Here is a 56,887-nt window from a genome sequence, read left to right on the forward strand (position 1 = left end):
GATTCGGGCTCGGCCTCTACATCGTTCGAGGGATCGTGGAGGCGCTCGGCGGCGCGGTCCGCGTCGACAGCACGCTGGGCGCGGGATCGAGGTTCACAGTCGAGCTGCCCTGCGCGGGACCGCCCGCGATCACGCTTGACAGAGTGTGAAGGCCGTCCACCAAGATGCCCCGCTCTGGGCGCTCTACCTCGGGAACATGTGGAAGTACGGCTTCGCCTCTTCGACCACCCGGGCGAAGGAAGGGCGCGCCATCAGGCGTTCGAAATAGGCGCCCACGTTCCTGTGAGTGTCCACGAAGGGCTGCACCTGGTTCGCATAGAACAGCGCCGGCGCAGCGGCGCAATCGGCCAGGCTGAAGGTGTCGCCCATGGCCCACGGCTTCTTGCTGGCCATCTCCTGCTCGATCATGCCGTAGGAGGTCAGCAGCAGGCTCCTCGCCTGCTCCACGCCGAGCGGGTCCTTCTTCTCCGGGGGACGCAGCCTGTCGCCGACGATCCTCTGCATGGGATCGTGGACGTAGCAATCATAGAAACGATCGCGCAGGCGCGTCTGCAAGGCGAGGTCCGCGTCCGCGGGGACGAGCTGCGTCCTGCCCGGGTGATGGAGCGCCAGGTACTCGATGATGATGGTCGACTCCGGGATGGTCCGATCCCTCGCATCGTCGCGCAGCACCGGCATCTTTCCCATGGGCCAGAGCTTCTTGAACTCCGCGCTGGCAGCCTCGTTCCCGAGATCGACGAGGTGCGGCTCGAAGGGCGTGTCGTTCTCGTACAAGGCGATGAGCGCCTTCTGGCAATACGACGCGAGGGGATGGAAGTAGAACGTGAGCGACATCCGGGAGATCTCCTTTGCGCCGGCGCCACCCTCCACGCCGACGACCGGATCGGCGCAGAGATCGGCCGCAAGCCGTATCCAAACTTAACCGGTTCAGCAGGTGCCGGGGACGACCGTTCGGGCGAAGGCGCGTTGATGAAGCGAATGCCTGACTATCGCGGGGGATGGAGGGCGTCAAGAACCCGCTCGATGGAGGATCGAGCGGGGCCCCGCCCAACCTGGGTCAGGTCGCCCCGCCTGGTCGGACTGCCCAATCTGGATCGCATTCCCGCAACCGGGTTTGGATTGCCGCGTCCAGGTTGGATTGTCGCAACCGGCGGTCGGATCGCCGCTCGGAACGTCAGCGGTGGCGCGACGCGCGCGGCCCGGAGGTGAGGCTCCGCATGCAGAACTTGAGGGCCTCGCGCAGGGTGGCGTGCGTGCCCAGGGCCCGCAGGTCGATGTCGAGAGAGGTCATGGTCCGCGCGACCGCGGGGCGGATCCCGGTCACGATCGCGCGGACGCCCAGGAGCTCGACGGCGCGCACGATCCGCACGAGATGATCGGCGACGGCCTCGTCGATGGCCTCGACGCCGGTGGTGTCGAGGATGGCGAAGCGGACGCTGCCGCGCGAGACAGCGCTCAGCAGGCTGTGCATGAGCTCGTCCGCGCGCTCGCGGTCCAGAGCGCCGATGAGCGGCACGGCCAGGACACCATCCCACACCTGGAGGATGGGCGCGGAGAGGGCGTGGATGACCTCGCGCTGCTGGTCGATGAGGGCGCGCTGCTCCAGCATCCGCTCCTCCTGCTCCCGCTCCCGCGCCGCGTAGAGCACGCCGAGCTCGGCGTGCGCCGCGCTGAGCTCGGCCGTGCGGGCCTCCACCTTGTCCTCCAGCCGGGCGAAGAGGCGCGCGTTCTCCAGCGAGACGGCGATCTGGGACGAGAGCAGGCCGATGAGCTCGCCACGATCGCGCGTGAACGCAGCGCTGGCGAGCGCGTTCTCCAGGTAGACGACGCCGATGACGCGCCCCTGATGAGCGATCGGCGAGGCGAGCAGCGACCTCACCCGAGCGGTCCTGATATGGGGGTCGGACGCGAAGGAGGGATGGCTCGGGCCGTCGTCGATGACGACGGTCTCCTCGGTCCGCGCGACATACTTGATCACGCTGGCGGCCAGATCGGCGCGGGAATCCAGCGGAGCCGAGGCGACCCGCTCGAAGCGGTCGCCCACGACGTCGCCGAGGGCCTCGATGGTGAGACTCCCCTCGTCCTTCAAGATCAAGAAGCCGCGGCGCGCGCCGGCGCTCTCGAGCATGATGCGCATCAGCGCCTCGAGCAGCCGGGGCAATACGATCTCCCCGGAGAGAGCCTGAGAGGCCTTGAGCACGCTGCGCAGGTCGAGGTCCTCCCGGACCACCACCGGCGCGCTGGCGAGGATCGGCAGCTCGCGCTTCAGGAGATCGGGATAGTCGCGCTCGAGGCGGGCCATGGCGCTCGCGGCGCCCCAGCGCGCATACTGCGCGTGCGCCTCGATCATGTAGGCGCGCGCGAGCGTGGTCCTCCCGAGCTTCAGGTAGCAGCGCGCGCAGAGCTCGTTGCCGAGGGCGCCGTCGTGCAGAGCGCCGCCCTCGCCGGCCGCGCGGATGCCCTCGTCGTAGAGGTCCAGCGCCTTCCGCGTGTCGCCGTCCACGCGCGCGAGCTCGGCCGCGAGCAGGAGGTGGCGGTGCTTCATGTTGTCGGGAGCGTGGCTCGCCCAGAACGCGACCTTCTCGCCAAAGGCGCGGGCCTTCGCGAGGTACTTCTCCCGCGTCTCCGGATCCGCGCCCTCGGCCGCCAGGATCAGGGCGACGCCGCCGTAGAAATGGAACGGCGGGTTGCCTTGCCAGCCGGCGATCCCGATGATGCTGGAGTTCGCGTCGAACGCGAGCGCGGCCGCCCCCGCGTGGTCGCCCTGGAACAGGCGCAGGACGAGGCGGTAGAAGAGGGCGAAGAAGAGGGAAGCCTGGTTGTTGATCGCGGCCGCGGCCGCGATGATCTCGTCGATCTCGATCCACTCGCCGGAGAGATCCGACGGGCCCGGATCCGGCCTCATGAGGTTCTCGCAGAGCTGGCCGATGGCGCTCACCATCCAGGTGATGAAATTCCACCTGTCGAACTTCCGCAGGGGGAGCAGCGATCGCGACTCGGCCTTGATCTCGGCGAGGGGCAGGCCGAGCAGGAGCGTGCTCGTGTTCGCGTTGACCATGCAGTAGAACGACCAGACGTACTGCCCCGTCTCCAGGCCGGCATGGATGCCGGTGTGCAGGATCTCTCGCCCCCTTCCGTAGCTCGTCCGAAAGTGCATGACGAACGCGCCCCACATGCACGCGAGGATCGGCTCGCTCCGCTTGTCCGGATAGCGCTGGAGGAGCTCGACCGCGGCCTCGCCGAAGGCGTAACCGAGCGGGATACGGCCGCTGACGCACAGGATCTGGCCGAAGACGACGTAGGAGAAGACCGAGCTCTGCGAGACGCCGTATTGCACGGTGTCCCGGAGGATCCGCATCACGCAGAACCCGAAGTTGTTGCTGGCGAGGAAATAGCAGGCCGAGATCATCTCCTCCAGCACGCTGTGCAGGGCGGCGATCTCGGGGTCGGCGAGCCGCGGCAGATCGAGGAGCGACTCCATCGAACGGCCGTCGATGAGCTTCAGCGTCGCCTCCACGTCGCCGGCGACCGCCTCGTCCGACGGGAAGGGCGGGAGATCGATCCCGAAGAGCCGCAAGGCCACGAGCCCCTCGGTCAGGGCGGCGTGCAGATCGGCCTTGAGGACATGCACCTTCACCTTGAGCCCGTACGCCCGCGTCTTGTCGAGCCGGCTCGTCCCGTGGACGACGGCCTGCTCCAGCGTGACGAGGGCGTCGTCGGGGCGGCCGGCGAGCACCTGCATGAGGCCGATCTTCGTGGTGAGCGCGAAGCTGAGCTCGTACTCCGTCACCCACGGCTCGGCGGGGAGCCTCGCGATCCCCTCGGCCAGGTACTTGAGCGCGGCGTCGAAGGCCGCGCTCTCCTCGGCCCGCTCGGCCGCGGCGAGGTTCATCCGCGCGAGGTCGAGGCGCGCCGCGGGATCGCGGATCAGATCGCCCGCGCGGTTCAGGTGGTTCACGACGTCGTAGAGCCCTCGCCCGTCGGCCCCGAGCTCCTCCCGCAGGAGCACCCCGATGCGGTGGTGGAGCCCCGGCCGCTCCTCGACAGGGATCATCGAGTAGGAGGCCTCCTGGATCTTGTCGTGGACGAAGCGGTGGCTCGCGCCGTCGCTCGTGATGAGCTCCTCCTTGAGCGCCGGCTCGACGCGCGCGTAGAACGCGTCGATGGAGCACCCGCTGATCGTGGACAGCGTGCCCAGATCGAAGCGGTTGCCGATCGCCGCCGCGAGCCGGAGCGCCTCCTGCGTGGGCGCGGGCAGGCGGCGGATGTTGCTCGCCATGAGGTCGAGGACGTTATCTGTGTACTCGAGGGCGCTTATCGCCGCGAGATCCCACGACCAGCGGCCGGCCTGGTCGAACGACAGGGCGCCGCCGTCGTGGATCGACTTGAGAAAGCGCTTGATGAAGAACGGGTTGCCGCCGGTCTTCTTCAGCACGAGCGCCGCGAGCTGCCCGCCGTCCGAGCGCACGAGGCTGTCGTTGACGAGCGCCGTGACGTGCGGGAGCGCGAGCGGGGTGAGCACGATGGGCTCGATCTCGACACCGCCCTTCCGGAGGTCCTCCACGGCGCGGATGAACGGGTGCGCGGAGCTCACCTCGTTGTCGCGGTAAGCGCCGCAGAAGAAGAACGCCCCGAGCCCGTCGCCCTCGAGCAGCGCGTTGACGAGGCTCAGGCTCGCGGCGTCGATCCACTGGAGATCATCGAGGAAGAGGACGACAGGGCGCCCCTGCCCCGTGAAGACCGAGACGAAGCGCTGGAAGGTGAGGTTCAGGCGGTTCTGCGCCTCGACGGGGCCCAGGGCGGGCACGGGCGGCTGCTCGCCGATGAGGTACTCGAGCGCGGGGAGGACCTCGCAGATGACCTGCGCGTTGTTCCCGAGCCCCTGGATCATCGCCGCTCGCCAGCGCGCGATGCGCTCCTCGCTCTCGGACAGGAGCTGCCGGAGCAGCGCGTCGAACGCCTGGAGCACCGGGCCGAGGGGCCGATCCCGGTTGTACTGGTCGTATTTCCCGCTGATGTAATACCCCTTCTCGCGCGCGAGGGGCTTCAGGATCTCCTGCACCAGGGACGACTTGCCGATGCCCGAGTAGCCCGACACGAGGACGACCTTGCGCGCGCCGCCGAGGACTCCGAAGAAGGCCTGCGTGAGGCGCTCGATGCTCTCCTCGCGGCCATAGAGCCGCTGGTGGATCTGCAGCAGGAGCGCGGCGTCGCGCTGGCCGAGGTCGAAGCGATCGAGGCGGCCCTGCGCGAGGCGCCGCCGGCACTCGTGGAGGTCGGCGAGGAGGCCGAGCGCGGATTGATAACGATCCTCCGCGTTCTTGGCGAGCAGCTTCATGACCACGTCGCCGAGCGGGGCGGGCACGCCGGCGCTCCGCTCCGCGGGGTGCTCGGGGATGAGGGCGATGTGGGCGTGGATGAGCTCGAGCGGGTCGAGCGCCTCGAAGGGCAGGCTGCCGGTGAGCATCCGGTAGAAGAGCACGCCGAGCGAGTACAGATCCGAGCGGTGGTCGACGCTCCGGTTCATCCGGCCGGTCTGCTCGGGCGAGGTATAGGGGAGCACGTCGGACAGGACAGCATCGCTGTAGAGCGACGCGCCCTCCTGGGTGACCGCGGCGTCGACACCGTAGTTGAGGATCCGCGCTTGACCGTCGCCGGAGACGACAAAGCTCTTCGGCCGGACGGCGCCGTGCACGACCCCATGCCCGTGCAGCACGCGCACCGCCTCGGTCATCGAGATGGCGAGATCGAGACACAGATCGATGTCGAGCCTGCCGCGCGCGGCAAGGAAGCTCCCGAGCTCGTCCCCGACTGCGTCCTCGAGCACCAGGACGAGGTTCCCATCCACCTCCTCCACCCCGTGGACCTTGACGACACGCTCGGACTCGATGCGCGCGATGTGCTTGTACTCGTGCTTGAGCCGGGCACGGTCGACGACGCGCGACTCGGCCGCGCCGAGCACCTTGAGCACCACGGGGGCGCCGTCGCTCGCGCGGACGGCGCGGTAGCGGGCGGTGTCGCCGATCGGGTCGAAGTGGATGACAGAGTGGTAGCTGGGTAGGGTGAGCATTGCTGGGTTCGAGGGAGCACCGCGAAGATCGGGTGGCGCACGAGCGAGTCGTGCCCCCTCCCCGCCCCGACCGTACAGGCGGACGGCGGATCAGAGCAACGGCCTTGCGACCAGGGAAGCTGCCGGTGGCAGACGGAACAGGAGGCACGAAGGAGGAGAGCGCGCCGGCCTGTATCGCAGCCAACCAACCGCCCCGGACCTCTGAGTCCGTGGAAATTACCACGGCGGAAATCAGCCGGGCAAGAGGGAAACTGGAACGCAGCGAGCAGGGCTCAGGGCGGGGTCATCATGCCTCGGGGCGGCGCGGGCCCCGCCGGTGGACGCGCTTCAGCGCCTGAGCCCGCTTCAGCGCTCGAGAAAGGCCAGCAGCTCGGCGTTGAACTCCCCCGCGCGCGTGTGGGCGAGGCCGTGGTCGGCTCCCTGGAAGCGCCTCGATCAGCTCCGCGAGGTCGTCGGCGTACTGGTCCATGTGGTTGCCGTCCCAGGTCTGGTCCGAGCGACCGTGGCTGCGCCGATCATGGGCGAAGCACTCGCACCCGCCGTCGAGCAGCCCGCGCAGGCCCGAGAGCATGAAGTGCATGGAGCGGTGTGCGAAATCGCCAGGCCTCGCTCGAACGCCTCGGCGTGCTCCCATCGAACACGCCGGGTGATGGCGACGTGGAGGGTCTGATTCATGGGCGGCGGCCTAGTGACTGGCCTTCTTCGGCACGATCTGCGGCTTCGCCGCGGACTGCGGCGCGTGGTGGACCATCGTGTAGGCGTACTCGACCCCCACGCCGTACGCGGCGGCCTGCTGCTTGAGCAGGGCCATGAGGCTATTGTAATGCTCGCGCCGCGCCCAGTCGCGCTGCCACTCCAGCAGCGCGGGGATCGTCGTGAGGCGCACCGCCCCCGCCTGGACCATGCGGGACAAGGCGGCTTCCTGAGCCGCAGGAGAGGTGGCCCCGCAGCAGTCCTCGACGACATAGATGTTGTAGCCGGCGCCCAGGAGCTCGATAGTAGGCCAGGTCACGCAAACCTCGGTCCACAGCCCCGTCATGAGGATGTTCTTCTTGCCCGTCGCCTCGATGGCCGCCCGGAACGCGGGGTCGTCCCATGAGTTCATCGAGGTGCGCTCGATGACGGCCTGTCCGGGGAACACGTCGAGGAGCTGCGGCCACACGTAGCCGCTGAACGACTCGGTCTCCACGGACGTGAGGATCGCGGGCACATTGAACTCTTTCGCCGCCTTCGCGAGGAGGGTGACGTTGTTGATCAGCGTCGCGCGGTCGATGCTGGCGACGCCGAACGTCATCTGCGGCTGATGATCGATGAAGACGACAGCGGTATCCTGCGGCGTGTACAGCTTGTGATACGGGTTCATGTCTTGTCTATCGCTCCTGCCATGGACAATCGCGTCGGCGAGTTCGCCGACCGCGAGCAACGTGCGCAGAGGCCCCCTCCGGCCGATGCGCACGTAACACTACCCGCCGATGACGGACCCGTCTTGGACAAGATCGCCGGAGCTCGATCGCCCGACGCCCTCGAAGCGACCGGTGATCGAGCGACGATGATGGCAGGATTGTTCTAGCCGTGCGCTCGCAGGGACGACACGAGGCGCCCGAAGCGCTCTCCTGCCTGCGTCAGGTCGTCCTCGCCGCCCTCCTCGGGGGCAGCGAGCGCCCTCGGCGGCTCAATCCACGGGGAGCTGCTCCGCGACCCAGTCCTGCCAGCCCGGAGGCATGCGCGTGGCCTCAAGGTAGCGGCGGAGCTGGAGGGCGTCATCGAAGGCCGACATTCCCCACAGGCGGAACGCGTCGACGTAACCCATGTCGTCCTCGAAGGAGTCGGCGAAGTCGGCGACCGACAGGCCGAGCTGCCAGGGCGCCTTGGCGTGCCCGGCGCAGAGCAGCCGGGCGAGCGACAGGAGCCCTCGCTGAGGCTCGATCGGGCCAGCGTCCCCTGTCTCGAGCGCCTGTGCACACGCTCGCCAGCTCTCCGGCACGCCGGGGGGCGTCCATCCGCTGCCTTTCCGGAGCTCGGCGACCTGGCGCGACCAGAACCAGAGCTCGCGGGTGTTGTAGCGGGCCGCGTCCTCGGGCGTCGAGTACATCTCCCACGGCCAGCTCAGCTCCTTCTGCTGGGCGAGCCAGGTGGTGAAAGCGACGTCGGACGCGATGAGCCCCTGTTCCAGGAGCGCGGAGCGGCGCTGGACCACCGCAGTCGGGTCGTCCTCGTCGCTGTCGTCCTCGTCGCTGTCGTCCTCGTCGCCACCTTCCGCGGGGTACAGGACATGGTGAACGGCGTCTGCCCAGCTGATGGGAGCGGGAGGGTGGCGTCGCAGGTAGGCGATGCGGCTCTCGGGATCCGGGGCAAGCTGCTCGAGGAAGACGCTCCACAGCCCCATCCAGTCCTCCCCTGCGCCCATTCGCCAACCGAGGGTGTGGCGCTCGTAGTCGGGGAAGCGCTCCCATGGCGGAGCGAGATCGCCGTGCGGGTCGAGATGCTCGCGGAGGCGGGAGCGACAGCTCTCTTTCCAGCTCATGACGGCAGCATACAGCACACGACGCGAGCCGTCGTGGACGGCGTCGAGCCATGCGGCTCGACCGTCCGATCCGGGATGGACGAGACAGCGCCCGTCCGGCGCCGCCGCGACGAAACCGGCAACGCCGCCCCGCGTAGGAGCGGTGGATGCGCTGCGCCCGGAGGGTGTCGACGAGATCATCCAGGGCGATGCGGTCGCACAACCCGCGCGCGAGCGCGCAGCTCCCAACCGGAGAATCCCTCCCCCGTCCAAGGACTGACCCCCAATGAGCCCCCTGAGACATTTTCAAGGATGGTCCCTGCTGCGCACGAGCCTGCTGATCATCGCGGCCGTCGCGGTCGCGATCCTGTGGCGCAGCGACTTCTCGGTGGATGGCGTGCGCATGGTGCTGCGGACGACGGCGCGCACCTCCCTGGCGCTGTTCCTGCTGGCCTTCACCGCGTCGGCAGCGTTCCGCCTGTGGCCCAGCAGCTTCACGCGCTGGCAGCGCGCCAACCGCCGCTACCTTGGCCTGTCGTTCGCGGGCTCGCACGCCATGCACGCGCTGGCCATCATGGCGTATGCCTTCATGGATCCGGTGCTCTATCACTCGCGGGTCCCGCCATCGACCCATGTGATCTCGGGCCTCGGCTACGTCTTCATCCTCGCGATGGCCGTCACGTCCTTCAAGCGCACGGCGGCCTGGCTCGGCCCCCGGGCGTGGAAGGCGCTGCATCTCGCGGCATCCTATTATCTGTGGCTGTCGTTCATGAACTCCTTCGGCAAGCGCGCGGCGTCGGACCCGTTTTACTGGCCGTTCGCGAGCCTTGTCGTGGCCGCGCTGCTGATCCGCATCGTCGGCAAGGCCAGGGCCAGCGCACCGAAGGGCCTCCCTGAACGCGGCGACTCGGCGCGCGAGATGACCACGGTCCTGTAGGGCGCGCGTTCCGGGCTGGCGTGACGCTGTGGGCCGCCTTGGTCCCTCGGGGCGTGAGGCGGCCGGAGATCGATCAGGGCGTCATCCAGTTCCGTGAGACGCACAGCATGGACAGCAGCTTGAGCGAGTCGCCGTAGTAGTCCTCGGTGGGCGCGGTGGAGACGATCTGGCTCCACAGGCTGTCCAGCCACGCCTGACCGCCGGAATCCGCGGTGGCCGCGACCGCGAACGGCGCCATGAACACCATGTCATTGTAGGACTCGATCGCGCGACCGGCGAGGGTGTACCCAGCGCGGATGTTGCGCGGATCGCCCCCGGTCTTGCCGCGGATCCAGCTGCTGATCTTGCTGACCGCGTTGCGCGAGCGCGCGTCGCCGCTGATGGCGGCATCGATGCCGAGGCGCCACGGCACGCGGCTCGCGTTCCAGGAATAGCTGCCATCGTGCGGCGCCTCGAGGAAGTTGGCGTTGGCGGGGCGAGGCGTCGCCTTCTGCGTGTCGATGATGAAGTCGGGCAACAGGCCGGTCGCGCTGGCGTACCGGCTCTGCATCGCCTCGATCAGGGTCTGGTGCGCGGTCAGCACCCGCGACCAGTCGGTGCTGGGGTGTCCGATGAAGCTGCGGAAGTGGCCGAGCATCCAGTCGGAGCTGCGCGTGGCGTAGTAATACAGAGGATCGTCGGGCCACTTGGCCCAGTCGCCGAGGTTGACCAGCCGCGTGGTCGGGTTGACGTTGCTCGTCGCGATCGCGTTGAGCACGCGGGTGGCCGCGGCCGCGTAGTCGATCGCGCCGCTGGAGCCCCATTGTTCGTGCGCGAGCAGCAACGCATAGGCGATGTCGAGATCGCCGTCCGTGGCCGAGTCGTGATCGAGGACGTCGCGGCAGCTGGAATCCTGCGCCCACGCCATCAGATCGGGGTTGTTCTGGCTGGGATGACGGCGATTGTAGCGGTGCAGGCCGTCGAAGATCGTTTGCGCCTGGGCGTCTTGCCCGGCCATCATCACGGCGATCAGCATGCCGTAGCCCTGCCCCTCCGACACGACGTGGGCGCCGTCGCCCGTGCTGGCCCGGATGCGGTATTCGTCCGGCTGACAACCGGGCTCAACATAGCGACTCTTCCACTGCCAGTAGAAAGTTGACGTCGCGCTGTCGGCCGCGGCCTGACCTGCCGAGACACGCAAGGTCGACGCATCGTAGGGCTGATGGTGGCTACCGAACGGATGGTTCTGGGCATGTGCGCTGCCAGCGACGCCGAGCAAGGTCAGCGTCAGCCCTTGCAGGATCCGCTTCAGCGTTCCTTTTCGTCGTGATGAGGACCCCACCGAGGATGACATGAACATGGAAGCAGCCTCCAAGCGGTAAAGAGTTGCCCGAGGCGGCAACCTGCGCAGCGACGAACGCGACGGAGCGGCCCGCGCAAGGCTGTTCCGGTTCGTCAGCCATGTTCCGGGAGAAACCCAGGATCACGCTGCCAGGCTGAACGCCGCCGAGGGCACTCCCAGGCTGAATGCCGCCGAGGCGCCCGCCCTTCAGAAAATCTTCCCGGCTCCGGTGGCGCGCGACGCGCGGACAGACCCGCTCGGCGGGCAGCAGCGTTTCCGTGTCAATCGCAAATCAGGTGGAGACGGCGTCACGCCACGAGGTCGGTCGATGGTTCGATTTTTCCGTGGTCACCCGATCACGGATGATCCCAGCCGGTGATCGAGGCGTCCGGGGTTCTACCTCTACTTCCCGGCGCGCGCGCAGACGCAAACGAAGCCGCGCGCCTTCATCGACACGGCGCTCGCGGTGCTCGCGCCGGAGGGGCGGCGGGCGGGAGCGGGATAGGCGGGCTGAGGGGCGCCGAGCTGCGGCGGGCTCGGTCGAGGACGCCCGCCCCGACCCTGCTATTGAGAGATTCGGCTCTTCCAGTATCCAGGTTCGCGGCGAGCGTGCATCACAGCGATGATAACGATGTGCTCGCTCGAGAGCCGGTAGATCAACGCGTAAGGGAACTTGCGCAGGTTCCACCGCCGCACGTCATCCTCGATCCGCGCCGCGGCGTCGGGGTTCCGTCGAGCGAACCCGACGGCCGCCTCGAACGCATCGACGAACCGCGATGCCGCCTCGGGCGACAGCTCGAGATAATGGTCGACCGCCTCTTCGAACTCCTGAAGCGCACGCGGGTGGAACCGGAACCGCCTCACTGCCGGCGCGCATCGATCCGGGCGCGCGCATTGCGGAGGACGTCCTCGCCGTCCACGAGCTGCACCGTCCCTGCCTCGACCTCCGCTGCTCGCCTTCGGATCTCCTCGATCTGCCCTGATGCGAGAGGCCAGCTCTCCTCGGGGTGGAGGCTCTCCCAGATCCGGTAGGCCACGAGCTCACGCAGCGCCGGCGGGAGGGCGAGCGCCAGATCTGTCAACCTGTCCACTTCGGCGTCCACGTCGGCAGGCATGCGATCCGATCTCCTTTTGCGGAGCGCGATCCTACCACGAACGGCGACGTGGGCGACCCTTTCCGGCGCGCGCGCCCTCCCCCGGATACCCCTTAATCCACGATCTCGAGCGCTCGCCGCGGGCACGCCCGCACCGCCCGCTCGACCTTCGGGCGCAGCGCCGGGTCCACCTCGTCCAGCAGGACGTGGAGCCGATCCTCCTCGTCCACGCGAAAGGCCTCCGGCGCGACCCGCATGCAGGCCTGGTTGGCCTCGCAGAGATCCCGGTCCACGACGACCCGGCTCATCCGCCTACCTCGGACCGAGCCGCGGGCGTCACCGCCACGCGCAGCGACGAGAGCTTGCGGAGGGTCGGGTGCTGCGCGTACGTGGGCTCTCCGATGACCCGCATGTCCGCGTAGCGGCGCATCAACGTCCCGATGGCGACCTCGCCCTCGAGCCGCGCGAGCGAGGCGCCCAGGCAGTAATGCGGCCCGAGGCCAAAGCTCAGGATCTCCTCGGGCTGCCGCCGCGGGTCGTAGCGGTCCGCGTCGGGGATAGCGCGAGGATCGCGCAGCGCCGCCGGCAGGATCGCGACGAGGGTCGACCCCCTGCCCATGCGCACGCCGCCGATCTCGACGTCCTCCGTGCAGTACCGCACGACCCCTCCCTTGCCGAAATTGTCGAAGCGCAGGAGCTCGTCCATCGCGCTGCGCAGGAGCTCGGGCTCGGCCCGCACCGTCGCCGCGCGCTCGGGCACGCAGAGCAGCGACATGACGCCGAAGCAGATGAAATGCACCGTGGTCTCCGAGCCGGCAGCGATGATCGCGGCGACGAGCCCGAGCATCTCGTCCTCGCTCAGCCGGTCCCCCTCGGCCTCGGCGCGGATGAGCGTGCTCAAGAGATCGTCGCCCAGGCGGCTGCGCCGCTCGGCGATGAGCTCGCGAAGGAGCTCCACGCCCGCAGGCACCGGGGCGACGACCGCCGCGAACGTCTCGGGGGTGAGGCGCGGGTCGACGGTCCTGATGAGCGCCTCGCCGAAGTCCCGGAAGACCTTCTCGTGCGTTCCCGGGATGTCGAGCATCGAGGCGACGACGCGCAGGGGGATGAAATCGGCGAACTCCGCGATCTCGATCTCGTCCTTGCCCTCGAACGGCGCGAGCGCCTCGTCGACGGTGCGCTGGATCATCGGGCGCAGGCGGTCGACCGCGCGCGGGGTGAAGGCAGGGCTCACGGCCCGGCGGACGCGCGCGTGGTCCTTGGGTGCGAGGCGGAACAGCGAGTGCTCGAACGGCGCGCGGATCGGCTCCGGCAGCCCCGCCTCGGGCGCGGGCAGCCCGGCCGCCACGGGATCGGTCGCGAGCCGCGGATCGCGCAGCACGGTCGCCACATCGTCGAAGCGGCTCACCACATAGGACTGCGCATCTGGCCAGAAATACACAGGTGCGGACTCGCGCAGCTCCGTGTACGCGGGGTAAGGGTTCGCGTCGAACCCCGGCGCGTCCGGCTTGAAATGGAGCACCGGACATCCGTTTGCGGCTTGATTCGGCCTCATCATCGTCCCTCCTTCACGCGCGGAGACGGGCACCCCTCCGATCTCGGCCGGCGCCCCTCGCAGCCAGCGTGATCGGCGAGCGAGCCCGCCATCGCGGCGACAAGCATACCCACGAACCGAGAAGACATGCAGCTCGAATGGCGCCTGGAGCATCGATCCGGCGCGGCGCACCACGGGGTCTCTCGCGGGGAAGCGCTTCCCTCGCGGCCCCGAGCGCGCCGAGCGACCCACCGGGAGCCCGATGCACGCTCGTTCGATCGCATTGCGGAGGAAGAGCCCCGATCGTGCACACTCGTCCCCTGTTCTCCTTCTCATGTGAGCGGGAGAAGCACGTGGGTCCCCGCACCGCACGAGACACCGGCCCAATTTCCGCTCTCGTCAGAAATTGTGCTCTATGCGGCGCTCCCGGGCCGGCCGTTCCTGGGCTTGCTCGATCGGATGAGGGGATGCCCCTCGCGGGGCGCACGTCGAGCCCATCGCTGCCCCGGAGCCCCTCAGTCCTCCACGGGATAGCACGACCCGGCCAAGCAAATGCAGGTTTCGGAAAATCCGCACGGACAATCGCTGTCCTCAACGCACTCATCGCCCATGCACTGGCCCTCCCCGTCGCACTGCTCCTGCCCCCCCCAGCCGCACGGCATCCCTCGCTGAACGGGCTCCGTCAGGCAGGCACCGTCGATGGATCGAAGGATGCGACCGCGGCAGCAGGGCTGGCCGCGCCGCTCCCGGGAGCAGCCTCAGGGGAGCCAGCTCGACGCGTGCTCGCGCGCGAACTCCGCGAAGGAGCGCGGCCGGAGGCCCGTCACGTCGAACACCGCGTCGCTCGTCTTCGTCCCCCGACCTTCCTGATGGAAGCGAAGCATCGCCGTGATCCCGTCGACGTGCTCCTGGGACACGGCGTACGGCAGCATCGTCGCGCGGAACGCCTCCGCCGAGATCGACGCGAAGGTGACCTTCCGGCCGGTATGCGCGGAGATCTCGGCGACCATCGACGCGTACGAGAGCGGCTGCGGGCCACACAGCGTGAGGGCCTTGCCCTCGAAGCGATCGGACGACAGGCACTCGGCTGCCACACGCGCGATGTCGCGCGCGTCGATGACGTTCTCCTCGAAGTCATCGCACGGCAGGCGAAGGACAGCCTCCGTTCGGATCGCGTGACCGTAGTAGTGGATAAAATTCTGCATGAATCCGCCCGGCCGGAGGAGCGTGTACGCGATCCCGGAGGCCTCGACCCCGCGCTCGATCGCGCGATGAACGCGCGCATAGAAGAACGCCTCGCTCTCCGCGCTCATGATCGAGAGCTTGACGAGCCGGCGGGCTCCGGCGCGCCGCGCGGCTTCGACCACGCGGAGCTCGGCGGTGACCTGATCGATCATGTCTCCCGTCGCGATGAAGACCGTCGTCGCGCCGGCGAGGCTCGCGTCGAGGCCGTCGCCCGTTTCGAGATCGACGCGCGCGACCTCGCCGGCGTGGTGGCCCGGCTTCCTCGAACGATAGACGCCGCGCGCGGGTAGCCCTCTGCGGTGAAGCTCCGCCAGGACCGCGCTCCCTACGACTCCGCTGGAACCAAAGATGACATGCATGCGCGGAGCCTGGATCGGGGGCCCGGTCAGCGAATAGGAAGCATTTGACCCCTCTCGGCCGGCGGAATGGGGCGCGCGCCCCGGTGCCTGGCGAGGAGCTCGCGCGGCGACAGGCCCGAGTGCTTCCTGCACTCGAGGATCCAGTGCGACTGGTCGGAGTACCCTGCGTCGTAGGCGAGATCGGCTCCGGCGCGCCCGCTTCGCGCGGCGATGCCGAGCGCCCGCTGGAACCGCTGGACGCGCAGGAAATCGCGCGGGGTCAAGCCGACCTCGCGGCGGAACAGCTCGATGAACCGGCGGTGGCTGAGCCCGGACGCCGCGACCTCGGCGGCGATGGCGCCCTCGGCGGAGCCGAGCTCTGCCCGTCGAACCGTCGCGGTCACGGCGGGGTGCGCGGCGCGGCGCGATCGGGCGCGCTCGAGGAAGTATGCGCTCAGCGCCGCCAGTCGTTCCGTGTCCGACGCTGCGCCGTCGATGCGCTCCGCGAGCTCGCGCGTGGACGCGCCGAGGAGGTCGTCGAGCGGATGATGCTGGTCGGTGAGGGCATCCATCGGGATGCCGAAGAGCGGCCACGCGCCGCCGGGGTGAAAGTGCGCGCCCACGAGCCGCGCCTGAGGCGCCGTGGGCACGTCGAACGCGGACCGGCGCGGGCCGGACACGAGGGCGGTGCGGCACGCCCCGTCACGGCCGGTCAGCTCCGTCCAGGAGAGCCGCTTGCCGCCGAGGGGGATGACGATCTCGAGCGTGCCGGTGGGCAGCACCCGATCGACGAGGTGCTCCGGATGGTAGCCGTCGTAGATCCAGAGGCTGCGGATGAACGGACGCAGCGGCGCGGGCGGCGGGATCGCGCGGTAAAAGGAGTGACTGTCGGTCACGGCTGTTCAGACCCGGCGGCGTGCCCGGGGACCTGGGCAGAGCAGCGCCGCCGTCGGCCCGCCGTGAGCCCCGCCCCGTCGACCGCCGCCCCGAGGTGTCGCCGCAACATGGTCCGGAATCATCGCACGGCGTGCCGGCGCTCGTCGACAGGCACAAACGCCGCCCCATGAATTTATATATAATAATTTCAACAACTTGGCTCACTCGCTGGGGGACGGCCACCGGGGGTCCGCCTGTGCTATCCCAGCTTCGATCGGGTCGCCGGCCGCCTGCGCCCCGCGCGATGCGGGTTGGAGATCGACAAACGTCCGTTGTTCCCGGAGGATACGCGGGTCATCACGGGGTCGAGGAGGTGAAGATGACGGAGAGTGGAAGGCGCGAGAGCCAGGCGATTCGCACGCACCTGGCCCAGCCGACATCCCCTGCCCTTCAGGCCTTCCCGAGCCGTCACCTCGGCCGTCGACGGCGATGAAACGGGGGAACACGCATGCACAAGAACAGGCGCCAGAGCCACAACGGGCACAAGGTGGGGCCCGACGCCGCGACGCACAAGGAGGGCGGCGCGGCGACCCTCCGCAATTCGCTCTCGATCCCGAAGCAGGATGAGCCCCCGCGCGACGCCGGCGCGCTCGACGCGACGCAAACCGGCGAGGTGAAGAGCGAGGGCAGCACGATCGAGCGGCAGGAAGCCGGCAAGCCGAGCTCCCTGATGGATCTGGCTCGGGAGAAGACGGTCGCGGCGTACCATGCTTCGATGGACAGCAGCGGTGACGAGATCGAGATGCTCGATCTGGGGGCCGCCCCGCGCGGCAAGCTGCTCGATCTGGCGGAGTCCGTCATGAGCACGGCGCGCATGACGATCGCCACCGCGACGACACCGCCGCCGGCCGCGGCAGGGCACCCCTGGTGGCCCTACAAGTCCATCAACAAGCGTGATCTGGCGAAGGTCCAGGAGCGTGATAAGGAGCTCATCTACGCGGCCTGGGTCAACCAACGGCAAGAGGCGCGCGCGCGGGCCACCGCGGGCACGTCGAACCACATGAGCCGGGAGGCGCTGTGCGCCTTTGGAGCGCGGGTCCGGAATGAGAAGGTCGGCAACTGCTTCGATCTCTCCGCGTTGACGGTGCTGCTGCTCTCCGAGGAACCAGGGAGCTCTCCCGGCACGGAGGTGGACGTGGTGCGCCTCGGCAAACTGCTGCCTGCCGCCGAGGACCGCGGATTCCGGGGGGATCACGCCTTCGTCGTGCTGAACCCTCCGCCGGCCGAGGAGGACGGGAGCTACCCGGACAGCTTCGACGACTGGGGCGATGCGATCATCGTCGACCCCTGGGCGAACATCGCCTGCCGGGCCCGCGATTACCCGGAGCGCTGGGTCGCGAAGATGAAGAAGTGGAAGGCCCGCGGGAAGAAGATCGACACCGTGACCGCGAAAGGCTCCGGGCTGAAGCCGCCCGATGAGCACCCCTGGATTGACGGCATCGTCGTGTCCGAGAAGATCTCGGTCACGAAGGCGCCACGGCCGAAGCCTGCCCCCGAGGGCGAGGAGGAGGCGACGCACGGCGGGGACACAGAGGACCACCACGGTCAGTCGAAGTGCATCCTCTGCAGTATCCTGTGAACGGGCCGGTCGAGGTCGGGCCTCGTCCGACCCGTGCACCCACCGGGGTCGAACACGCGCGGTGGAGACCGGGCGAGGCGCGGAGGACGCGCCGCCCTTGCGGCCGCCTCACTCGCGGATCCGCGGTTCCGTGTTGTAGCCGCGCGGCGCGAGGGGCGACAGCCTCTCCAGCCAGATCTGCTCGAGCAGGGTGAGCTCGTCCGCCACGGAGAACCCCGGCTCGTCCTTCTGCCGCACGACCTCGATCACCTCGAACGTGAAGGCGTCTGCGCCGTGCTGCTTCCAGTCCTGCTGGAGCGCCGCGTTCGTGTGCATACCGGTGGACAGCATGAAACGGTGCTTGTTGAGCGGCCCGTGGAGGTTCGTGCTGCTGCCGAGCAGGACCTTGCCGTTCACCGAGTTCTTGATCTGGAAGAGGCCCGCCTGCTTCGGGGTCTCGAGATACTGCCGCTTCAGCTCCTTGCGCGTTTCCATCGTGCTCACTCCCGCCTTCGACGTTCCCGGCCCGGGCGTCCTGGTCTCTGCCCGGGGTGTCCTGGTCCCTGCCTCGATCAGCTCGTAGAGCTGGCCGTCGCGCGCCATGTAGCCCTCGTCCACCAGCATCCGCCGGATCGTGCAGTGGTCGGGATACAGAGCGTGGATGATCTCGTTCACCTCCTCCTCGCAGTAGCGCCGGCCCGCCTCGAACCTGTCCAGGAACCGCTCGAGCACGATGCGCCGCTTGCGCCATTGCTTCGGCATCTGGACCAGCACGCCCCCGCGGAAGAAGGCGCGCATCACCTGGCTCCGGGATCGCTCCACGCGCCGCCGCGCAGGGCCGTCGCCGGCGGACGGCAGCGCGACGAGCTCCCTCAGCGTGAGGCGGAGCAGGTCGCCGCGCAGCGCGTAGACCACGTAGTACTGGGTCTTGCGCTTCGTCACGAGCCCTGCCTCGTCGAGCTTCCGGAGGTGAAAGGAGACCGTGGACTGCGCGCGCCCCAGCCGCTCGGCCAGCTCCTCGGCGCAGTGAGGCCGCTCGATCAGGGCGTTCACCACCTGGAGCCGCGACGCGTCGGCGAGCGCCTTGAGCACGGCGATGCGCGCCTCGACGCTCAGCTCGCCCGCCGGAGGATCTGGTTCGATGACCATCGAAACAAATGTAGGCGGCGCGCGGCGGCCGTCAATCTGTTTCGACGAACGTCGAATCAGCTCCGGTGGGCGCGCCGTCGCCACGGCCCGCGCGACGCCAGGCGAGCGAGACGCATGCCCCGCCGCGACGAAGTCCATGTTGCCGGGTGAGTGAAGAGCCCGACGGGCCGCGGAGGGCCCGCCGGGGAGGATCGTCGAGGACGCGATCCGGCGAGGAGACGCGGCCGAGCGCCGCTCAGAAGAAGCTGTAGAGGGACAGCTTGAAGCGCTCGTTGGTCGCGGTCACGTCGTCGGCGAACGTCTGCTCCGAGCGCTGGAACGAGAGGCCCGCGCGGAGGGCCGGCATGATGTCGACGAACAGGTTGCCATCGATGTAGCGCGACTCGCGGAAGGCGGTGCGAAGGTCCCTGTAGCCGTGCTCCGCCGTGATCCGATCCGACCAGCCCTGGGTATAGTTGGCGGAGAGGGAGACGCGGCCCGAGGGGGGTAGATAGTACTGGAGGCCGACCATCATCCCGCGCCAGCCGATGGTCTTGAGGTTGTTGTTCGCGTCGTATACCGCGAGGCCGTTGTCGATGTCCGGCGTGTAGGTCGCGCCGTCCGGGAGCGGCGGGTTCGGCACGTTGCTCGCGACGCCCACGATGTCCGCGATGCCCGTGCCGGAGAAGAACGAGCCGGTCAACGTCAGCGCATTGCCCGAGTCGTCGAGCGCGCTCGCCGGGATGATCGGGATCAGCGCGTCGACCGAGATCCCGTAGCCGTTGGCCGACCTCGAGTGGAGCGGGGCGGCGGTGTGCTCGACCACCTTCAAGTGGCGGAACAGGCCCGAGACGCCGAGGGTCAGCGAGTCGAACAACATCCCGCCGGCGCCCAGCGTGTGAATGCCCTTCCAGCCGTTGAAGCCGAAGCGCATACCCGCCTGGAAGTCGGGAATCTCGGAGTCGCGCTGCGGCGGCTTGACGACGGCCGCCGCGATCTCGACGTTGACCGGCTCCGACTTGAAGGTGTGGCCGACGCGCACCTGCGGCATCCTGCCGAAGACCTGGTTCATCACCGGGAAGAACGACGACGTGGCCGGGAAGAAGAACGGCTGCCACGCGAACAGGTGATAGGTCTGGCCAATCACCACGTCGACGTAATCCGACTCCAGCTTGATGAACGCCTGGCGCAGGCGGAAGGTGCCGCTGCTCACCAGCGCGGCTTCCGAGACGTTGGGCGGCTGGCTGCCGAAGAAGTCGAGCTCCAGGACGGAGGTGGTCTTGATCCCCTCGTACTCGGGCGCGCTCACCTTGACGCCAAGGCGGGAGTTCCGCGTCGTGAAATGCGTGCGGGCGTGCCTGCCCGCATAGGTGTCCTCGCGCTGGATCACCGTGGCCCCCACCGACTCGCCGAAGCTCTGGGTGGAGTCGTGCATGATGTCGAACTCCGCCATCCCGTAGATCGTGGCCTTCCACTTGGAGGTCACGGGAACGGTGGGCGGAACGGGCGGCTTGGCCGACTCCGCCGGGGGGACCGGCGGCGGCGCCGCGGCCGCAGGCCCGGTGCCCAGCATCGGCGGAGGCGTGGCCGGCGCCTGCGTGCCCGTCGGGACCTGCGTCATGCCGGCGTCCGCCGGCTGGGGGGCTTGCGCCGCCGCAGGCGGGGCCGGAGCCGCCGCCGGGGCCGGAGCTGCCGCCGCCGCCGGGGCCGGAGCCGGAGCCGCCGCGGGCGGGGCCGCCGCGGGCGCGGCCGGCGGAGGCGCCGCAGGCGGGGCCGGAGCCGCCGCCCGCGGAGGCGCCGGGCGCGGAGGCGGCGCCGGCGGGGGAGCCTGGCCATGCGCCGCCGCCGCAGCGAAGAGAATCGACGCACCGAATAGGTTCGCAACCTTCGATTGGTTCATGTTCGAAGCCCCTGATGTTCGACGGCGCCGGGGATCCTCGCGAGCGCCGCAAGACATTGATTTTGTTACGTTTTTACGTCGCACCGGGCGGATCGCGGCCCGGGCGTCTTGACCATCACTGCTGCCCGGCGGCGCAGACCGGGGTCGAAACGACGAACGGCGTTCGCGCCTACTGTGTCCGCCTCAAGCCGGGCGGACCGCCTCGCGGAATGCGCGGGCCCGGGCGACGAGCTCGTCGCGCCGCCCCTCGCGCAGGAGCTTGAGGTCCACGAGATTGCTGCCGACGCCGACGGCCACCGCGCCCGCGGCGAGAAAAGAGCCCACGTTCTGCAGCGTCGCGCCGCCGGTGGGCATGAGCGGGATGTGCGGCAGAGGCGCCTTGAGCGACTTGAGGTACGACGCGCCGCCGAGGGCGTCGCAGGGGAACACCTTCACGACGTCCCCGCCCGCCCGGTGCGCCGCCACGACCTCGGTCGGCGTGAGCGCGCCGGGGGCGTGGACGACGTTCATCGCGAGGCACGCCTTCACCGTCGCCTCGTCGAGCGCGGGGCTGACGACGAAGCGCGCCCCGGCCTCGACGCACGCCTCGGCGGTGCGGGCGTCGAGCACGGTGCCCGCGCCGACCAGGGCGCGATCGCCGTGGCGCGCGGCGATCTCGCGCACGACCTCCACCGCGCCGGGCACGGTCATCGTGATCTCGAGGACGTCGATCCCGCCCTCGAGCAGGGCCTCGACCGCCTGCAGCGCCTCGTCGGCCGAGGCCGCGCGCACGACAGGCACGATGCGCGTGCGCCCGATCCAGCCGAGCACGGCTTGCTTGTCCATCGGTCCGCTCATCGATCCACCCGCGCCGTGCCCAGCTTCATCGCCTTGAGTACCTCGTCAAGGGTCGCCATCGTTGTGTCGCCGGGCGTCGTCATCGCGAGCGCCCCGTGCGCCGCGCCGCAGTCGACGGCCCACTGCGGGCCCTGACCCGCGAGGAAGCCGTAGATCAGGCCCGAAGCGAACGAGTCGCCGCCGCCCACGCGGTCGTAGATCTCGAGGTCCTTGCGCTCGGGCGCCTGGTACAGCTGGCCGCCCTCGTACAGCACCGCGCTCCAGTCGTTGCGCGTCGCCGAGGTCGCCACACGCAGGGTCGTCGCGACCGCCTGGATGTTCGGGAACGCCGCGATGACGCGCTCGATCATGGCCTCGAACGCGCCCACGTGGAGGGTCCTGTGCGCGTCGTCGAGGTCCTCGACCTCGAAGCCGAGGGCAGCGGTGAAGTCCTCCTCGTTGCCCAGCATCACGTCGACGTAGGGCGCGAGCGCGCGGTTGACCTCCCGCGCGCGGGCCTGGCCGCCGATCGACTTCCAGAGCGAAGGGCGGTAGTTCAGATCGTAGGAGACGACGACCCCGTGCCGCCTGGCCGACTCCATGGCCTCCTTCGCCACGTCCGGCGTGGTCTCGGAGAGCGCGGCGAAGATGCCGCCGGTGTGGAACCACCTCGCGCCCTCCCGGCCGAAGATCGCGTCCCAGTCGATGTCGCCGGGCTTCAGCTGCGACGCGGCGGTGTGGCCGCGGTCCGAGACGCCCACCGCCCCGCGGATGCCGAAGCCCCGCTCGGTGAAGTTCAGGCCGTTGCGCACGGTCCGCCCCACGCCGTCGTGGGGCACCCAGCGGAGGTGCGAGAGGTCCACGCCGCCCTGCAGCATGAGATCCTCGATGAGGCGCCCGACCGGGTTCTCCGCGAGGGCGGTCACGATGGCCGACCGGAGCCGGAAGCAGCGGCGGAGGCCGCGGGCGACGTTGTACTCGCCGCCGCCCTCCCAGGCGTGGAAGCCGCGCGCGGTCGAGATCCGACCGTCGCCGGGATCGAGGCGCAGCATGACCTCGCCGAGGGACACGAGGTCCCAGCGGCAGGCAGCAGGATCGCGGAGCGTGAAGGGCATGGTTTACCGGCAGGGGCGCTGGCCGCGCGACGGAGGGGCCGAGTCGCGGAGGAGGGCGCGAGGGGGTATGAGAGCCGCGGAGAGGCGATGAGGCTCGCCGGGGGCGGAGCTCACGGGTTGCCTCCAGGGGCTCCGGACGACTGCACCTCTGCGGCGGACGGGCCCGTATAGCCCTTGGCGCCGGCGCCCCTGGACTCGAGGATGGGCCGCCCGTCGCGGTCGAGCTTGACGAGCTCGGCCTTGGTCCCCTGGGCCGTCGGCCAGAGATACCAGCGCGCGTCCATCCAGCCCACGTGAGCGGCGGGGCCCTCGACCGGCGCGCCCGTCGCGCCGAGCTGGGCGGACCGCGTCGCGCGGTACTCGGCGACCGAGTCGTACGGAGGACGGTTGAGGGCGAACTGCAGGCCCGCGATGCTGGCGAGCATCGCCAGGCCGCCGGCGACGATCGCCGCCTTCGGCACGCGCCGCTTGGGCACGACCGGCTCGACCCGCGGCAAGAGGAGGTGCAGCACGAGCAGCCCGACGAGGTACAGGCCGCCTGCGAGCAGGAACGGCACGGCGTACGAGCCGGTGAGCGTGAGCGACCGGGCCACGAAGATCTGGAAGATCGCCCCGCCGACGACGCCGAACGCGGTCTTGATGCCGACCACCGTCGCCATCGCCGGGCGAGGCAGGGTGTCCGAGACGAGCGTGTAGAGATTGCTGCTCCAGCCCTGGTGCGCCGCCGCGGCGAGCGAGATGAGCCCGACGGCGATGTACACCGACGGGATGCCGGCGACGCTCGGGACATCGACGAGCTGGCCGACGGCCATGACGGGCACCGCGGCGAGCGCGCAGGCGAGCATCGCGAGCTTCCGCGCGGTGCCGACCGAGCGGCCGCTCGCGATGAGCTTCGAGGAGAGCCAGCCGCCGCCGATCGCGCCGACGTCGGCCACGATGAACACGACCGGGATCGCGTAGGCCATGAACGTCGGCGTCAGCTTGAACTCGCCGACGAGGAACTTCGGCAGCCAGGTGAGATAGAACCACCACGGCGCATCGGTGAAGAACTTCGCCATCGCGACCGCGTAGACGGGCCGCATCCCGAACACCTCGCTGATGCCGAGGGCCTCGGTCGACTCCTTCGCGTCGGAGCGGATGTGCGCGAGCTCCGCGGGCGACACGTTCGGGTGCTCCTCGGGACGCCGGTAGAGGCGCGTCCAGAAGAAGATCCACACGATGCCGATCCCGCCGAGGAAGAGGAAGCAGGCACGCCAGCCGTACGCCTCCGCGATGCGCACCGCGAGGAGCGGGGCGAGGATGGCGCCGACGTTCGAGCCGCAGTTGAACAGGCCGGTCGCGAGCGCCCTCTCCTTCTTGGGGAACCACTCGGCGACGGTGCGGACAGCGGACGGGAAGTTGCCCGCCTCGCCGACCCCGAGCACGAAGCGGATCGCGGCGAAGCCGCTGAAGCTGGCGACGAAGGCGTGGGCCGCAGAGGCGACGTTCCAGAGCAGGAACGTCACGGTGAGCCCCTTGCGGGTGCCGACGCGGTCGATCCAGCGCCCGACGAACACCATGCCGAAGCCGTAAGACAGCAGGAAGCTCACGTTGATGAGCGCGAGGTCCGTCGGCCCGAGGCGCAGCTCGTTCTCGAAGAACGGGACGAGCAGCGAGAAGAGCTGCCGGTCGAGGTAGTTGATCGTCGTCGCGAAGAAGAGGAGCGCGCAGATGGTCCAGCGGGTGCGCGTCATGACGCCGCCGCTCGCCGGGACCACGGGAGATGCAGCGGTCATTGGTTCACTCCAGAAGCGAGAAAGCCACCGTCGACTGCGATGCTCGTGCCGGTGATGAAGCTCACCGCGTCAGAGCAGAGAAAGAGGGCCGCGCCGACCAGCTCCTGCGTCTCGCCGAAGCGGCCGAGCGGCGTGCGGGCGAGCAGCTCCTGCCCGCGCGCGGTGCCGTCGAGGAGGGCGCGGTTGAGGTCGGTCACGAAGACGCCCGGCACGAGGGCGTTCGTGCGGATACCGTGCTTCGCCCACTCGGCCCCGAGGCTCCGGGTGAGCGCCATCACGGCCGCCTTGGAGGCGCCGTAGGCCGCCACCTCGTGGAACGCGACGAAGCTCGACAGCGAGGCGATGTTGACGATGCGGCCCCGGCCGCTCTCGCGCAGCGGGCCGTGGAACGACTGGCAGGCGCGCAGCATGCCCGTGACGTTCGTGTCGAGCAGGCTGTTCCACTCGGCGTCTCCGACGTCGACCGTGGGCGTGCGGAAGGTCCGGCCGGCGCAGTTGACGAGGATGTCGACGCCGCCGAGCTCCTGGACGACGCCGTCGCGCAGGGCGTCGAGGGACGCCCTGTCGCTGACGTCGCACGTCGCCTCGAGCGAGCGGACGCCCCGCTGGAGGATCTCGCCATGGACCGACCGGGCCCGATCGGCGCGCGTGCCCGAGGCGACGGTGTGGACCCCCGCCTCGGCGAGGCCGAGGGCGATCGCGCGGCCGATGCCGGAGGTGCCGCCGATCACGACGGCCGTGCGGCCCGCGATGTCGAAGAGTTTGGTCATGCTCCCAGCCATTCCCCGGCGATGCCGCCCAGGAGCGCGCGCGCGTCGCGCTCGATTTGCGCGTCGGTCGGCGGGACGGTCATCGCCCCGTAGCGCCGCGAAAGCGCGTTGCCGATCGAGCGTCGCGCGTGGCGCCACTTGTAGATCAGCTGATCCAGGACGCGCGCGTCGGAGTGCTGCGGCACGAAGGTCGGCCCCAGCATCTCCAGGCGCATCGAGGTCGTCTCCTCGATGAGGCTCGGGTTGTTCATGAACCACCAGCAGCCGAACGGGAGGACGTTCGCGAACTTGCGCGCCACGACGCAGAGGCCGTGGGTGTTCTCGCGCGCGAGCGTCGTGACGAGGAAGCGGACGTCGGGGTTGTCGCCGGCGAGCCGCTCGAGCGGGGCCAGGTCGACGGTGCTCATGCCGTCGCCGGCCACGCCGAGGCGGGGGTTCACCGCGCGCCGGACGCCGACCATCATCGCGAACGGCAGGTCGTGCGCGCGGCACGCGTCCAGCACGGCCCGGGGCGGGGCCGAGACCTCGTTGACGGAGATCGCCAGGTAGCGCGGCCGCATGCGGGCGATCCACCGGTCGAGCTCGGCCGCGAGGTCGTTCGAGGCGACGAGGCGATCGATGCGCAGCGCCGCGTAGAACCGCGGATCGGGCGCGACGCCCGCCTCCCAGATCGCGCGCTCCGCGGGGTCGGTCGGGTCGTTCGTCATCGCGAGCGCGGTCACGCCCGCGAGGCGCAGCACGTCCTCCAGGTGATCCTCGACCTTGCGCGCGGCGAAGAAGGCGCGCGCGTCGCGCAGGTTGGGCGCGGCGGGGTCGAGCCCGAACGCGTCGAGCACGGTGGCGACCCCCGCGGTCGCCTCGGACAGCGGCGATCGGCGGACGAAGAGCGCCTCCCACACGAGGTCGGCCTGCGCCGTCTTGTCGCGGGCGTAGAACGCCTCGGGCGCGACCTTCGGCTCGGCGCGCAGGGTCTCGGCGACGAGGTAGTGATACGTCAAGAGCTCGTCGACGCCCCAGAGGTTCAGCGTGTTGAACTGGGGGGCGAAGAGGTGAGTGTGAAGATCGATGACGGGCGCGGCGGCGACCGCCTTGGCCACGCGTTCGGGGAGGGTCATCTCGGCACCTCGGGGATCCGGTCGTCCTTGGGATCGGCCCAGCGATCGTTCGGCACGGTCGCGCACCAGGCCGGGCGCAGCGGATCTCTGTCGTAGGGATAGGAGCCCAGGCGGCGGTATTCCTCGGCGTAGTGGGCGAGCTTGTCGCGATCGAGGCGGACGCCCAGGCCGGGGCCCTCGGGGACGCGAATACGGCCGTTCCGGTAGGGGAGCGGGCCTCCCCGGATCACGTCGTCTTTCAGGTGGTGGTAGTGCGCGTCGGCGGCGAACGAGAGGTTCGGGATGACGGCGCCGAGGTGCAGCATCGTCGCGAGCTGCACGCCGAGCTCGCCCGAGGAGTGGACGGCGACGCCGAGGCCGAAGGTCTCGCAGATGCCCGCCGCCTTCACGCAGGGCCGGATGCCGCCCCAGAACGTCGTGTCGAGGAGGATGACGTCCACCGCCGTGTCGAGCACGTTCGCGGCGAGCTGCTCGAAGCCCACGACGACGGTGTTCGTCGCGAGCGGCATCCGCACCTTCTCCCGGGTGCGGCGCATCGCGTGCAGGCCGAACACGGGGTCTTCCAGGTAGTCGTTGTTCAGGCCCTCGATCGCCTGCCCGAAGCGGATGCCCTGTTCCGTCGACCAGACGGCGTTCGGGTCGAAGCGGACGCGATCTTCCCCGACGGCGTCGGCCACCGCGCGGTAGCACTCGAGCTCGTAATCCGGGTGGAACACGCCGCCTTTGAGCTTGTGCGAGGTGAACCCGTGCTTCTTCTTCAGCGCCCTCGCCTCGTCGGCGATCTGCTTCGGCGTGCGCACCTCGCCCGATCCATCGGCGTTCGGGTAGCGGAAGAAGAGGTAGGACGCGAAGGGGACCTCGTCCTGCAGCTTGCCGCCGAGGAGGTCGTGCACCGGCACGCCGAAGGCCTGCCCGAGCAGGTCGAGGCAGGCGAACTCCAGCGCGGCGAGGATCTGGGTGCGGTTGTTGTAGAGCGAGGCCGTCGGGTTCGCGATCCGGAACCGCATCTCCTCGAGGCGGGCGGGGTCGTGGCCCACGAGGTAGGCCTTCATGGCGCGGAACACCGCCTCGGCCGACTCGCCGCCGCCGCCCATCTCCCCGAGCCCGACCAGCCCGTTGTCCGCCTCGACCTCGACGATCGTGCGCACGAAGCGGCCCCAGTGGCAGCCGTTCGCGTGCCGCAAAGGCGCCTCGAGCGGCACGGTGACGGTGGTGGCGCGGATGTCAACGATTCTCATGCAGGATGGGGCTCCCGGGGCCCCAGCTTTCCGATGGGTTGGACAACAGCATCCCGATGCGCAGTGACACCTGCATGGCGCGCCATCGCCCGATCGGCTCCAGCGTGCAAGACCCGATCAGCGGCTGTGACGCATAAAATTACAGCAAGTCCGCGTAAACGCAGGCGCTGCTGTGCGGCGCCGGTGAATTCCCACACCGAGACGAATTGATCACGCGTCGATCTAAAATGTGCGATCTCCGCCACCTCGCCGGCAAGTCGCCCGATCCGACCGCCGAGGGGGCTCTGCAGCGCTGCGCCGGAGTTAGATAAGGAGAGGAACCGCCAAGAGCGCCAAGAGAAGAAATTTTCACAACCACCGTCGCCACGTCGCCATGTCCCCCGCTCCGCGGAGAGCGCCGCCCCGAGATCGCCCCCCCGCCTCTCGGTGGACCTCGCGGTGACGGTGGCGGGCGAGCTGCCGGCCGGCGCGCGGCGACTCGCGCGGAGCTCCGTCGGCCTCCCCACGCGCCACTCGTCAAGCTCCACGTAAATATGTAGTGACCGTTAGAAAGACGAAGTACGTTCAAGACGTTATGGCATGCGCCAATACCTCTTCGTCACGTGACGTGGTATCCCGCCCCTTTCTGTCCTTGCGGCGCGATCCACGATGGCTGATAACGAGAGGCTGACCGGGGGGAGATGGGTTTGGCTGCATGGCGTTCAAGCTCCCCTGCATCGACGTCGCGGACTGGAAGACGTTCGAGCTGCTCCAGCTCGTCATCGACACCATCCCGGATCCCATCTTCGTCAAGGATCGGCAACACCGCTGGATCGCCTGCAACCCGGGCTTCTGCAGGCTGATCGGGCAGCGCTACGAGGCCCTGATCGGCCGCAGCGACCCGGATTTCTGGCCGAAGGACCAGGCGGAGCTCTTCTGGAGCTACGACGATCGGGTCTTCGACTCCGGTGAGCCGAGCGAGAACGAGGAGAGCGCCACCGGCTCGGACGGGGTGACGCGCACGATCTGGACCCGCAAGTTCCCCATGAAGAACGCGCGGGGCGAGGTGGTCGGCCTCTGTGGGCTCATCACGGACATCACCGATCTGAAGCGCCGGCACATGGAGGCCGAGCGGATGGCGGCGGAGAACCGGGAGCAGCGCGCGATCATCGACGCGCAGTCGGCGATGCTCGATCGCATGGCGATGCCGGTCATCCAGGTCTGGCAGGGGATCCTGCTCATGCCGCTGGTCGGGGAGATCAACGACCGGCGCTCGGCCCAGGCGCTGGAGAGCCTGCTGGGCGCGATCGGGCAGCGGGGCGCGGAGTTCGTGATCCTCGACATCACCGGCGTGCCGATGATCGACACCGCCGTGGCGCGCCACCTGATCCGCGCGGTGCAGGCGGCGGAGCTGCTCGGCTGTCGGAGCGTGCTCGTGGGCATCGGCCCGGAGATCGCGAGGACGCTGGTGAGCCTGGACATCGACTTCGGCCGGATCTCCACGCAGAGCACGCTCCAGAGCGGGCTCGCCTACGCGATGAGCCGCCTCGGCGCGCAACGCGCGGCGAGCGCGGCCACCCGCTGATCCTCGACCGCGGCGGGTCACGCCGCGGCGCGACCGTCGCGAGGTCGGCTCACCGCGCCCGGGCCTCGCTCGCCTGGATGCGGCGGACCCCTTCCTCGAGGGTCACCTCGTCGGCGCTGGCCGCCTCCCAGTGAGTGACCACATAGTTGGGCTCGAGCAGCTCGTTCACGGCGTCCATCGCCGCCAGGTGGGCAGGGCTCATGACGAACTCGTACATCGCCTCGGTCGACGACCACACGGCCAGCGTGCGCCCGGAGCCGCACGACGGCGACTGGCCCAGCTGGATCGCCAGGAGGCCTGGCTGCGACGCGAGCTGCGCCTGAATCGCCCCGAAGTACTGCACGTATTTCTCCCTCACGGCGTCGCCCGGCCTCGGGACCCCGAAGGTCGCGCTGACCGTGTACGACGAGCCCTCCGGAGGCGGCAGGAGCTCCCCGGTGGCGGGATCGACGCCGGGCCCGCTCAGCGGTTCCGCCTGCAGATCGGCCTCGAGCACGCCGCCTGTGCACTCGGCGGGGGGCGAGTCGGGGGGCGTCGCGCTGGAGTCGTTGCCACATCCCGGCAGCATCACCCCGAGCGCCGCGAGGGCCGCGGCGGCGAATGCGCGCGAGGAGCGCTCGATAGTCTCGTTCAACGTGCGTGTCGTCATGGTCACGGTCCTTTCAGGTTCGGGCGCTGCCAGGGGCTCAGTCGGCGCGCGAGACGACCCCGAACACGAGCTCGGGGAACGTCCGCGAGAGGCGGCTTGAGTGGAAATTCGTCTTGCGACCCATGCTCCGCACCTGCACCGGGGTGCCGGGCGGCGGCGCGTCACCGACCGTGACAGCCCACGTGAGGGCCTCGCCGGTGCGCACGGCGACATAGGTGTACGAGCCGGCCGGGAGGCGCTCCTCGACGCGGCCGACGAGGAGCGCGCGATCGGCGCCGGACCGGGAGAGCTGGCCGAGGGGGTTCGCGGCCGCCGCCGCGAGAGGCCCCGAGGCCGCGGAAGGCCGGTCCAGGTGCCACGCGAGCGCGAGGAAGAGCGCCGCGAAGACCATGAGGCCGAGGAGCGGCCTCACGAGCCGGCGCCGGGCAGATCGCGGCGCAAAGCTCCGCGCCGCGGGAGCAGAAGAGACGGGCGTCATCGGTGACTCCTTGTGGGCGCGCCTCGGGCACCCCTTCGAGAGGTCGCCGCTGCGTGGCCGGATACACCTCCGTTCCCGGACGCCGGCGGAACGTTCAATCGACGCCGCGCTTTCGCTCGCGGCCGTTCCAGGGACCCGCGTCATCGATAACGCAACGCGTTATGTTCGCCACGATCGCACAGAATCCAGCGACGCAGGGGGACACCCGGGGGCGGCGATCCTCCGACCTGCTGAACAAGAATACCGATCACGTGGATCGAGCGAGAAATGAACCGCCACGACGCCAGGGTCGGTCCCACGAGTTGGCTGTGCAGCCGCCCGGAACCATGTAGAATGACGATGTACTCAGAAAGCGGGTAAATTTGAGCCTGTCCGATTTCTTCAAGTCACCGTTCAGCCGACGGTCCGACGTGTCGTCGCTGCCCTCGCCGCCGCTGGCACCGGAGGACGACGTGCCCGCGCCGCCTTCTGAGGTCGATTTCGCGGCCATCCTGCTGGCCGCCGGCGTGAGCCCCGAGCAGCGGAGCAAGATCCTCAAGGCGCAGGAGCTCCTGAGGACGCTGCCCGGCGATACGCCCGCACCGGTGAAGCGGGACATCGTGGAGGCGGCATTCAAGGCCTTCGATGTCCCGACTCAGGAGATCGTGGCCGCAGCGTCGAAGCAGATCGAGGCGCTGAAGGCGTTCACCCGCACCGGCGAAGAGCACACGCAGGAGGTGCTCGCGGAAGGAAACCAGCAGATCAAACTGCTGGAGTCCAAGATCGCCGGAGTGAAGGCGTCGATGGACCGGGAGGTCGCGGCGCAGGCGGTGCGCGCCAGATCCACGCTCGACCAGATCAACAAGGTGCAGCCGGTGCTGCAGTTCTTCGCGCGGGACGGGGCCGTCCCGAGCCACCCGGAGGCCCACCCCGCGGTCACCTCGCCGGGGCCAGGGGAGTGGTCCCAGGGCGAAAGCGTGGACGTCCAGTTCGACGGGAGCCGATGAGCCTGCCGGGGCGCGCCTCCTCCGGTGCGTCCAGCTCGTCTGAAGGAGCACGCTCCCGGATGAGCACGCTCCCGGGGGGCTTTGCCCCTCGGTGACCTCTCCAGGGGCGAAGAGCACCCGACGCTCACCGAGCAGCGTCGCGGATAGGGGCCCTCGTCCAGCAGCCGGATCACGAAGGCGACAGGAGCGTCGCCGTCCAGATCCATAACAGGATTGCGGCGCCGCTCCGCCTTGCCAGGCGCTCGGGTGAGGGTGCATCCTGCCCGCGCATGCTGCCTGGAAGGCTGCTCGACGACCGCTTCGAGCTGGCGGAGATCGCGGGTTCCGGAGGGATGGGCACGGTCTACCGGGCCATCGATCGCGCGAGCGGAGAGGTCGTCGCGGTCAAGCTGCTGCGCCGGGTGGACGCGCGCGCAGAGGCGCGCTTCCTCCGTGAAGCCGAGGCGCTGTCCCGGCTCACGCACCCGCACATCGTGCGGTACGCGACGCACGGCGTGACGCCGGCGGGGGAGCCGTACCTCGCGATGGAGTGGCTGTCCGGCGAGAGCCTCGCGGATCGGCTGTCGCAGCAGGAGCTGCGCGTCGACGAGAGCGTCGCCCTGGCGCGGAGGGTGGCGGACGCGCTCGGCACGGCGCACGCGCGCGGGATCGTGCACCGCGACATCAAGCCGAGCAACCTCTTCCTGGTCGACGGCGCGCTCGATCGGGTCAAGCTGCTCGACTTCGGCATCGCGCTGCTCTCGGACGCCACGTCCCGCCTGACGGGGACGTCGGCGGTGCTGGGCACGCTGGGCTACATGGCCCCGGAGCAGGCGCGGGGCGACGGGGCGGTGGTCGATGCGCGCGCCGACGTCTTCTCGCTCGGCTGCGTGCTGTTCGAGTGCCTCACGGGGCAGCGGGCGTTCCGCGGGCAGCACCTCTCGCTCGTGTGGAAGCTGCTCCTCGAGGAGCCGCCGCGGGCGGCGGACCTGCGGCCCGAGGTGCCCGAGGCGCTCGACGCGCTCCTCGCGCAGATGCTGGCCAAGGACCCGTCGGGGCGACCCGAGGACGGCGCGGCCGTGGCGCGCTGCCTCGACGCGCTCGGCGCGCTGGGAGGGAGCGGCGCCTCCTCGCGCCTGCCTCGCGCCGAGGCCATCACCGCGAGGGAGAGGCGGCTGGCCTCGATCGTGGCAGTCCGGCCCGCGCAACCCTCGTTCTGCGCGACGACGGAGTCCCTCGATGTGCGCGCGCCGCCGCCGGGCGCGCTCGCCGTGGTGCGCCGCGCGGCCCTGCCGCTCGGCGCGCAGGTGCAGGAGCTCGGCGACGGGGGCGTGGCGGCCATCGCGGCGAGCGCGGGCGGCGCGACCGACCAGGCGGCGCTCGCGGCGCGCTGCGCGCTGCAGATCCGCGCGCAGCTCCCCGGCGCGGCGGTCGTGCTTGTGACGGGACGGGGCGAGGCCACGGGGCGATCGCCGTTCGGCGAGGTGCTGGACCGGGCGGCCGCGCTGCTGGAAGAGGCCGCCGCCGCCGCGCCCGCGGAAGGCCGGCGCGGCGGCGTCCACGTCGACGCGGTGACGCGGGCCCTGCTCGACGCGCGCTTCGAGGTCGTGGCGCAGGACGGGATCGCGCGGCTCGAGGCGGAGCGCGAGATCGGCGCGGGGGCGCGCAAGCTCCTCGACCGGCCGAGCCCCTATGTCGGGCGCGAGCGGGAGCTGCAGCAGCTGCTCGAGCTCGTCGACGACAGCTTCACCGAGCGGCGCGCCGCGGCGGCGCTCGTGACCGGGGCGGCGGGCATGGGCAAATCGCGCCTGCGCCACGAGGCGGTCGAGGCGCTGCGCCGGCGTCACCCCGGCCTGGTGCTGAGCGTCGCCCGCGGCGACCCCCTCGGCGCGGGCTCCGCGCTCGCGATGCTCGCCGGGGCGCTGCGGAGCGCGCTCGGGATCGCCCCCGACGAGGCCCTCGACGTGCGGCGGGAGAAGGTCGCGCAGGCGCTCGGGCCGCTGCTCGCGGGCGAGGAGGGGCGGCCGGCGGCCGCGGTCCTGGGCGAGCTGCTCGGCGTCGCCCCTCCGGACGCGGCCGCGCCGGCGCTGCGGGCCGCGCGGCGCGATCCGGCGCTGATGGCCGAGGAGAGCCAGCGCGCGTACGTCGACCAAGCGCGGGCGGTGACGGGCGCGCGCCCGGTGCTCGTCGTCCTCGAGGATCTCCACTGGGGTGACGCGCCCTCGGTGAGGATCTTCGATCGGGCGCTGCGGGAGCTCGGCGATCGCCCCTACGCGGTGCTCGCCTTCGCCCGGCCCGAGGTCCACGCGCTGTTCCCCCAGCTCTGGGCCGAGCGGGGGCTCTCGGAGCTCCGGCTGCGCGAGCTGCCCGCCCGGGCGGCCGAGCAGCTGGTGCGGAGCGCGCTCGGCGCGTCGCTCGCGGCCGAGCAGGTCTCCGCGCTCGTGCGGCGGGCCGGGGGCAACGCCTTCTGCCTCGAGGAGCTCATCCGGGCCGCGGCGGAGGGGCGCGGCGGCGCGCCGCCGGAGTCGGTGCTGGGCATGGTGGAGGCGCGCCTCGCGGCGCTCGGGCCCGAGGCGCGGCGGCTGCTGCGGGCGGCCAGCGTCTTCGGGGAGGTCTGCTGGGCGGGGGGCGTGCGCGCGCTGCTCGGCGCGCCGGCGCCGAGGGCGAGCGAGCGCGATGCGTGGGCCGAGCTGGTCGATCGGGAGGTCCTGGAGCGCCGGCCGAGCTCACGGTTCGCGGGCGAGGAGGAGCTCGCCTTCCGCGATGCGCTCCTGCGGGAGGGCGCCTACGCGATGCTCACCGATCGCGACCGGACGCTCGGCCACCGGCTCGCCGGGGCGTGGCTGAAGGAGGCCGGCGAGCAGGACCCGGAGGTGCTGGCCGAGCACCTCGCGCGGAGCGACGAGACCGGGCCGAGGAGCCCGGATCGCGCGTTGGGGTGGAGCGACCGCCGTGGTAGGGGCGTCGCATGAGCGCCGCCTGGGACTGGGCCGAGCCGATTCGACAGAAGCACTTCGGCGAGCCGCTCGCCGGCCGCTACCCGCTCGAGCGGATCGAGGGCGATGAGGCGTACTGGGCGCTGCACGAGGTCGAGCTGCGCCGCCATTTCCCGCCCGAGGTCTTCTTCAACCTCCGGGCGCTGTCCGGGGAGGACGGGAAGCGTGCCCGCGCCCGCCTGGCGGCGTCGGCGGGGGGCCAACGCCTCGCCGACTTCTGGGTAGCGCGCGACGGCGAGCGGCTCGCGGCGATGTTCGCGGGCCACCAGAAAGACGCGGAGACCTACCGCATGTGGCACACGATCGTTCACCCCGATTACCGCCGGCGCGGCCTGTACGGGGAGATCGTCCAGCGGGTCCTCGCCTACACGCGCGAGCTCGGCTTCGACTACGTGGTCAGCGAGCACGCGCCGAGCAACAACGCGGTGCTCATCGCCAAGCTGAAGGTGGGATTCCGCGTCGTCGCCATGGATATCGACGCCGCCGAGGGCCCCAGCCTGAACCTCAGGTACTTTCACAACGAGGCGCACCTCAGGGCCTACGAGTTCCGCTGCGGCCTGGCCAGGCTCGACGAGCGCCTGGTCGGCGCCGGGTTCGGCGCGATGCCGCTCCTCCTGGAGCAGCTCCAGCGCGGGCCGGCCGCCGAGGCGCGAGCCCCGGAGGCACCTCCGCCCGCCCACGGGCCGGCAGAGTAGCGCCGGGCCACGCCCGCGCCCCGGGCCGGCGCGGGCGCTGGACGCGCCGGTGGACCGTCAACCGCGAGCCGCCCGCCGGCCTGAAAGGACGACGCCGTGGCGGCTCACGCCGGCGCCGCGTCTCCCCGGGCACGGGCGATCGTGTGGATGAGCTCGCGCGCGTCGAACGGCTTGCGCAGGCACGTATACCCGCCCTTGCTCATGATCGCGCTGACCATCTCCGGGACCGAGTGACCGGTCATGGCGATCACCGTGACGCGCTTCTTCAGCCCCCGCATCTGCGCGCACGTCGCGACGCCGTCCTGATCGGGCATGACGATATCGAGCACGCAGACATCGACGCTTCGCTCGATGACGTGCTGGACAGCGGTCCGCCCGTCGTGGACGGCGTGGGCCGACAGCCCCGCCGCCCGGAGCACCGCGACGATCGAGTCGGCGACCTTCGGGATGTCGTCCACCACGAGGACGGCCGGCGCGTCGACCGCGCGAGCGACGACGCGCGCCAGGTGATCCATCGAGAACGGCTTGTAGATCACGGTATAGACGCCCTCCACGATCGCCTCCTCGATGAGCTTCTCGAGCGCGAACGCGGTCATCAGCACCACGGTGAGCTCCGGCTGGATCCTCTTGAGCTCCCGGAACGTCTCGACGCCGTTGAGCCCGGGCATGCGGACGTCGCTGAGGACGAGCGTGAACGCCTGCTGCCCTGCGAGCTCGAGCGCGTGAACGCCGTCCCTCGCCTCCACCACCTCGTACCCCTCGAGCTCGAGGTTGGCGGCGAGCGTCATGCGCATGCCCTCCTCGTCGTCGACCACGAGCACACGTTTGATCTGCTGCACGGACTCCTGCATGGCTCGACCCCCTGTCATGTGCCCTGAGCTCCCGAGGACGCCTCTCTCGGCTCCGCCGCCCTCGGCGCCTCGCGCCCTGGGACCCGGACGACGAACGTCGTGCCGCTGCCGGGCTCGCTCGTCGCCTCGATCTTGCCGCCGTGCCGCTGGACGACCCCGGCGCTGATCGCCAGGCCGAGGCCGGTCCCCTTCAGCTTGGTGCTGAAGAGCGGCTCGAAGATGTGCGCGAGCATCTCCGCGGAGATGCCCGTCCCGTTGTCCGCCACCGAGAGCGTCAGCCCGTCGCTCCCCCACGCCGCGGCGACCCGCACGCGCCCCTCGCGCTCGACCGGGATCGCCTCGGCCGCGTTCTGGATGAGGTTCACGAGCACCTGCCGGAACTGGTCCCTGTCGAGCTCCACGAGAGGGAGCGCGGTGGGCACCTCGTTCTCGACGCGCACGTGCGGCGGGACCTCGATCACCGAGATGGCGTCGTCCACGAGGGGCCTCAGCGCGCACGCCGAGAGCAGAGGCCGCCGCTCGCGCGCGAAGTCGAGCAGGTTGCCGATGATCCTGTTGCACGCCGCGAGCTCCTTCTCGATGATCGCGAGGAACTGCGCGATGCGGGGCTCCGCGCCGAGCTCCGTCGCGGAGAGGCGCTTCTTGAGGTAATGACTCGCGTTCCGGACGGCGCCGAGCGGGTTCCTGAGGTCGTGTCCGACGCTCGCCGCGAGCTGCCCCACCGCCGCGAGCTTCTCCATGCGCAGCCTGGCCTCCTGGGCGGTCTGGAGGCCGGACGCCATGTGGTTGAACGCCGCGCTCATGCGCCCGAACTCGTGCTCATCCAGCTCGGGGACGCGCAGATCGAGATCGCCCTGAGCGATCCGCCGCGAGCCTTCGACCAGCGTGCTGAAGCCGCGATCCATGGCGCGGAGGAGCCGTCCGAGCAGCAGGACGAGGACGGCCAGCGCTCCGCCGATCGCCGCCGCCCCGAGCACCGCCACGCGCGTGCGGAGGTGTTGCTCGTCGGCGAGGATCCTGGCGACGTCCCGCTCCGCGTCGTGGACCGCCGCGCTGATGTGCGGGAGGAACCGCTCCGTGTACTCGTCATCGGAGAGCCGCACGAACATCGCGTGTCGCTCGCCTGCGCGCTCGTCCGCGATACGGGCGGTCGCCACCGTGCTCGCGACGATGTGGTCGAAGCTCTCTCGCATGAAGCGGATGTGGCCGAGCTCCTCCGTCGATTCCTCATCGCTCTCCCTGATCTCCTCGTCGGCGATCATCCTCCTCTTGAGCGCCTCGATGGCGGCCAGGGCGCGCGCCGCGTCCTCGGCCGCCCCCGAGAGCTCCGCGCTGAGGCGGCCGCTGAGCGCGGCCTTGGCCGCCTCGTTCATGTAGCGGCTGGCGTCGCTCGCGAGGGTGACGTGCAACCTCAGGTCCTCGTAGGACGCCTCGGCCCGCCGCTGGAAGATCAGCATCTCCGCGATGGTGAAGTAGAAGGCTGCCGCGGCGACGAGGACCGCTGCCAGCGCGACGCCGAAGATGGAGGCCAGTCGGGCTCGAATGCTCATGGGGAGCGGCTCCTGCTGCCGTGCTTCAGGGGATCGTCGCCGTCACCCGCGAGCTCGATCTCCCGCGTGACGAGGAGAAGGAGCCCGGCCTCGGGCGTCTCACCCAGGAGCCCGAGCTCGAGCGCGGCGCCGAGCTCCAGGCCCCGCGCCGGGTGCCAGAGCACGCCGGACGCGAGGAGGAGCGACGCGGCGTCGTCGAGCTCGGCGGCGAGCTCCACGGTCGGCACCACGGCGCCGAGCGGCAAGACCACGCCCAGCGCGACGCCGAGGCCGAGCTCCGCGGCGTCACGCGGCGCGGCCGGCAGCCGGACCTCGGTCGAGGCGGAGAAGGCCACGTGGACGCCGCCCATCGCCTTGTCGAGGCTCACGAACGGCGAAAGCGCGTAGCCCGGCGCGCCGAGCTCGCGCGCGCCGGCGGGGAGCCCGGCCTCGAGACCTGCGGACAGCGCGAGCCCGAGCGCCTGGTCGTTGACGAGATTGACCAGGACCTCCGCCTGGACAGCGCCGAGCCCGGCCGCGACCCCGCTGTCGTGGCGCACGAGCTCCAGGGGGAGCTCGCCCCCGACCTGGAGGCGATCGGTGATACCGAGCTCCAGCAGCAGCGGGATGCCGAAGCGGACCCGGCGCCCGGCGCGTTCCCACGCCGGCGCGCTCGTGACCTGCAGCTCGAGCGCCTCCTGCGGAAACGCCGTCTCGCCGAGGAACAGCTCCTCGACCGGGGGCCGCGCCGGCTCCCCCGCGGCCTCGGTCCGCTGCTGCTCCGCGGGCGCGGCCGCCGTCGACGCGGCCAGGAGCAGGCCCAGCGAGATCGCGGCACGCGCGCGCTGCGACGCGGTCACGGCCGCCGGCTTCCGGGCCGCCGGCGCGCGCCGCGCGCGGTCTCCGGGCGGTCGATCCGCGCTCAAGGCGCCGGCTCCGGCCCGGCGCCGCCGGCCTCGGGCGGTGCGGCGAGCGGCAGCTCGATGACCGCCGACGTGCCCCGCGACCGCGGCTCGAGGGCGAGCGTGCCGCTGTAGCGCCGGGCGACCCGCCTCGCGATGTTCAGCCCCAGGCCGAAGTGCCCCGGTTTTGTCGTGTAAAAAGGGCGCAAGATCGCCTCGCCGTCCACGTCGTCGGGGAGAGCTCCCATGTCCGTGACGTGGATGAGGTACCGCGCGCCGTTCGAGGTGCCCTGAACCGTGACCACGCCGTTCCCTGGCATCGACTCGACGGCGTTCTCGATCAGGCACCGCACCGCGACGGCGAGCTCGATCGGGTCGGCCTCGACGTCGCCGTCCTGGGCCGAGAGCTCGACGCGGGCCCCGGACGCGCCGGTGCGCGCGCACGCCGCCGCGCGCCGCACGCACTCGGCCGCGCTCACGCGCACGCTCCTGCGGGTGAAGAGCTGCGCGGCGTCCACGGACTCGTCGAGCCGCGTGCTCGCCGCGATCACCTCTTCGTCGATGATCCCGAAGAACTCCGCGATCCTCGGATCCGCCGTGTAGGCCGCCTCTCCCGCGACCTTCCGTCGGATGTAGAACGATGCATTGCGGACGATGGCGAAGCGGTTGCGCAGGTCGTGACGCAGCACGGACAGGATCTCGTCCGCGACCGCGACCTGCTCTGCTGCGCCCAGGGGATCCCAGCTGATCATGCGGCACCTCGTCCCTCTGCCCTCGCCCGCAGCGCCGCGCGCGCCCTCATTTGGCGTACCGCCCCGGGGCGCCGGGCGTCGCGGGGTCGACCCTCGTGAGCTCCGGCCCCTGCTGCGGCCCGCGCGCCGCGGATCCGGCCGCCGCGCGGGAGCCGAGCCGCGAGGTGGGGGGCGCCAGCGCGGAGTCCGGCAGCGAGCCGGAGTCGGGAGGCTCGCAGGAGACCATCTCGCCTCCGGCGGCCGCGCCCGTCAGGCCCGGCGAACCGAGGGAGTCGGTCATCGAGTGGACCGATCGCTTCATCTCGGCGAGGCGCGAGAGCTGCAGCACGATCCCGATGAGCCGGTCAGGGTCGAACGGCTTCAGGATGACATAGTTGTGGCTGCCGCTCATGGAGCGGATGTACTCATCGGCCCCGGTGACGAGGAGGCAGCTCGTGTACACGGGCATGCTCGACACCTGCCGGAGCAGCTCGTCGCCCTTCATTCCAGGCATCAAGAAGTCGGAGCAGACGAGGTGAAACCGCCTCCCCTCGAGCAGCTTCAGCGCGTGCTCCGCCGACGCGCAGGTCACGACGTCCACGTCCGCGGACAGGACGGCGGCGATGCTGCGCAGCGCCCGCTCGTCGTCGTCGACGACGAGCACTCGATACCTTGGCCGCGAGACGGGATGGACGGCGCTGTCGTCCTTCCCCTGCGAGAGTGTGCGATGAGCTCTTAGAGGCACTGACACAACTACCGTCTCCTCTGGCTATCGCGTGCTCGAGTCTCATGCCGCTGCGTCGCGGGCATACGAGAGCGCGCTTGGTGATTCCTGCTGTCCCTTGCGACGCCCCCCCTCGGCCAGCGTCACCCCCTTGGTAAAGCTACGTGACAAATTCCGCGTCAGTCAACGGCAACCTACTGCCATCTACAGCTCACGGCGGAAGACTGGATTTCCGTTCGGGTTGCCCAGGCGACTTGGCCGGCTCGCCTCCGGACACCGCTGCACCACCGCCGCTGACATCGAGGAGCCTCCTCTTCGAGGGGACCGCCGCGGAGCGCCGGAGCGCGTGGATTCGATTTCAATGACGCTTCAAAAATGCGTCGAGCATCACATAAAGCGCTCCTCGGTCGGCAGCTTCGAGAAAAAAGCGCCTATCCGTGATTGATTGGAAGGCGTCCCGGACACAGGGACGCTGGAGGAAAGGCATGTTCATGCACTGGGACGTTCGATTTGCCGCTCGTCGGAGGGTGGCCCGGGTGTCGTGGGTCACGCTGCTCGCCCTGGCCTGTTGCACGGATCCGGGGGCCTCCGGGGGCGGCACCGGCGCTGGAACGGGCGGGGCCGGCGGAGGCGCATCGCCCGGAGCGAGCAGCTCGAGCGCGGGCACGGGGAGCACGGTGGCGTCGACGGGAGCCGGTGGAAGCACCGGGGCCGGCGGCGACGCGCCCGCCGGAGCGGGCGGCTCGGGCGGCGATCCCGGCGGCGCCGGCGGCGGCGGGTCAGGCGGGATGGGGCCGCTGCCGAACATCACGATCTGGATCGCGGGCGACTCCACGGTCGCCAACGGGCAGACCCCCTGCCCGGCGGGCTGGGGCGGCCAGCTCGCGGCGCTCTTCGACGAGCGGGTCACCGTGGTGAACAGCGCCGTCGGCGGCCGCAGCGTGCGGACGTGGCTCTACCACGTGCAGACCGTCATGGATGGCGCGGGGGAGTGCGAGCTCGATCGCGACTCGAGCGGCGAGCCCGTGCTGCAGGACAGGTGGACTCAGATGCTCGACGGCATGAAGCGGGGAGACTACCTGTTCATCCAGTTCGGCATCAACGACGGCTCGCGCACGTGCGATCGGCACGTGGGGCTCGACGCCTTCAAGAGCAGCTACGGGATGATGGCTCTCGCCGCGCAGGAGCGGGGCGCCCAGCCCGTGTTCGTGACCCCCGTGAGCGCGATCGCCTGCAATGGCAGCACGGCCCGCGGGACGCGCGGCGAGTATATGACCGCGACCCACGAGGCGGGCGAAGAGCACGGCGTGCCGGTGATCGATCTCCACGAGCACAGCGTCGCGCTGTACAACACCCTCGGCTTCTGCCCGGTCCCCGGGGGAGACGTGAGCGGGACGACCGGAGGGCCGGTCGGCGAGTTCTTCTGCGATGATCACACGCACTTCGCGCGCTCCGGCGCGGAGCAGATCGCCAGGGTCGTCGCCGACGCGCTCCGCGATCAGGAGCTCGGTCTGGCCGCGTACCTCGAGTGACGCCGCGCCGGCGCGCGCCGGCGCATCGAATCGCGCCCAGGAGCCCGCGAGCCGCGCCGCCCTCGGCCGCGGAGCCGGGCCGCGGCGCGGGAGACCCTCAGAAGCCGAGGTCCTCACGGATGGCGGCCACGATCTTGCAATGGTTCACGAGATCGTCCGTCGTCTTGACCTCGCTCGTGTAATTGAGCCCGTACGGCCAGAAGTGCTGGCTGTCCGCGTGCACGACATCGCTCTCGTTCCCCGTGATGGCCCTGAGCTGGCTCGTCGCCGCCTCGCCCGTGAAGATGCCGTCCCTCACCAGCGCCGCGAACTCGAAGCTGCCGACCCCCAGGGTGTGGCCGATCTCGTGCATGGCCGTGATGTGATTCATGGAGGCGAGCGAGCCGAACCGGATGGATCCATTGACGTTGCCGTCGGCCGTAGCGACCGAGGGCACGTAGGTCACCGACAGGCGCTTCTCGATGCTCGTGTGGCAGTTGTAGTGCGACAGCGCCTCATCCATGGCGCTCGTGATCATGTCGTACGCGGACTGCTGCTCTGCCGTCGGCGCAGGCGCCATCGCGAGCGTGTAGGAGATCCCGCCCATTCCCACGCAGCCGGTCCCCGCGCCACCCTCGCCCCCGCCCGCGCCGCCCGTGCCCGCCCCGCCCGTGCCCGCCCCGCCCGTGCCCGCCCCGCCCGTGCCCGTGCCGTCCGTGCCCCCGCCGCCCCCGTCCGCGAGGCCTCCCGCGCCGCCGTCCCCGCCGGCGCTGCTGCTGCTGCTGCTGCTGCTGCTGACCGAGGTCTGTCCGCCGGAAACCGCCGCGCCGCCGCTCCCGCTGGCGGCGCTGCTGTCGCCGGTGCCCGCAGGGCCGTCACCCGATCCCGAGCACGCGACCGGACCAGCCGCCGCGAATGCGAGCAAAACGATGTTCGTCGCCAGTTGCCTCAGCATGTTTCGCACTCCTTCCAAAGAACCTTGCGTCGTCGCTCACAGGCCGTGGGGCGCTCGCGGCGCGTCGCGCGACAGGTCGCCGACGAAGGCCGCTCCCTCGCCCTCTCACCGGCGGCGTCAGGGGTCAATTCACTGCAGATCGCAGCGATTGAATCGGCAGCTGCGGTAGAAGATTCTAGCGGCCTCGGACAGCTCCGGACGAGCCCCGCCGCCCTGTGAGCGGCGCGCCGCCCCGCGCGCTCCGGTCCGTCCGCCGGCCGCGGCGCCCCCGCGGCGCCGGCCGGGCGCGAGCGCAATCCCGGATTTCTTCGCCAATTGCGCCGGAACCGGACGACCCTCGACGGACGTCCGAGGCTCCACACCTTATATGAGCTACCGTGAGCAGCGAGGTCGGCCGTGGAAGAGCCTTATTGACGAGGTCGACAGCCGCCCTGCGCAAGCGCATCATCGACCAGGCGAGCCGTTCGGCGCGGCGCTCCGCTCCTCCCGGAGCGCGCCCGCTCGCCCTGTCGCGCCGCGCCGCCCAGCAGGGGGAGCGACGATGAGCCGGACCGCCATCGGCCCGGGAGCCGTGTTCCAGGAGCGCTACGAGATCGTCTCCGCGCTGCAGGAGAGCGGGTTCGCCGACCTCTACAAGGGGCGTCAGCTCGCCACCGGGCAGATGGTGGCCATCAAGGTCATGCGACCGACCCGGGGCGGCAAGCCCGCCGACGTCGCCCGGCGCTGCGCCCGCTTCCACCAGGAGACGCGGTTCTGCGCGCAGCTCCACCACCCCAACATCGTCCGGCTCATCGACGCCGGGCAGACGGACGAGGGCACGCTCTACACCATCTTCGAGCTCGTGCCCGGCAAGAACCTGGCAGAGGTACTGGCCGAAGAGACCTCCCTGGAGCCGCGGGAGGCGCGGCACCTGATGCTCCAGATCCTCGACGCGCTCGGCTGCGCCCACGGGCAGAACGTCGTCCACCGCGACCTCAAGCCCAGCAACATCATGATCGTCTCCACCGGCGCGCGGCGCAACGCGCTGGTGCTCGACTTCGGCATCGGCGCGCTCATCGCCGGGGCCATGGAGGGCATCGACGCCAAGCTCACCCCGAGCAACGAGATCCTCTGTACGCCCGCCTATGCAGCGCCGGAGCAGCTCCTCGGGCAGCCGGTGAGCGTGCGATCGGACCTGTACGCCTGGGGGCTCGTCTTCCTGGAGTGCCTCACCGGGCGACCGTCGATCGCCGGCAGGTCGCTGCAAGAGGTGCTCTTGCGACAGGCCAGCTCCGAGCCGATCCCGATCCCCGCGGCGCTCCTCGGGCACCCGCTCGGCACCCTCCTCAGGCGCGCGACCCTGAAGAACGTGTCCGATCGCGTCGTCACCGCCTCCAGCCTGCTGCGCGCGCTCGAGACCTGCGACGTCGAGGAGCTGAGCCGTGAGGACCTCGTCGCGCCCGCGCGAGCGCTGGACCCGCCGATGGCCCCGGACGCGCCGGAGGGGGACGGCTGGGTTTACAGCGAAAGCGAGACGGCGCCGCTCGATCGGCTCCCGCCGGAGGGCCGGGCGACGTCCAGCGACCGCGCGGCGGCAGACACGCTGCCTTCCCCGGCGACACCGCGCCTGGACGACACGCCCTCTCCCCTGGAGGGGGAGCGCGCCGGCGGCGCCGGCGCCGGGTGCCTCGACGGCGAACGGCGGCCGCTCACCATCGTCTGCTGCGCCTTCACCACCTCGGGCCCGGGCCTGAAGAGCACCGACGTCGAGGAGATCGATGATCTGCTCGGCGAGCAACAGGACGTCTGCTCCGAGATCGCCCGCCGCCACCGCGGGCGCTTCGCCGGCGCGCTGGGCGATCAGATCCTGCTGCATTTCGGCTACCCGTCCGCGCAGGAGGACGACGCCCGGCGCGCCGCGCGCGCGGCGCTGGAGATCGTGGAGGGCGTCCGCGCGCGCAGCGCGCGCCTGGAAGCGACGCGGGGCCTCTCGCTCGAGGTCCAGATCGGGCTCCACACCGGCCTCGTGATCGCCGGCCAGTGTCCACGCTACACACAGCACCTCGGGACAACACCGCAGATCGCTGCCCGGCTGAGCGCGCTCGCGGCCCCGGACACGATCGTGGTGAGCGGCGACGCGTTCAGGCTGCTCCGGAGCCGGTTCACGCTCGATCAGGTGACGTCGCACGACCTCTCGTATGCGGACCGCCCGGTCGCGATCTACCGCATGGGACAGGAGATCGCTGTCCCGCCCCAGGACCAGGACACCGCAGGCCGGGATACGGAGCCGCTGATCGGACGGAGCCAGGAGCTCGATCTCCTGCTCCAGCGCTGGGGCCAGGTCCGGCAGGGCATCGGGCAGAGCATCCTCGTCACCGGCGGGCCCGGGATCGGCAAATCCCGCCTCAGCTGGGAGCTCGCCCGGCGGCTCCACGGCGACGGGCACAGCTGCCTCGAGTGCCGCTGCACCCCCGACCGGCGCAGCAGCGCGCTCCACCCGATGATCGAGCTGCTCGATCGGCTGATCGACCCCGGCCGGGACGACGCGCCGGGGCGCCGGCTCGCCCGGCTCGAAGGGCTCCTGTCCCGCCGCGGCTTCGACCTGGAGGAGACGGTGCCGCTGTTCGCGGCGCTGCTGTCGATCCCCCTGGAGGCGCGCTACTCCGCCCCGCAGGACCCGCCGCCGCGGCAGAAGGAAAGGACGCTCAACGCGCTCGCGACCATGCTCTTCGACATGGCCGAGGAGCGGCCCGTCCTGTTCATGGTCGAGGACCTGCAATGGGCCGATCCGACGAGCCTGGAGTGGCTCGGGATGCTGATGGTCGACGTGCCGTCGGCGCGGCTCATGGCGCTCCTCACCGCGCGGCCGGAGTTCTCGCCGCCCTGGTCGACGTCGGGCATGCTCCAGATCCAGCTCGGCCGCCTGGATCGCTCGCACGTCGAGCACATGGTCGCGCGGCTCGCCGGCGGCCGCTCGCTGCCCGAGCCGTTGCTGGAGCAGGTGGTCGAAAGGACCGACGGCGTCCCCCTCTTCGTCGAGGAGCTGACGCGGATGGTGCTCGAGTCCGGGTCCCTCGTGGACGAGGGGGACCATTACACGCTCTCCGAGCCGATCTCGGCGCTCGCGATCCCGACGACGCTGCGGGGCCTCTTGATGGCGCGCCTCGACCGGCTCGGCAGGGCCAAGGAGACGGCCCGCATCGCCGCGGTGCTCGGCCGGGAGTTCAGCCTGAAGGTGCTCAGCGCCGTGTCCACGCTCGACGGGGCGCTGGTCCAGGAGGACCTCGATCGGCTGATGGCCGCGGACCTCGTCCACAGGAAGCGCCGGCTGAACAACCCGACCTACCTGTTCAAGCACGTGCTCATCCGGGACGCCGCCTACGAGTCGCTCTCGAAGCGGAGCCGGCGGCAGCTGCACGCCCGCGTGGCCCGGACGCTCGAGGAGCGCTTCCCCGAGCTCGCCGCGGCGCGGCCCGACCTGCTCGCGCACCACCACGCCGCCGCCGAGCAGAAGCAACAGGCAATTGCCTATGCGGAGACCGCGGCGGAGCGCGCGCTGAAGCGGCCGGCGAACGCGGACGACAACGAGGCCGTCCTCCACGTGACGCAGGCGCTCGGCTGGCTCGAGGCCATCACGGACGACCGGGAGCGCGCGCTCGTCGAGCTGCGCCTGAACAGCCTGCTGATCATGGCGCTCCTGGAGCGCCGCGGGTACATGCTCCAGGAGCTCGCGGCGGCGGTGAAGCGCTGCGAGGAGCTGAGCGACGCGTTCGGGGACAGCCCGATGACCGCGCCGACGCTGTGGGCGATGTTCTGGTACCACAACTTCCGGAGCCATCGGCGCGAAGCGCGGGCGCTGACGGAGCGGCTGCTCGGGATGGCGACGCGGTCGCAGGACACCGGCCAGCGGGTCGCGTCCATGGTGCTGCTGGGGAATTGCCTGTTCTTCGAGGGAAAGCTCGCCGAGGCTCGCCCGCACCTCGCTCGCGGCATCGAGCTCTACGACCCTGCGCATCGGGAGCAAGTCGCCCTGTATGGCTTCGATCCCAAGACCAATGGCCAGTACACGCTCGCGCTGTTGCTCTACCTGATGGGCAGCCCGGCGCAGGCGTTCGCCCAGGGGGAGGCCGCGGTGGCGTGGGCGCGCGAGCTCGACCACCCGAACACCCTCGGAATGGCGCTGCTCCACCTGGCCGGCGTCTATCACTACGGCCACGAGCGGGAGAAGGTCGCCGCGGTGACCGACTCTCTCGTGCAGCTGACCGAGCGCCATTGCCTCTGGTTCAAGGAGCTCTGCTGGGCCATGCGCTCCTGGGCAGAGCGCGACCTCGAGAAGCTGAGGCGGGATGTCGAGGCGATCCGGCACACCGGTCAGAAGATGGGATTGCCGTACTGGCTCTCCCTCGTGGCGGAGCTCGAGGCCGAGCGCGGGCAGCACGAGGCCGCGGTCGAGCGGCTCGCGGGCTGCTTGCTGCTCGCCGCGGAGCTGGGCGACGTCTACTACGTCCCGGAGCTCTACCGCCTGAAGGCGCTGTCTCTCCGCGCCTGCGGCGCCCAGGCGGAGCAGGAGAGCGAGCGCTGCCTGCGTCAATCGATCGCGATCGCGCACGAGCAGGGCTCGCGGATGATCGAGCTGCGCTCGACGCTCTCGCTCTGCCGCATCCTCGTGCGGCAGGACCGGCGCGACGAGGCGCGCCCGCTGCTCCGAAAGCTCAGCGGTTGGCCTGTCGAGTGCGCCGCTCTGCCCGAATTTGCCGAGGCGCGCACGCTGCACCAGGAGCTGGCCGGTTGAGCTGTCGCGGCACCTTCTCCAGCGCTCTCGATCTCCCGCGGAGGGGTCGACGGGGCGCAGCGTCGGCTCCATGTATCCCAGGGCACCTGCACGATGGAGACAGCCATGTTTTCCCCTCAGTCATCCAACTACAAGTCCGGGACGTCGGAGACCGAGAGCACCAGGGCGCAGGTCGAGGGTGGAGCCGGTTCGGTCGAGATGCGCCCCCCGCGCGAGCGAGGCGCGACGGAGGACGAGCTCCTGGAGCTGGAGTCCGCGTGGCTGCGCGCCGTCGCGCTCACGTGGGAAGACCCGACGCAGCTCGCTCGGCTGAAGAGGGATCCGCGGGAGTTCTTGATGGCCTGCTGCAGCTATACGCTGCCGCCGGGGATCGAGCTCACCCTCCGCGAGGCGCGGGAGCCGGGCTCGCCCAGCGGCGACGGGTGGCGCTTCTGCGAGCAGCGCAAGGGCTGGGATCCGTCGGCGAGCGCCGTCACGCTCTATATCCCACCGCCGCCGGAGCTGTCCGAGCGTCCCGTCGCGCTGGCCGAGCTCGCGAGCGACGCTTCGCTCTCCGTCCTCATCTGCTGAATCTGCTGAGTCATTCCTCGATCCCGTAGAACCTGGCGGCCTTGTCCCAGAGGATCTTGCGGAGCGCGTCGCCGGGGAGCCTGCCGCGGAGCGCGAGCGCCCGCTCCACCAGGCCCGCGTCGTGGTCGATGTGGGGGAAGTCCGTCCCGAAGATCGCGTCGTCCTCCCCGAGCCACGGGAGCGCCTGCGCCAGCAAAGGCTCGTCCGGCTCGATCTCGATGAAGCACTGCAGCGCCACGCCCCGGAGGCGCCGGGGGTCGTGATCGCAAAAGCCGCGCAACCGACTATTCGGGTGCTCCGCGAGCCGCATGCACGCGAGATCGAGGCTGTAGAGGCGATCGTCGAGCGGGCCGGCGCCTCCCGCGGCGATCCAGCGCGCGAGGAGCACGGCGGCGAGCCCGAGCGCCGCGCTCCGGCCCGCAGGCAGGACGACGCGCGGAGCCAGGAGCGGGTCGCCGCCGCCGCGCCGCCGCTCCAGGTACGCCTCGACCGGGCGGTTATGCCGCACCCGGTGCGCAAGACAGGCCCAGCACGGCCCGGCGCCCGGGCGGAACATCGGCCCCATCCACGGCTCGACCCCGCCGGGCTTGACCGGCACCCAGCGGAGCACCTCCCGGAGCGCGCGCCGGTTCCACGCGCCGGCGCGGCCTCGGCGAGATAGCCCCGCTGCTCCAGCCGCATCAGCGCATAGCGGACCTCGACGGCGGAGACCTCGCCGTCGAGCGCGGAGACGAGCTCGTCCTCGGTCCGGCGGCCGTCGAGGAGCGGCCCGAGGAGCCCATAGACGCGGCCGCGGAGCATGAAGCGCTCGCGCTCGCCGATCAGGAACACGGTCTCCTTGTCACCAGCGGGCTCGACGCGCAGGTGGTGCTTGAATTGCAAGATGCGAGGCATGCGCGGCATGAGGGGCATGAACACCGGACCCGGTGAGCCATCTGGTGCGTCGCGGGCCGCTGGAGACGCCCGTGCCGGTGCGCAATTCAGCATCAGCGAGCGCCTGCCTGCGAGGCGGGCGGTCGGGCGGGCGGGTGGGTGGGCTCGCCGCCACGCGCCGCCCGGCGCGCAGCGTGGCGCCCGGGCCCCGGGACGACATCTCGTGAGAGGGGGGTAACCAGCGTGTCAGTCATTCGCGAGGACAGCGGCATGGAGACAACGCCGCTGTCGAACAGCTTCATCGACGCGATCCAGCGGGTCAGGCAGGACGACCGGCGCGTGGCCCTGCTCGTCTACCATCGCGATGGGGCCGAGCGCGTCGTGCTGAGTCCGAGCGCGCCGGTCGTCATCGGCCGCGCGCCGCCGTCGCAGGTCCAGATCCGCGACACCAGCCTCTCGCGCGAGCACGCCCGCTTCACCCTGTCCGGCGACAACGTCCTCATCGAGGACCTGCGCTCGACCAACGGCACCTGGCTCGGCGGGGCGCGCGTCGCGCGCTGCGAGGTGAAGCCGGGGGACGAGGTGATCCTGGGCAAGGTGGTGGTCGCCGTCCGCTCGATCACGGCGGCCGAGGGCGAGCTGCCGGGCCTGCTGAGCCACGAGCAGCTCCGCGTCGCCCTCGAGGAGGAGGTGAAGCGCGCGCGCTACTTCGGGCGGAGCTTCGCCATCGTCATGGCCCGGCCCGCGCGCCAGCAGGACGCCCACGTGAGCCACCTGTTCCCGCGCGTGCGGGCGCTGCTGCGCCCCGTGGACCGGATCGCGCTCTACAGCTCGGACGTGGTGGCGGCGCTGCTCCTCGAGGCCGGGGCCGAGACGGCGCTTGACGTGGCGCGCGCGCTCGCCGCGCCGCCCGGGGGCGGGGGGCCCGTCGTGCTCTCGGGCTTCGCGACGTTCCCGGACGCGGGGACCGTGGCGGAGGAGCTGCTCCATCGATGCTGGAGCGCGGTGCGCAGCGCGACGGTGGATCAGCCGGTGCGCTCGGCGCCGGGCGGGACCGTGAAGAGCTATCCGGGCTCCGGACGCACCGATCCCGTCGCCGCGAGCCCCGCGATGCTCCGCGTCTTCGAGATCGTCAAGCGGGTCGCGCGGTCGTCGATCCCGGTGCTCTTGCTGGGCGAGACGGGGACGGGCAAGGAGGTCGTGGCGCGCGCGATCCACGACCTCGGCCCGCGAAGCGGGAAGCCGATGGTGTGCGTCAACTGCGGGGGGATCCCGCAGCAGCTCGTCGAGAGCACGCTCTTCGGCCACGAGCGCGGCGCGTTCACCGGCGCGTGGCAGCAGCAGCGGGGGGTGTTCGAGGCGGCGGACGGGGGGACGGTGTTCCTCGACGAGATCGGCGAGCTGCCGGCCGCGGCGCAGGCCGCGCTCCTGCGCGTCCTGGAGACGCGGCAGGTGACCCGGGTCGGCTCGAACAAGCCGATCGAGGTCGACGCGCGCATCCTCGCGGCGACCCACCGCGACATCGAGACCATGTGCGCGTCCGGCGGGTTCCGCAGCGATCTGCTCTACCGCCTGAACGCGATGACGGTGACGATCCCTCCGCTCCGGGCGCGCCCGGAGGACATCGAGCCGCTCGCGCTCCGCTTCCTCGAGCAGGCGAACCAGGCGAACGCTCGCTTCGTTCGCGGGTTCGACGCCGGCGCGCTCGCGCGGCTCCGGGCCTACGCGTGGCCGGGGAACGCGCGGGAGCTGCGCAATGCGATCGAGCGGGCCGTGGTCATCGCCGAGGGCGAGTGGATCGCGGAGGAGGACCTGCCCGAGCGCGCGCGGGCGGCGCCGCCGCCGGTCGCGACGGAGGTGGAGCGCGAGCCGCCGTGCGATGGCGTCGAGCTCACGGCCGCGGCTCCTGAGGGGGACTTCCTGAAGGCGCGGCTCCAGCGCTGCGAGGCCGAGCTGATCGTCCAGGCGCTCCGCAAGGCGGGCGGGAGCCAGACGGAGGCGGCGCGCGCGCTCGGCATGCCGCTGCGCACGCTCGTCTACAAGCTCAAGGCGCTCGGGATCAAGCGGCTCGGGTACGCGCCGCCCGGGGATCCGTAGCACGGGGTCATGGGTCCGGAGCGCGGGGTCATGGGTCCGGAACGCGGGGTCATGGGTCCGGAACGCGGGGTCATGGGCTCGACGGCGTTCACGGGGCGCGCGCGACGCTGGACTGAATCGCAGGCTCGGGACCGAGCGGGAGGTCGACGAGGAACGTCGAGCCGCGGCCCAGCGAGCTCTCCACGCCGATACGGCCGCCGTGGGCGCGCACGATCTCGCGCGCGAGATAGAGCCCGAGGCCGAGTCCACCGAAGTGCTCCACGTCGCCCACGCGCTCGAAGCAGGCGAAGATGCGCTCCTGGTCCTCGTCCGCGATGCCCGTGCCGTGATCGCGGACGAGGAGCTGCGCCCCGCTGGGAGAGGCCTTCACTTCGACGGAGATCGGCCGGCCTTCGCCGAACATGATGGCGTTCTTGGCCAGGTGGAACACGAGGCGCCCGATCTGCTCACGATCCCAGCGGCCGACCACACCCTCCGCCGCGTCGACCGAGATCGTGACGGACGGGGCGCGGAGCTCGACCGCGAGCCCGGCGACCACCTCCCGGACGAGCGCCCCGAGATCGACGCTCTGGCGCTCGGGCGCGAGCTGGCCCGCTCGGAGCGTGATCGCCTGGAGCATGTCGTCGCAGAGCCGGGCGAGCCGGTTGACCTGCCGGCCGACGACCTCGAGCGAGGCGACCCACGTCGACGCGTCCTCCGCCTGCCGCTCGCTCATCCGCTTCATCCTCTGCACCTGCAGCGCGAGCGAGGTCAGGGGCGTCTTGAGCTCATGCGATGCGAGCGTGAGGAACTCGTCCCGAAAGCCGTCCCCTCCGTCGTGCTCCGAGGCGCGAGCGGGCCGGCGTGCATCGAGGGTTCCAGTGGGCTGCGGGTTCAGGGCGGACATGATGAGCATCCCGGTCAACAGTGGATGGCCGTTCGTGGGGTCGTCGCGTCGTCGTCTTGTCGTCGCTAAGCATCCGCGATGCCATGCGTCCGCGCCGCGGGCCGGAGCGCCATTCACCCTGGATCTTGCATACGAGTCCGGGCCGCCGAGGGCGGGTGTGTCCTCGCGCGCGACCCGCGTTTGCTCAAGTACGCAAGAGGCGTACGAGGAGGCGGTGTCCGCGGGCAGCGAAGCCAGGACCGCCCGCGCGCCGGAAGAGCGGGGCGAGGCGTGTCGCGCGAGCCGTGCCGTGGCGTGGCGGGCCGTGGCGTGGCGGGCCGTGGCGTGGCGTGGCGGGCCGTGGCGTGGCGGGCCGTCGGCGAGGCCGGTGTGGATGGGGAGGTGTGGTCGCCGGCCAGGACGGCGGAGCATCGAGTTGATCAGGATCGCCAGGACGTCCTTGACCCGATCCACGTGTTCCCCGTGAGCGGCCGCGGGCTACCCAGCGACGCTCCGGTCACGACGATCTCCAGAAGTCTCGTCCCGTTCGATTTTTCCTTCGACCGGTGCGGTCAACTCATCGTGGCTGAGGTCGGCGGCGACGGCGTGCCGGCGACCGACGACACGAGCGCGGTGTCCTCGTACGGCATCCGGGCGGACGGCATCCGGGCGACAGGCGACCCGACCCAGGTTGAGTGACCCGACCCAGGTTGAGTGACCCGACCCAGGTTGAGTGACCCGACCCAGGTTGAGTGACCCGGGTTGCGGTAGCTACGGTAGCTGTGGCTGCGATGGCTGACCAAGGTTGGGGTGACACAAGGTTGGGGTGGCCACCGACGGCAGCCTGGGGTGGCGGACAACCTGGCGGCCGCCACCCTCCGGGCGCACGGCAAGTCCTTGCAATCGCCCACCACGAGCCTCGGCACGGCGTTTGTTGATGTGCGCCAGCCATGAGCCAGCCCCGCGAGATCATCCCCGGCGCCACGTACCTGATCACCCGCCGTATCCTGCGCCGGCACCACCTCCTCCGCCCGGACGCGACCATCACCCAGCTCTTGGTCTACGCCCTCGCGGTCTCCAGCCGCCGCTACGGCATCGAGGTCCACGCGCTCTGCGCGATGTCAACGCATCTGCACCTCGTCGTGACCGACGCCAACGGCGTTTTGCCGCGCTTCCTGCAGTTCTTCCATCGTATCGCCGCGCTCGGCACGAAGGTGCTCCGCACGTGGGAAGGGCCGGTGTGGGACCACGAACCCACGAGCGCGGTGCGGCTGCTGACCCGCGCAGCGTTGGTGGAGAAGATCGCGTACGTCCTCGCAAATCCTGTGGCCGCTGGCCTCGTCCAGCATGCGCATGAGTGGCCCGGCGCCAAGGTGGACGTGGGCGAGCTCGGTCGCGGCGTGCTGCACGCGGTACGACCCTCGGCCTATCTCGACCCGGAAAACCCACAGTGGCCCAAGGAAGTGACGCTCCCGCTCGCGCTGCCCCCGGCCATAGAGCAGGACAGCGCGGAAGCGTTCCGCCGCGAGGTCACCACCGAGCTCGAGCGACTGGAAGCGCAGGCACATGCCGAGGCGCAGCGGCAGGGACTCCGTTTCCTTGGCGCCGAGCGAGCCAGCAAGGTCTCCCCTTGCAAGCGGGCCACGAGCTTCGAGGCGCTGCGCGATCGCAATCCGACGTTCGCGGTGGGCCGTGATCAGGGTGACGCATGGCGAATCGCTGGTGCCGCTGTGCGGGCGTTTCGCGCCTCGTACCGCGTGGCGCTCGAACGCTGGCGTGCCGGAATACGCAGCGTCGTCTTCCCGGCGGGGACGTGGTGGATGCGCACGTTCCACGGCGCCAGCGTGACCGATGTCGTGCTGGTGGTGTAGGCGCTGCGCGGGTGCGCTACACAGCGAGGTGTGCACGGGCGCGCGACACCTGCGACGCGCTGTCGTGGGGACCGTTTGTTTTGAAAAGGCGGAGCGGGCGACAACTCCTTCGCGCGGCGTTGCGTGAATGGTTGTGCATGGGTCATGGCGCGCCGAGCGCGTACGAGGCGACGCCAGGAGCGAAGGGTTATAGGGGCTGCTTGACCGACCGGTGCCGTTCCTTAGCGGTTGGCGACGACCCCAATCGATGGTCAATCCGGGTCGCTTCGCGAAAGGGGTCGATGGGTCAACCCGGGTCGGGCAGATCGGATCAGATCGATGACAATAGATGGCTCAACCCAGGTGGGTCACCCGGCTGATCGCGGACGCCCTCAACGCGTGACAACGAATCCCAGGGCCTCCAAGCTCGCGCCAACCTCACCGCCCCAGCCCAGCCGCGGATCCAGGCGCAGCTCGCCCGGTGCGAGCGATGCCGTCAGTGCCAGCAGGGCGCCGACCTCGACCGCTTCAAGCTCGGCGCCGGCGTCGCCTGCGAAGGGCGGGCAGAGCACGCGGCCGAACGGCGCGAGCGCTAGCGCGGTGCGCAGCGGCTCGCCGAGCGCGGCACGCAAGTCGTCGAGATCGCGGCCGATGGCGACCGGCGGGATGGCGGCCGGCCAGAGCCAGACCGCGAGGCCGGGCAGATCGGCGACGCAGGCCGCCGCCGCGCGCTCCGGCGGGAGTGCGAGGCCGCGGGCGCCGACGCGTGAGGCTGCGATCGCGGCGACGACGAGCCCCGGTGGGGCGAGCGTCAGCGCCGCGAGACGACCCAGGTTGCGGTGCGCCGCGGTCCGACGGGCGGCAACCATGGTGAGGTCGTCGGGTCGGTCGTAGACGAGCTCGACCTCGCGCTGCACGGCCACATGCGGCGACGTCTGCGCCGCCGCCGCGAGCGCCCGCTCGCGGAGCCCGCTGTCCGGCGCCGGCCCGCCGTTCTCCTGCGGCGGCGCGGCCTCCTCGATTTCCAGCCGCTCCCGGAGCAGCTGCGCCACCCGCGACGGCAGCCCCAGCGAGCCGAGCGACCAGGCCGCGGAGAACCAGTCGACCGGCGCCGCGGGCGCCGCGGGCGCGAGCGCCTCTGCCGACGCACGGTCCCACGCGGCGAGCGCCTCCCCGAGCGGATGGCCGAGCTCCCGGAACAGCGCGCCCGCCTCCTCGAGCGCCGCCGCCGCGTCGGGATCGCCGAGGTCCCGTCGCGCGCGCCCGGCAGCCCGCGCCGCGTAGGCGATCCAGGTCCGCAGCGGCGGCGCGGCGCCCGCGGCGACGTCGCGCGCGCAGGCCGCGAGCGCGAGGGCGTCATCGGCGCGGCCCAGCTCGAGCGCCAGCTCCGAGAGGAACGTTAGCGCCCGGGCGCGGCCAAACGCGTCGCCGACGTGCGCGCACAGCCACTCCTGCCGCTGGAGCGCCGCGCGGGCGCGCTCGAGGGCGCCGAGCCCGAGCGCCGCCGCGCCGAGCTGGCCGCAGGCGATCGCCTCGCCCACCGCGTCGCCCCGGCGGCGGTGGAGCTCGGCCGCGTGCTCCAGCAGCGCCTCGGCCGCGCCGTGGGCGCCGAGGGTCACGTAGAGCGTGCCCAGCGAGTTCAGGATCTGCGCCCGTTCGCCGAGGAACGGCTCCGACCGGCGCAGCGCCGACAGCAGCGTGCGCTGCGCGCCCGCCGCGTCGCCGACGATCCGCTCGGCCGCGCCGCGGTAGTGGCCGGCCACGACCGCGGCGCGGCGCCCCGCGTCGCCTGCGCCCGCGATGGCGTCGAGCTCCGCGACGGCGGAGGCGCAGGCCGACCGCGCGTCACGGCGCAGCCGCGCGAGCACCGCCTCGCACCGGGCGAGGTCCCGGGCCTCGGCCTCGCCTTCCCGGTCGAACGCCGCGGCGGCGCCCTCGAGCAGCACGACCGCGGCGTCCAGCGCCCCCTCGCGCAGCGCGAGCGCGCCCCGCCCGAAGCCGTGCGCCGCTGCGAGGAGCGAGCCTCCGGAAGGCCGGGCAGCCCGCGCTGCCGCTGGATCGCCAGCCTCCCCGAGGAGCCCCTCGACGCGGTCGAGCTCGGCGCGGACCTCGGCGCCCGGCGCGCTCCGGAGCAGCCGCGACAGCGGCGACATCCTCTCGTCGAGCGGGTCAAGCGGGAGCACGGCCATCCTCCCACTCCTCCGCGGCCGCGCGCCCCGGCGCCGCTCGCGCCGCCGCGGCGCCCTCCCCGGCCGCCGTCGCGCCCTCCACCGCGCTCCTCCCCGCCCCGCGCGCGAGCTCGTGCAGCGCCGCCTTCACCGCCTCGATCGAGAGCTCCGGCCGGGCCGCGCGGATCCGCGCCACGTGCGCGGTCACGTGGGGCGCCGCGAACGAGGTTCCGGTCCAGCGCCGCTCTCCCCCGCCGGGCGCCGGCGCGAGCACCTCCTCGCCGGGCGCGAGGATCTCATGGTCCAGCGTGAGCTCGCTCCGGAGCGCCTCCGGGTCCTGGAAGGGCCCTCGACCGACGCCGATCAGCGACTTGAAGCGCCCTGGATAGGTGCGGAACGCCGCCGCGTTCGGGCCGGCGGCCACGAGCACGACCTCTGCCGTGTAGGCCGCGTCCGCGACCTCGTAGAGCTCGACGAGGGACCGGTAGTCGCCGGGGCGGAGCGGCGCGCTCCTCGGGATGTCGATACCGAGACTCAGGTTGACCACGGAGAAGCGCTCGCGGACGCAGAAGCGCAGCGCGGCGATGAGCCCCTCGCGCGAGCATCGCCCGTCCTCGCCGAGCGCGCGGACGCTCGTGATCTCGGCCCCGGGCGCCATGCGGTGGACGATGCCCGCGCACGCCGTCCCGTGCCCGCTGACGTCTCCCGGCGCGCACGGCGCGGCCTCGTGCGCGCCGCCGCGGCGGACCAGCGCCACGTGGCGCAGCGACGCCGTGCTCAGCGCGGGGTGCGAGGCGTCGACGCCGGAGTCGACAAGCGCGACGCGCACGCCGGCGCCGCGGCGCGCCTCCCCGCGCGCCGCGTCGTCGAGGTCTCCGCCCGGTCCTGCCGGAGGGGGCGCCGTCACGCCGAGCTCCCCTCCCCCTCGGCGAGCGGCCCCTGTGCGCCGCCGGCGCCGCGCGCGTAGGCGTCGATCCGCGCGAGGAGGTCGAGGGCGAGGCGGGCCTCGGCCTCTCCGTGCTCGGCGAGCCTCCCCACCACCGCCGCGAGCTCCAGGCGGCGGCGGTACTCGGGCGTGAGGCGGAGCGCGTGGATGTGCCGCTCCAGCGCGGCGCGGAGCGAGGTCGGCGGCGGGGCCGCTCCTTCCTGCGCCGACTGGCCCGGCGCCTGCGCGAGCAGGTCTGGCATCGCGCGGGCGAAGAGCTCGAAGACGACCCGTTCGGTGCGGAACGACTCCACGGTGAGCGCGAGGACCTCGGCGAGCCGCTCGGCCATGTCGAGCTCCCTCCCTCCGAGGGGAGCGTCATGCGAGAAGAGCGCGGCGCCGCCCACGGTCGCCGCGCCGACGCGGATCGGCACGAAGATCGCGGCCGCCGGCGCCGCGGCCAGCAGCGGCCGGAGCGGCGCGATCATCGGGTCGCCGTCGGACAGCCCCACCGCGTGCCCACCGCCGCCGCCGAGCAGGAACGCGAACGGCGTGCCGCTCGGCGGCAGCTCCGCGCCCGGGGCGCGGAAGCCGGCGGCGTCGGCGACGACGGGCACCGTGAGCCGCCCGAGCACCTCCATCTCGACCGCGACGAGCGCCTCCGAGCACGGCACCGCGAGGCAGGCGAAGCGCAGGTGCTCCCCGAGCCCGCGCACGCGCGCCTCGACCGCGCCGAGGAGCGCCGCCGACTCGACGGTCGCGAGCAGATCGCGGAGGCGCGCGGTGAACGGGGCGAGCGGCGAGCGCAGCGCGTGCGGGTGGGGC

45 protein-coding genes and 2 pseudogenes (2 of these 47 cut by a window edge) are annotated in these 56,887 nt (G+C 71.2%); 13 read left to right on the plus strand and 34 right to left on the minus strand.

The window, feature by feature from the left end:
* Nucleotides 1-149 carry the final stretch of an AAA family ATPase gene (locus WMF36_RS27545; protein WP_437573740.1) on the plus strand. Its footprint begins 5,506 nt before the window's first position, so the window shows 149 of its 5,655 coding nt (coding positions 5,507-5,655); its start codon lies beyond the left edge, outside the window; its stop codon occupies nt 147-149.
* A gap of 34 nt (nt 150-183) precedes the next feature.
* Here WMF36_RS27545 and WMF36_RS27550 read toward each other — a convergent pair whose 3' ends face one another.
* From WMF36_RS27550 to WMF36_RS27570, 5 genes and pseudogenes are all read right to left on the minus strand, one after another.
* A complete protein-coding gene (locus WMF36_RS27550; protein WP_437573741.1) occupies nt 184-834 on the minus strand; it encodes a glutathione S-transferase family protein in 651 nt (216 codons plus the stop codon).
* Nucleotides 835-1,174: 340 nt separating this feature from the next.
* Nucleotides 1,175-6,070 (minus strand): AAA family ATPase, encoded by a 4,896-nt coding sequence (locus WMF36_RS27555; RefSeq protein ID WP_437573742.1) that lies wholly within the window; start codon nt 6,068-6,070, stop codon nt 1,175-1,177.
* 424 nt (nt 6,071-6,494) lie between these two features.
* Nucleotides 6,495-6,650, minus strand: a pseudogene (locus tag WMF36_RS27560) (alpha/beta fold hydrolase); the annotation flags it as partial.
* A gap of 105 nt (nt 6,651-6,755) precedes the next feature.
* The gene (locus tag WMF36_RS27565) at nt 6,756-7,433 is read right to left on the minus strand and encodes a hydrolase (RefSeq protein WP_437573743.1); all 678 of its coding nucleotides are present in this window, start codon (nt 7,431-7,433) and stop codon (nt 6,756-6,758) included.
* Nucleotides 7,434-7,742: 309 nt separating this feature from the next.
* Nucleotides 7,743-8,594, minus strand: a complete 852-nt coding sequence (locus WMF36_RS27570; RefSeq protein ID WP_437573744.1) for a hypothetical protein — start codon at nt 8,592-8,594, stop codon at nt 7,743-7,745.
* Between the two features lie 265 nt (nt 8,595-8,859).
* On the opposite strand from WMF36_RS27570, the gene WMF36_RS27575 reads away from it, so the two are divergent.
* Nucleotides 8,860-9,510 (plus strand): hypothetical protein, encoded by a 651-nt coding sequence (locus WMF36_RS27575; RefSeq protein WP_437573745.1) that lies wholly within the window; start codon nt 8,860-8,862, stop codon nt 9,508-9,510.
* A gap of 73 nt (nt 9,511-9,583) precedes the next feature.
* On the opposite strand, the gene WMF36_RS27580 is transcribed toward WMF36_RS27575, so the two are convergent.
* The 7 genes from WMF36_RS27580 to WMF36_RS27610 all read right to left on the minus strand — a co-directional run bounded on the left by WMF36_RS27580 (nt 9,584) and on the right by WMF36_RS27610 (nt 15,938).
* A complete protein-coding gene (locus WMF36_RS27580; RefSeq protein ID WP_437573746.1) occupies nt 9,584-10,849 on the minus strand; it encodes a glycosyl hydrolase family 8 in 1,266 nt (421 codons plus the stop codon).
* 546 nt (nt 10,850-11,395) lie between these two features.
* Nucleotides 11,396-11,695, minus strand: coding sequence for a type II toxin-antitoxin system RelE/ParE family toxin (locus WMF36_RS27585; protein ID WP_437573747.1), 300 nt, complete (start codon nt 11,693-11,695; stop codon nt 11,396-11,398).
* Nucleotides 11,692-11,946 carry an addiction module protein gene (locus WMF36_RS27590; protein ID WP_437573748.1) on the minus strand — a complete coding sequence of 85 codons (255 nt, stop codon included), beginning with the start codon at nt 11,944-11,946 and terminating at the stop codon, nt 11,692-11,694. The genes WMF36_RS27585 and WMF36_RS27590 overlap by 4 nt, the downstream gene beginning before the upstream one ends.
* Before the next feature lie 92 nt (nt 11,947-12,038).
* Entirely contained in the window at nt 12,039-12,233 is a 195-nt protein-coding gene (locus WMF36_RS27595) for a ferredoxin (RefSeq protein ID WP_437477000.1), read from the minus strand.
* Nucleotides 12,230-13,480, minus strand: coding sequence for a cytochrome P450 (locus WMF36_RS27600; RefSeq protein ID WP_437573749.1), 1,251 nt, complete (start codon nt 13,478-13,480; stop codon nt 12,230-12,232). Before WMF36_RS27600 ends, WMF36_RS27595 begins: the two co-directional genes overlap by 4 nt.
* Before the next feature lie 737 nt (nt 13,481-14,217).
* Nucleotides 14,218-15,063, minus strand: coding sequence for an NmrA family NAD(P)-binding protein (locus tag WMF36_RS27605; RefSeq protein WP_437573750.1), 846 nt, complete (start codon nt 15,061-15,063; stop codon nt 14,218-14,220).
* 26 nt (nt 15,064-15,089) lie between these two features.
* Nucleotides 15,090-15,938 (minus strand): AraC family transcriptional regulator, encoded by an 849-nt coding sequence (locus tag WMF36_RS27610; protein ID WP_437573751.1) that lies wholly within the window; start codon nt 15,936-15,938, stop codon nt 15,090-15,092.
* 488 nt (nt 15,939-16,426) lie between these two features.
* Between WMF36_RS27610 and WMF36_RS27615 the strand changes: the two genes are divergently transcribed.
* Nucleotides 16,427-17,557, plus strand: coding sequence for a hypothetical protein (locus tag WMF36_RS27615; protein WP_437573752.1), 1,131 nt, complete (start codon nt 16,427-16,429; stop codon nt 17,555-17,557).
* 108 nt (nt 17,558-17,665) lie between these two features.
* Here WMF36_RS27615 and WMF36_RS27620 read toward each other — a convergent pair whose 3' ends face one another.
* From WMF36_RS27620 to WMF36_RS27655, 8 genes are all read right to left on the minus strand, one after another.
* Entirely contained in the window at nt 17,666-18,685 is a 1,020-nt protein-coding gene (locus WMF36_RS27620) for a metalloregulator ArsR/SmtB family transcription factor (RefSeq protein ID WP_437573753.1), read from the minus strand.
* 235 nt (nt 18,686-18,920) lie between these two features.
* Complete coding sequence (locus WMF36_RS27625; protein ID WP_437573754.1) at nt 18,921-20,285, minus strand: hypothetical protein; 1,365 nt, start codon at nt 20,283-20,285, stop codon at nt 18,921-18,923.
* A gap of 462 nt (nt 20,286-20,747) precedes the next feature.
* Nucleotides 20,748-21,389: a bifunctional 4-hydroxy-2-oxoglutarate aldolase/2-dehydro-3-deoxy-phosphogluconate aldolase gene (locus WMF36_RS27630; RefSeq protein WP_437573755.1), complete on the minus strand. Its 642-nt coding sequence runs from the start codon at nt 21,387-21,389 to the stop codon at nt 20,748-20,750.
* Nucleotides 21,390-21,397: 8 nt separating this feature from the next.
* Nucleotides 21,398-22,495 (minus strand): PfkB family carbohydrate kinase, encoded by a 1,098-nt coding sequence (locus WMF36_RS27635; protein ID WP_437573756.1) that lies wholly within the window; start codon nt 22,493-22,495, stop codon nt 21,398-21,400.
* A 110-nt stretch (nt 22,496-22,605) separates the two neighbouring features.
* Nucleotides 22,606-24,270, minus strand: coding sequence for an MFS transporter (locus WMF36_RS27640; RefSeq protein WP_437573757.1), 1,665 nt, complete (start codon nt 24,268-24,270; stop codon nt 22,606-22,608).
* Nucleotides 24,267-25,040: an SDR family NAD(P)-dependent oxidoreductase gene (locus tag WMF36_RS27645; protein WP_437573758.1), complete on the minus strand. Its 774-nt coding sequence runs from the start codon at nt 25,038-25,040 to the stop codon at nt 24,267-24,269. Before WMF36_RS27645 ends, WMF36_RS27640 begins: the two co-directional genes overlap by 4 nt.
* Entirely contained in the window at nt 25,037-26,155 is a 1,119-nt protein-coding gene (locus tag WMF36_RS27650; RefSeq protein WP_437573759.1) for a hypothetical protein, read from the minus strand. Before WMF36_RS27650 ends, WMF36_RS27645 begins: the two co-directional genes overlap by 4 nt.
* Complete coding sequence (locus WMF36_RS27655; protein ID WP_437573760.1) at nt 26,152-27,393, minus strand: enolase C-terminal domain-like protein; 1,242 nt, start codon at nt 27,391-27,393, stop codon at nt 26,152-26,154. The genes WMF36_RS27650 and WMF36_RS27655 overlap by 4 nt, the downstream gene beginning before the upstream one ends.
* Nucleotides 27,394-28,087: 694 nt before the next feature.
* On the opposite strand from WMF36_RS27655, the gene WMF36_RS27660 reads away from it, so the two are divergent.
* Nucleotides 28,088-28,957 carry a PAS domain-containing protein gene (locus WMF36_RS27660; RefSeq protein WP_437573761.1) on the plus strand — a complete coding sequence of 290 codons (870 nt, stop codon included), beginning with the start codon at nt 28,088-28,090 and terminating at the stop codon, nt 28,955-28,957.
* Between the two features lie 49 nt (nt 28,958-29,006).
* Here WMF36_RS27660 and WMF36_RS27665 read toward each other — a convergent pair whose 3' ends face one another.
* Together WMF36_RS27665 and WMF36_RS27670 are read right to left on the minus strand one after the other, a co-directional pair.
* Complete coding sequence (locus WMF36_RS27665) at nt 29,007-29,606, minus strand: antibiotic biosynthesis monooxygenase family protein (protein WP_437573762.1); 600 nt, start codon at nt 29,604-29,606, stop codon at nt 29,007-29,009.
* A 37-nt stretch (nt 29,607-29,643) separates the two neighbouring features.
* The gene (locus WMF36_RS27670) at nt 29,644-30,084 is read right to left on the minus strand and encodes a hypothetical protein (protein WP_437573763.1); all 441 of its coding nucleotides are present in this window, start codon (nt 30,082-30,084) and stop codon (nt 29,644-29,646) included.
* Nucleotides 30,085-30,446: 362 nt separating this feature from the next.
* Between WMF36_RS27670 and WMF36_RS27675 the strand changes: the two genes are divergently transcribed.
* The 3 genes from WMF36_RS27675 to WMF36_RS27685 all read left to right on the plus strand — a co-directional run bounded on the left by WMF36_RS27675 (nt 30,447) and on the right by WMF36_RS27685 (nt 34,740).
* Nucleotides 30,447-31,070, plus strand: coding sequence for a hypothetical protein (locus WMF36_RS27675; RefSeq protein WP_437573764.1), 624 nt, complete (start codon nt 30,447-30,449; stop codon nt 31,068-31,070).
* A 269-nt stretch (nt 31,071-31,339) separates the two neighbouring features.
* Nucleotides 31,340-34,021 (plus strand): protein kinase domain-containing protein, encoded by a 2,682-nt coding sequence (locus WMF36_RS27680; protein ID WP_437573765.1) that lies wholly within the window; start codon nt 31,340-31,342, stop codon nt 34,019-34,021.
* Nucleotides 34,018-34,740 carry a GNAT family N-acetyltransferase gene (locus WMF36_RS27685; RefSeq protein WP_437573766.1) on the plus strand — a complete coding sequence of 241 codons (723 nt, stop codon included), beginning with the start codon at nt 34,018-34,020 and terminating at the stop codon, nt 34,738-34,740. Before WMF36_RS27680 ends, WMF36_RS27685 begins: the two co-directional genes overlap by 4 nt.
* A 104-nt stretch (nt 34,741-34,844) precedes the next feature.
* On the opposite strand, the gene WMF36_RS27690 is transcribed toward WMF36_RS27685, so the two are convergent.
* From WMF36_RS27690 to WMF36_RS27710, 5 genes are read right to left on the minus strand one after another with little or no spacing between them, the layout of a single operon-like run.
* Nucleotides 34,845-35,591 (minus strand): response regulator, encoded by a 747-nt coding sequence (locus tag WMF36_RS27690; RefSeq protein WP_437573767.1) that lies wholly within the window; start codon nt 35,589-35,591, stop codon nt 34,845-34,847.
* Between the two features lie 14 nt (nt 35,592-35,605).
* On the minus strand, nt 35,606-37,141 hold the full coding sequence (locus WMF36_RS27695) for a sensor histidine kinase (protein WP_437573768.1): 1,536 nt from the start codon (nt 37,139-37,141) through the stop codon (nt 35,606-35,608).
* Nucleotides 37,138-38,046 carry a hypothetical protein gene (locus WMF36_RS27700; protein WP_437573769.1) on the minus strand — a complete coding sequence of 303 codons (909 nt, stop codon included), beginning with the start codon at nt 38,044-38,046 and terminating at the stop codon, nt 37,138-37,140. The genes WMF36_RS27695 and WMF36_RS27700 overlap by 4 nt, the downstream gene beginning before the upstream one ends.
* Entirely contained in the window at nt 38,043-38,774 is a 732-nt protein-coding gene (locus WMF36_RS27705) for a sensor histidine kinase (protein ID WP_437573770.1), read from the minus strand. Before WMF36_RS27705 ends, WMF36_RS27700 begins: the two co-directional genes overlap by 4 nt.
* A gap of 46 nt (nt 38,775-38,820) precedes the next feature.
* On the minus strand, nt 38,821-39,417 hold the full coding sequence (locus tag WMF36_RS27710; protein WP_437573771.1) for a response regulator: 597 nt from the start codon (nt 39,415-39,417) through the stop codon (nt 38,821-38,823).
* Between the two features lie 596 nt (nt 39,418-40,013).
* Between WMF36_RS27710 and WMF36_RS27715 the strand changes: the two genes are divergently transcribed.
* On the plus strand, nt 40,014-41,009 hold the full coding sequence (locus WMF36_RS27715; RefSeq protein ID WP_437573772.1) for a GDSL-type esterase/lipase family protein: 996 nt from the start codon (nt 40,014-40,016) through the stop codon (nt 41,007-41,009).
* A gap of 97 nt (nt 41,010-41,106) precedes the next feature.
* Here the strand turns inward: WMF36_RS27715 and WMF36_RS27720 are convergent, their stop codons facing one another.
* Nucleotides 41,107-41,943 carry a hypothetical protein gene (locus tag WMF36_RS27720; RefSeq protein ID WP_437573773.1) on the minus strand — a complete coding sequence of 279 codons (837 nt, stop codon included), beginning with the start codon at nt 41,941-41,943 and terminating at the stop codon, nt 41,107-41,109.
* Between the two features lie 541 nt (nt 41,944-42,484).
* On the opposite strand from WMF36_RS27720, the gene WMF36_RS27725 reads away from it, so the two are divergent.
* Nucleotides 42,485-46,714, plus strand: a complete 4,230-nt coding sequence (locus WMF36_RS27725; RefSeq protein WP_437573774.1) for a TOMM system kinase/cyclase fusion protein — start codon at nt 42,485-42,487, stop codon at nt 46,712-46,714.
* 105 nt (nt 46,715-46,819) lie between these two features.
* Nucleotides 46,820-47,284 (plus strand): BMA_0021/BMA_0022 family TOMM bacteriocin, encoded by a 465-nt coding sequence (locus WMF36_RS27730; protein WP_437573775.1) that lies wholly within the window; start codon nt 46,820-46,822, stop codon nt 47,282-47,284.
* A 10-nt stretch (nt 47,285-47,294) separates the two neighbouring features.
* Here WMF36_RS27730 and WMF36_RS27735 read toward each other — a convergent pair whose 3' ends face one another.
* Together WMF36_RS27735 and WMF36_RS27740 are read right to left on the minus strand one after the other, a co-directional pair.
* Nucleotides 47,295-47,882 carry a TOMM precursor leader peptide-binding protein gene (locus WMF36_RS27735; protein ID WP_437573776.1) on the minus strand — a complete coding sequence of 196 codons (588 nt, stop codon included), beginning with the start codon at nt 47,880-47,882 and terminating at the stop codon, nt 47,295-47,297.
* Nucleotides 47,883-47,992: 110 nt separating this feature from the next.
* Nucleotides 47,993-48,271: pseudogene (locus WMF36_RS27740) on the minus strand (hypothetical protein); the annotation flags it as partial.
* 129 nt (nt 48,272-48,400) lie between these two features.
* Here WMF36_RS27740 and WMF36_RS27745 point away from each other — a divergent pair.
* Entirely contained in the window at nt 48,401-50,254 is a 1,854-nt protein-coding gene (locus tag WMF36_RS27745; protein ID WP_437573777.1) for a sigma 54-interacting transcriptional regulator, read from the plus strand.
* A gap of 88 nt (nt 50,255-50,342) precedes the next feature.
* On the opposite strand, the gene WMF36_RS27750 is transcribed toward WMF36_RS27745, so the two are convergent.
* A complete protein-coding gene (locus tag WMF36_RS27750; RefSeq protein ID WP_437573778.1) occupies nt 50,343-51,140 on the minus strand; it encodes a sensor histidine kinase in 798 nt (265 codons plus the stop codon).
* Nucleotides 51,141-51,410: 270 nt separating this feature from the next.
* Here WMF36_RS27750 and WMF36_RS27755 point away from each other — a divergent pair, with 270 nt between their 5' ends.
* Nucleotides 51,411-51,818, plus strand: coding sequence for a hypothetical protein (locus tag WMF36_RS27755; protein ID WP_437573779.1), 408 nt, complete (start codon nt 51,411-51,413; stop codon nt 51,816-51,818).
* A gap of 251 nt (nt 51,819-52,069) precedes the next feature.
* On the plus strand, nt 52,070-52,990 hold the full coding sequence (locus WMF36_RS27760) for a transposase (RefSeq protein WP_437573780.1): 921 nt from the start codon (nt 52,070-52,072) through the stop codon (nt 52,988-52,990).
* Nucleotides 52,991-53,361: 371 nt separating this feature from the next.
* Here the strand turns inward: WMF36_RS27760 and WMF36_RS27765 are convergent, their stop codons facing one another.
* The 3 genes in view from WMF36_RS27765 to WMF36_RS27775 are tightly spaced (each overlapping or abutting the next) and all read right to left on the minus strand, a layout consistent with a single transcriptional unit that may run on beyond the window.
* Nucleotides 53,362-55,158 carry a hypothetical protein gene (locus WMF36_RS27765; protein ID WP_437573781.1) on the minus strand — a complete coding sequence of 599 codons (1,797 nt, stop codon included), beginning with the start codon at nt 55,156-55,158 and terminating at the stop codon, nt 53,362-53,364.
* Nucleotides 55,139-56,044, minus strand: coding sequence for a S8 family peptidase (locus tag WMF36_RS27770; protein WP_437573782.1), 906 nt, complete (start codon nt 56,042-56,044; stop codon nt 55,139-55,141). Before WMF36_RS27770 ends, WMF36_RS27765 begins: the two co-directional genes overlap by 20 nt.
* Nucleotides 56,041-56,887, minus strand: partial view of a hypothetical protein gene (locus WMF36_RS27775; protein ID WP_437573783.1) — the 3' portion only. It continues 59 nt past the right edge of the window; the window shows 847 of its 906 coding nt (coding positions 60-906); its start codon lies beyond the right edge, outside the window; the stop codon is at nt 56,041-56,043. Before WMF36_RS27775 ends, WMF36_RS27770 begins: the two co-directional genes overlap by 4 nt.

The organism is Sorangium sp. So ce887 (assembly GCF_051521455.1).
Taxonomy (GTDB): domain Bacteria; phylum Myxococcota_A; class Polyangia; order Polyangiales; family Polyangiaceae; genus Sorangium.

What these genes read in the sequence shown, in the direction of transcription:
- WMF36_RS27765 (WP_437573781.1), bottom strand. Translation starts at nt 55,158, where the DNA reads ATGGCCGTGCTCCCGCTTGACCCGCTCGACGAGAGGATGTCGCCGCTG.
- WMF36_RS27665 (WP_437573762.1), bottom strand. Translation starts at nt 29,606, where the DNA reads ATGACGACACGCACGTTGAACGAGACTATCGAGCGCTCCTCGCGCGCA.
- WMF36_RS27555 (WP_437573742.1), bottom strand. Translation starts at nt 6,070, where the DNA reads ATGCTCACCCTACCCAGCTACCACTCTGTCATCCACTTCGACCCGATC.
- WMF36_RS27730 (WP_437573775.1), top strand. Translation starts at nt 46,820, where the DNA reads ATGTTTTCCCCTCAGTCATCCAACTACAAGTCCGGGACGTCGGAGACC.
- WMF36_RS27670 (WP_437573763.1), bottom strand. Translation starts at nt 30,084, where the DNA reads ATGACGCCCGTCTCTTCTGCTCCCGCGGCGCGGAGCTTTGCGCCGCGA.
- WMF36_RS27630 (WP_437573755.1), bottom strand. Translation starts at nt 21,389, where the DNA reads ATGGACAAGCAAGCCGTGCTCGGCTGGATCGGGCGCACGCGCATCGTG.
- WMF36_RS27760 (WP_437573780.1), top strand. Translation starts at nt 52,070, where the DNA reads ATGAGCCAGCCCCGCGAGATCATCCCCGGCGCCACGTACCTGATCACC.
- WMF36_RS27635 (WP_437573756.1), bottom strand. Translation starts at nt 22,495, where the DNA reads ATGCCCTTCACGCTCCGCGATCCTGCTGCCTGCCGCTGGGACCTCGTG.
- WMF36_RS27750 (WP_437573778.1), bottom strand. Translation starts at nt 51,140, where the DNA reads ATGTCCGCCCTGAACCCGCAGCCCACTGGAACCCTCGATGCACGCCGG.
- WMF36_RS27640 (WP_437573757.1), bottom strand. Translation starts at nt 24,270, where the DNA reads ATGACCGCTGCATCTCCCGTGGTCCCGGCGAGCGGCGGCGTCATGACG.
- WMF36_RS27725 (WP_437573774.1), top strand. Translation starts at nt 42,485, where the DNA reads ATGAGCCGGACCGCCATCGGCCCGGGAGCCGTGTTCCAGGAGCGCTAC.
- WMF36_RS27625 (WP_437573754.1), bottom strand. Translation starts at nt 20,285, where the DNA reads ATGACGCAGGTCCCGACGGGCACGCAGGCGCCGGCCACGCCTCCGCCG.
- WMF36_RS27645 (WP_437573758.1), bottom strand. Translation starts at nt 25,040, where the DNA reads ATGACCAAACTCTTCGACATCGCGGGCCGCACGGCCGTCGTGATCGGC.
- WMF36_RS27660 (WP_437573761.1), top strand. Translation starts at nt 28,088, where the DNA reads ATGGCGTTCAAGCTCCCCTGCATCGACGTCGCGGACTGGAAGACGTTC.
- WMF36_RS27590 (WP_437573748.1), bottom strand. Translation starts at nt 11,946, where the DNA reads ATGCCTGCCGACGTGGACGCCGAAGTGGACAGGTTGACAGATCTGGCG.
- WMF36_RS27580 (WP_437573746.1), bottom strand. Translation starts at nt 10,849, where the DNA reads ATGTTCATGTCATCCTCGGTGGGGTCCTCATCACGACGAAAAGGAACG.
- WMF36_RS27680 (WP_437573765.1), top strand. Translation starts at nt 31,340, where the DNA reads ATGCTGCCTGGAAGGCTGCTCGACGACCGCTTCGAGCTGGCGGAGATC.
- WMF36_RS27720 (WP_437573773.1), bottom strand. Translation starts at nt 41,943, where the DNA reads ATGCTGAGGCAACTGGCGACGAACATCGTTTTGCTCGCATTCGCGGCG.
- WMF36_RS27615 (WP_437573752.1), top strand. Translation starts at nt 16,427, where the DNA reads ATGCACAAGAACAGGCGCCAGAGCCACAACGGGCACAAGGTGGGGCCC.
- WMF36_RS27565 (WP_437573743.1), bottom strand. Translation starts at nt 7,433, where the DNA reads ATGAACCCGTATCACAAGCTGTACACGCCGCAGGATACCGCTGTCGTC.
- WMF36_RS27685 (WP_437573766.1), top strand. Translation starts at nt 34,018, where the DNA reads ATGAGCGCCGCCTGGGACTGGGCCGAGCCGATTCGACAGAAGCACTTC.
- WMF36_RS27705 (WP_437573770.1), bottom strand. Translation starts at nt 38,774, where the DNA reads ATGATCAGCTGGGATCCCCTGGGCGCAGCAGAGCAGGTCGCGGTCGCG.
- WMF36_RS27690 (WP_437573767.1), bottom strand. Translation starts at nt 35,591, where the DNA reads ATGCAGGAGTCCGTGCAGCAGATCAAACGTGTGCTCGTGGTCGACGAC.
- WMF36_RS27595 (WP_437477000.1), bottom strand. Translation starts at nt 12,233, where the DNA reads ATGAGCCGGGTCGTCGTGGACCGGGATCTCTGCGAGGCCAACCAGGCC.
- WMF36_RS27650 (WP_437573759.1), bottom strand. Translation starts at nt 26,155, where the DNA reads ATGACCCTCCCCGAACGCGTGGCCAAGGCGGTCGCCGCCGCGCCCGTC.
- WMF36_RS27620 (WP_437573753.1), bottom strand. Translation starts at nt 18,685, where the DNA reads ATGGTCATCGAACCAGATCCTCCGGCGGGCGAGCTGAGCGTCGAGGCG.
- WMF36_RS27655 (WP_437573760.1), bottom strand. Translation starts at nt 27,393, where the DNA reads ATGAGAATCGTTGACATCCGCGCCACCACCGTCACCGTGCCGCTCGAG.
- WMF36_RS27605 (WP_437573750.1), bottom strand. Translation starts at nt 15,063, where the DNA reads ATGCATGTCATCTTTGGTTCCAGCGGAGTCGTAGGGAGCGCGGTCCTG.
- WMF36_RS27575 (WP_437573745.1), top strand. Translation starts at nt 8,860, where the DNA reads ATGAGCCCCCTGAGACATTTTCAAGGATGGTCCCTGCTGCGCACGAGC.
- WMF36_RS27550 (WP_437573741.1), bottom strand. Translation starts at nt 834, where the DNA reads ATGTCGCTCACGTTCTACTTCCATCCCCTCGCGTCGTATTGCCAGAAG.
- WMF36_RS27570 (WP_437573744.1), bottom strand. Translation starts at nt 8,594, where the DNA reads ATGAGCTGGAAAGAGAGCTGTCGCTCCCGCCTCCGCGAGCATCTCGAC.
- WMF36_RS27600 (WP_437573749.1), bottom strand. Translation starts at nt 13,480, where the DNA reads ATGAGGCCGAATCAAGCCGCAAACGGATGTCCGGTGCTCCATTTCAAG.
- WMF36_RS27695 (WP_437573768.1), bottom strand. Translation starts at nt 37,141, where the DNA reads ATGAGCATTCGAGCCCGACTGGCCTCCATCTTCGGCGTCGCGCTGGCA.